Origin of the sequence: Streptomyces hygroscopicus, assembly GCF_026168105.1 — a bacterium.
Taxonomy (GTDB): domain Bacteria; phylum Actinomycetota; class Actinomycetes; order Streptomycetales; family Streptomycetaceae; genus Streptomyces; species Streptomyces hygroscopicus_D.
Genome location: NZ_LBMW01000009.1, coordinates 114,258 through 171,700 on the forward strand (window position 1 = coordinate 114,258; position 57,443 = coordinate 171,700).

At 70.6% G+C, this 57,443-nt stretch carries 48 protein-coding genes, 1 tRNA gene and 5 pseudogenes (1 of these 54 only partly in view); 34 read left to right on the forward strand and 20 right to left on the reverse strand.

Translation table 11 applies throughout. From position 1 onward, the window contains the following. The 8 genes from AAW14_RS12165 to AAW14_RS12200 form a co-directional block, all read left to right on the forward strand. Positions 1–245 carry the final stretch of an MFS transporter gene (locus AAW14_RS12165; RefSeq protein WP_265563016.1) on the forward strand. The gene continues 1,255 nt to the left of window position 1, outside the view, so the window shows 245 of its 1,500 coding nt (coding positions 1,256–1,500); its start codon lies beyond the left edge, outside the window; it ends in the stop codon at positions 243–245. A 115-nt stretch (positions 246–360) separates the two neighbouring features. After that, positions 361–774 carry a DUF3151 domain-containing protein gene (locus AAW14_RS12170; RefSeq protein WP_265563017.1) on the forward strand — a complete coding sequence of 138 codons (414 nt, stop codon included), beginning with the start codon at positions 361–363 and terminating at the stop codon, positions 772–774. A gap of 147 nt (positions 775–921) precedes the next feature. Next, positions 922–1,770: a tryptophan 2,3-dioxygenase family protein gene (locus AAW14_RS12175; RefSeq protein WP_265563019.1), complete on the forward strand. Its 849-nt coding sequence runs from the start codon at positions 922–924 to the stop codon at positions 1,768–1,770. Continuing rightward, positions 1,763–2,956 (forward strand): kynureninase, encoded by a 1,194-nt coding sequence (kynU, locus tag AAW14_RS12180; protein ID WP_265563021.1) that lies wholly within the window; start codon positions 1,763–1,765, stop codon positions 2,954–2,956. Before AAW14_RS12175 ends, kynU begins: the two co-directional genes overlap by 8 nt. A gap of 233 nt (positions 2,957–3,189) precedes the next feature. Further along, complete coding sequence (locus AAW14_RS12185) at positions 3,190–4,161, forward strand: alpha/beta hydrolase family protein (protein WP_265563023.1); 972 nt, start codon at positions 3,190–3,192, stop codon at positions 4,159–4,161. 148 nt (positions 4,162–4,309) lie between these two features. Further along, on the forward strand, positions 4,310–5,656 hold the full coding sequence (locus AAW14_RS12190; protein WP_265563025.1) for a sensor histidine kinase: 1,347 nt from the start codon (positions 4,310–4,312) through the stop codon (positions 5,654–5,656). After that, on the forward strand, positions 5,653–6,327 hold the full coding sequence (locus AAW14_RS12195) for a response regulator (RefSeq protein ID WP_265563027.1): 675 nt from the start codon (positions 5,653–5,655) through the stop codon (positions 6,325–6,327). The genes AAW14_RS12190 and AAW14_RS12195 overlap by 4 nt, the downstream gene beginning before the upstream one ends. Before the next feature lie 71 nt (positions 6,328–6,398). After that, positions 6,399–7,619 carry a cytochrome P450 gene (locus AAW14_RS12200; RefSeq protein WP_265563029.1) on the forward strand — a complete coding sequence of 407 codons (1,221 nt, stop codon included), beginning with the start codon at positions 6,399–6,401 and terminating at the stop codon, positions 7,617–7,619. Between the two features lie 185 nt (positions 7,620–7,804). Here AAW14_RS12200 and AAW14_RS12205 read toward each other — a convergent pair whose 3' ends face one another. Beyond that, complete coding sequence (locus tag AAW14_RS12205) at positions 7,805–9,415, reverse strand: ABC transporter permease (RefSeq protein ID WP_265563031.1); 1,611 nt, start codon at positions 9,413–9,415, stop codon at positions 7,805–7,807. Further along, positions 9,412–10,332 carry an ABC transporter ATP-binding protein gene (locus AAW14_RS12210; RefSeq protein ID WP_265563033.1) on the reverse strand — a complete coding sequence of 307 codons (921 nt, stop codon included), beginning with the start codon at positions 10,330–10,332 and terminating at the stop codon, positions 9,412–9,414. The genes AAW14_RS12205 and AAW14_RS12210 overlap by 4 nt, the downstream gene beginning before the upstream one ends. Before the next feature lie 102 nt (positions 10,333–10,434). On the opposite strand from AAW14_RS12210, the gene AAW14_RS12215 reads away from it, so the two are divergent. After that, complete coding sequence (locus AAW14_RS12215) at positions 10,435–10,929, forward strand: GbsR/MarR family transcriptional regulator (protein WP_265563035.1); 495 nt, start codon at positions 10,435–10,437, stop codon at positions 10,927–10,929. Between the two features lie 40 nt (positions 10,930–10,969). On the opposite strand, the gene AAW14_RS12220 is transcribed toward AAW14_RS12215, so the two are convergent. Then, the gene (locus AAW14_RS12220; RefSeq protein WP_265563037.1) at positions 10,970–11,818 is read right to left on the reverse strand and encodes a diacylglycerol kinase family protein; all 849 of its coding nucleotides are present in this window, start codon (positions 11,816–11,818) and stop codon (positions 10,970–10,972) included. A 194-nt stretch (positions 11,819–12,012) separates the two neighbouring features. On the opposite strand from AAW14_RS12220, the gene AAW14_RS12225 reads away from it, so the two are divergent. Both AAW14_RS12225 and AAW14_RS12230 read left to right on the forward strand, forming a co-directional pair. Then, a complete protein-coding gene (locus tag AAW14_RS12225; protein ID WP_265563041.1) occupies positions 12,013–13,296 on the forward strand; it encodes an adenylosuccinate synthase in 1,284 nt (427 codons plus the stop codon). A gap of 206 nt (positions 13,297–13,502) precedes the next feature. After that, positions 13,503–15,317, forward strand: a complete 1,815-nt coding sequence (locus tag AAW14_RS12230) for a bifunctional metallophosphatase/5'-nucleotidase (protein ID WP_265563043.1) — start codon at positions 13,503–13,505, stop codon at positions 15,315–15,317. 93 nt (positions 15,318–15,410) lie between these two features. Here AAW14_RS12230 and AAW14_RS12235 read toward each other — a convergent pair whose 3' ends face one another. From AAW14_RS12235 to AAW14_RS12245, 3 genes are all read right to left on the reverse strand, one after another. Next, positions 15,411–16,061, reverse strand: coding sequence for a hypothetical protein (locus AAW14_RS12235; RefSeq protein ID WP_265563045.1), 651 nt, complete (start codon positions 16,059–16,061; stop codon positions 15,411–15,413). 100 nt (positions 16,062–16,161) lie between these two features. Further along, entirely contained in the window at positions 16,162–16,851 is a 690-nt protein-coding gene (locus AAW14_RS12240) for a GntR family transcriptional regulator (RefSeq protein ID WP_265563047.1), read from the reverse strand. A 132-nt stretch (positions 16,852–16,983) separates the two neighbouring features. Further along, positions 16,984–18,339, reverse strand: a complete 1,356-nt coding sequence (locus AAW14_RS12245; protein WP_265563049.1) for an aspartate aminotransferase family protein — start codon at positions 18,337–18,339, stop codon at positions 16,984–16,986. A gap of 91 nt (positions 18,340–18,430) precedes the next feature. Between AAW14_RS12245 and AAW14_RS12250 the strand changes: the two are divergent. From AAW14_RS12250 to AAW14_RS12260, 3 genes and pseudogenes are all read left to right on the forward strand, one after another. Further along, positions 18,431–18,718, forward strand: a pseudogene (locus tag AAW14_RS12250) (MarR family winged helix-turn-helix transcriptional regulator); the annotation flags it as partial. 80 nt (positions 18,719–18,798) lie between these two features. Then, positions 18,799–20,952, forward strand: coding sequence for a serine/threonine-protein kinase (locus AAW14_RS12255; protein ID WP_265563051.1), 2,154 nt, complete (start codon positions 18,799–18,801; stop codon positions 20,950–20,952). A 109-nt stretch (positions 20,953–21,061) separates the two neighbouring features. Next, a complete protein-coding gene (locus AAW14_RS12260; protein WP_265563053.1) occupies positions 21,062–22,594 on the forward strand; it encodes a substrate-binding domain-containing protein in 1,533 nt (510 codons plus the stop codon). 24 nt (positions 22,595–22,618) lie between these two features. Here the strand turns inward: AAW14_RS12260 and AAW14_RS12265 are convergent, their stop codons facing one another. After that, complete coding sequence (locus AAW14_RS12265) at positions 22,619–23,359, reverse strand: SLATT domain-containing protein (protein WP_265563055.1); 741 nt, start codon at positions 23,357–23,359, stop codon at positions 22,619–22,621. A gap of 366 nt (positions 23,360–23,725) precedes the next feature. On the opposite strand from AAW14_RS12265, the gene AAW14_RS12270 reads away from it, so the two are divergent. From AAW14_RS12270 to AAW14_RS12300, 7 genes are all read left to right on the forward strand, one after another. Next, the gene (locus AAW14_RS12270) at positions 23,726–24,064 is read left to right on the forward strand and encodes a YbaB/EbfC family nucleoid-associated protein (RefSeq protein WP_265563057.1); all 339 of its coding nucleotides are present in this window, start codon (positions 23,726–23,728) and stop codon (positions 24,062–24,064) included. Between the two features lie 108 nt (positions 24,065–24,172). After that, positions 24,173–24,772 carry a recombination mediator RecR gene (gene recR / locus AAW14_RS12275; RefSeq protein ID WP_265563059.1) on the forward strand — a complete coding sequence of 200 codons (600 nt, stop codon included), beginning with the start codon at positions 24,173–24,175 and terminating at the stop codon, positions 24,770–24,772. Further along, positions 24,765–25,424, forward strand: coding sequence for a DUF5063 domain-containing protein (locus AAW14_RS12280; protein ID WP_265563061.1), 660 nt, complete (start codon positions 24,765–24,767; stop codon positions 25,422–25,424). The genes recR and AAW14_RS12280 overlap by 8 nt, the downstream gene beginning before the upstream one ends. Before the next feature lie 313 nt (positions 25,425–25,737). Then, positions 25,738–27,015 (forward strand): aspartate kinase, encoded by a 1,278-nt coding sequence (locus AAW14_RS12285; protein WP_265563063.1) that lies wholly within the window; start codon positions 25,738–25,740, stop codon positions 27,013–27,015. A gap of 40 nt (positions 27,016–27,055) precedes the next feature. After that, on the forward strand, positions 27,056–28,123 hold the full coding sequence (locus AAW14_RS12290; protein WP_265563065.1) for an aspartate-semialdehyde dehydrogenase: 1,068 nt from the start codon (positions 27,056–27,058) through the stop codon (positions 28,121–28,123). 514 nt (positions 28,124–28,637) lie between these two features. Next, complete coding sequence (locus AAW14_RS12295; RefSeq protein WP_265563067.1) at positions 28,638–29,234, forward strand: SigE family RNA polymerase sigma factor; 597 nt, start codon at positions 28,638–28,640, stop codon at positions 29,232–29,234. A gap of 464 nt (positions 29,235–29,698) precedes the next feature. Next, positions 29,699–30,727, forward strand: coding sequence for a hypothetical protein (locus AAW14_RS12300; protein ID WP_322741065.1), 1,029 nt, complete (start codon positions 29,699–29,701; stop codon positions 30,725–30,727). Positions 30,728–30,912: 185 nt separating this feature from the next. Here AAW14_RS12300 and AAW14_RS12305 read toward each other — a convergent pair whose 3' ends face one another. From AAW14_RS12305 to AAW14_RS12315, 3 genes are all read right to left on the reverse strand, one after another. After that, on the reverse strand, positions 30,913–31,776 hold the full coding sequence (locus AAW14_RS12305) for an SURF1 family protein (RefSeq protein WP_265563071.1): 864 nt from the start codon (positions 31,774–31,776) through the stop codon (positions 30,913–30,915). Positions 31,777–31,895: 119 nt separating this feature from the next. Next, the gene (locus AAW14_RS12310) at positions 31,896–33,758 is read right to left on the reverse strand and encodes a prolyl oligopeptidase family serine peptidase (RefSeq protein WP_265563073.1); all 1,863 of its coding nucleotides are present in this window, start codon (positions 33,756–33,758) and stop codon (positions 31,896–31,898) included. Positions 33,759–34,021: 263 nt separating this feature from the next. Beyond that, on the reverse strand, positions 34,022–35,959 hold the full coding sequence (locus AAW14_RS12315; RefSeq protein ID WP_265563194.1) for an NAD-binding protein: 1,938 nt from the start codon (positions 35,957–35,959) through the stop codon (positions 34,022–34,024). A 337-nt stretch (positions 35,960–36,296) separates the two neighbouring features. On the opposite strand from AAW14_RS12315, the gene AAW14_RS12320 reads away from it, so the two are divergent. Then, on the forward strand, positions 36,297–37,022 hold the full coding sequence (locus tag AAW14_RS12320; protein WP_265563075.1) for a hypothetical protein: 726 nt from the start codon (positions 36,297–36,299) through the stop codon (positions 37,020–37,022). Between the two features lie 245 nt (positions 37,023–37,267). Beyond that, positions 37,268–37,876, forward strand: a complete 609-nt coding sequence (locus AAW14_RS12325; RefSeq protein ID WP_416223292.1) for a sigma-70 family RNA polymerase sigma factor — start codon at positions 37,268–37,270, stop codon at positions 37,874–37,876. A 6-nt stretch (positions 37,877–37,882) separates the two neighbouring features. Here the strand turns inward: AAW14_RS12325 and AAW14_RS12330 are convergent, their stop codons facing one another. Further along, the gene (locus AAW14_RS12330) at positions 37,883–38,311 is read right to left on the reverse strand and encodes a peptidoglycan-binding domain-containing protein (protein WP_265563077.1); all 429 of its coding nucleotides are present in this window, start codon (positions 38,309–38,311) and stop codon (positions 37,883–37,885) included. 9 nt (positions 38,312–38,320) lie between these two features. Between AAW14_RS12330 and AAW14_RS12335 the strand changes: the two genes are divergently transcribed. After that, on the forward strand, positions 38,321–38,596 hold the full coding sequence (locus tag AAW14_RS12335) for a hypothetical protein (protein WP_265563079.1): 276 nt from the start codon (positions 38,321–38,323) through the stop codon (positions 38,594–38,596). Between the two features lie 1,032 nt (positions 38,597–39,628). Beyond that, complete coding sequence (locus AAW14_RS12340) at positions 39,629–40,579, forward strand: MIP/aquaporin family protein (protein WP_265563080.1); 951 nt, start codon at positions 39,629–39,631, stop codon at positions 40,577–40,579. Between the two features lie 289 nt (positions 40,580–40,868). Here the strand turns inward: AAW14_RS12340 and AAW14_RS12345 are convergent, their stop codons facing one another. Both AAW14_RS12345 and AAW14_RS12350 read right to left on the reverse strand, forming a co-directional pair. Further along, the gene (locus AAW14_RS12345; protein ID WP_265563082.1) at positions 40,869–41,696 is read right to left on the reverse strand and encodes a ZIP family metal transporter; all 828 of its coding nucleotides are present in this window, start codon (positions 41,694–41,696) and stop codon (positions 40,869–40,871) included. 191 nt (positions 41,697–41,887) lie between these two features. Beyond that, positions 41,888–42,442, reverse strand: a complete 555-nt coding sequence (locus AAW14_RS12350) for a DoxX family protein (protein ID WP_265563084.1) — start codon at positions 42,440–42,442, stop codon at positions 41,888–41,890. 300 nt (positions 42,443–42,742) lie between these two features. On the opposite strand from AAW14_RS12350, the gene AAW14_RS12355 reads away from it, so the two are divergent. Both AAW14_RS12355 and AAW14_RS12360 read left to right on the forward strand, forming a co-directional pair. Next, entirely contained in the window at positions 42,743–43,021 is a 279-nt protein-coding gene (locus AAW14_RS12355) for an SHOCT domain-containing protein (protein WP_265563085.1), read from the forward strand. A 493-nt stretch (positions 43,022–43,514) separates the two neighbouring features. After that, positions 43,515–44,276, forward strand: coding sequence for a MerR family transcriptional regulator (locus AAW14_RS12360; RefSeq protein ID WP_265563198.1), 762 nt, complete (start codon positions 43,515–43,517; stop codon positions 44,274–44,276). A 220-nt stretch (positions 44,277–44,496) separates the two neighbouring features. Here AAW14_RS12360 and AAW14_RS12365 read toward each other — a convergent pair whose 3' ends face one another. Both AAW14_RS12365 and AAW14_RS12370 read right to left on the reverse strand, forming a co-directional pair. Beyond that, on the reverse strand, positions 44,497–45,159 hold the full coding sequence (locus AAW14_RS12365; RefSeq protein ID WP_265563087.1) for a hypothetical protein: 663 nt from the start codon (positions 45,157–45,159) through the stop codon (positions 44,497–44,499). Then, complete coding sequence (locus AAW14_RS12370) at positions 45,156–45,626, reverse strand: hypothetical protein (protein ID WP_265563089.1); 471 nt, start codon at positions 45,624–45,626, stop codon at positions 45,156–45,158. Before AAW14_RS12370 ends, AAW14_RS12365 begins: the two co-directional genes overlap by 4 nt. A gap of 990 nt (positions 45,627–46,616) precedes the next feature. On the opposite strand from AAW14_RS12370, the gene AAW14_RS12375 reads away from it, so the two are divergent. The 4 genes and pseudogenes from AAW14_RS12375 (at position 46,617) to AAW14_RS12390 (ending at position 50,370) form a co-directional block, all read left to right on the forward strand. Then, the gene (locus AAW14_RS12375; RefSeq protein ID WP_265563091.1) at positions 46,617–48,650 is read left to right on the forward strand and encodes an NACHT domain-containing protein; all 2,034 of its coding nucleotides are present in this window, start codon (positions 46,617–46,619) and stop codon (positions 48,648–48,650) included. 20 nt (positions 48,651–48,670) lie between these two features. Then, positions 48,671–48,805, forward strand: a pseudogene (locus AAW14_RS12380) (ADP-ribose pyrophosphatase); the annotation flags it as partial. A 279-nt stretch (positions 48,806–49,084) separates the two neighbouring features. Beyond that, complete coding sequence (locus tag AAW14_RS39465) at positions 49,085–49,801, forward strand: GntR family transcriptional regulator (protein WP_322741066.1); 717 nt, start codon at positions 49,085–49,087, stop codon at positions 49,799–49,801. Beyond that, positions 49,798–50,370, forward strand: a pseudogene (locus AAW14_RS12390) (HD domain-containing protein). The gene AAW14_RS39465 and the pseudogene AAW14_RS12390 overlap by 4 nt, the downstream one beginning before the upstream one ends. Here the strand turns inward: AAW14_RS12390 and AAW14_RS39470 are convergent. Next, a pseudogene (locus AAW14_RS39470) lies at positions 50,358–50,504 on the reverse strand (NUDIX hydrolase); the annotation flags it as partial. The pseudogenes AAW14_RS12390 and AAW14_RS39470 overlap by 13 nt on opposite strands. Before the next feature lie 2 nt (positions 50,505–50,506). Between AAW14_RS39470 and AAW14_RS12395 the strand changes: the two are divergent. Beyond that, positions 50,507–51,263: pseudogene (locus tag AAW14_RS12395) on the forward strand (LacI family DNA-binding transcriptional regulator); the annotation flags it as partial. A gap of 118 nt (positions 51,264–51,381) precedes the next feature. On the opposite strand, the gene AAW14_RS12400 reads toward AAW14_RS12395, so the two are convergent. The 3 genes from AAW14_RS12400 to AAW14_RS12410 form a co-directional block, all read right to left on the reverse strand. Continuing rightward, positions 51,382–51,455, reverse strand: a tRNA-Pro gene (locus AAW14_RS12400). A gap of 33 nt (positions 51,456–51,488) precedes the next feature. Next, positions 51,489–52,277 (reverse strand): Pr6Pr family membrane protein, encoded by a 789-nt coding sequence (locus AAW14_RS12405; RefSeq protein WP_265563093.1) that lies wholly within the window; start codon positions 52,275–52,277, stop codon positions 51,489–51,491. A gap of 220 nt (positions 52,278–52,497) precedes the next feature. After that, positions 52,498–53,424 (reverse strand): metallophosphoesterase, encoded by a 927-nt coding sequence (locus AAW14_RS12410; protein ID WP_265563096.1) that lies wholly within the window; start codon positions 53,422–53,424, stop codon positions 52,498–52,500. A gap of 132 nt (positions 53,425–53,556) precedes the next feature. Between AAW14_RS12410 and AAW14_RS12415 the strand changes: the two genes are divergently transcribed. Continuing rightward, on the forward strand, positions 53,557–54,024 hold the full coding sequence (locus AAW14_RS12415) for a GatB/YqeY domain-containing protein (protein WP_265563097.1): 468 nt from the start codon (positions 53,557–53,559) through the stop codon (positions 54,022–54,024). A 102-nt stretch (positions 54,025–54,126) separates the two neighbouring features. Here AAW14_RS12415 and AAW14_RS12420 read toward each other — a convergent pair whose 3' ends face one another. Beyond that, on the reverse strand, positions 54,127–56,418 hold the full coding sequence (locus AAW14_RS12420) for a transglycosylase domain-containing protein (protein ID WP_265563099.1): 2,292 nt from the start codon (positions 56,416–56,418) through the stop codon (positions 54,127–54,129). A gap of 408 nt (positions 56,419–56,826) precedes the next feature. On the opposite strand from AAW14_RS12420, the gene wblA reads away from it, so the two are divergent. Next, a complete protein-coding gene (gene wblA / locus AAW14_RS12425) occupies positions 56,827–57,165 on the forward strand; it encodes a transcriptional regulator WblA (protein ID WP_194238732.1) in 339 nt (112 codons plus the stop codon). Positions 57,166–57,443 lie beyond the last annotated feature (278 nt).

A 57,443-nucleotide genomic window follows, 5' to 3' on the forward strand; every position in this document is an offset into this window, starting at 1 on the left:
TGCCGCTGCTCACCGGGATGGGCCCGGAGGCGTACCGCTCTGCGGACGCGTTCGACGCGGCCTTCGACCGCGCGATGCCGCTGTGCGCGGGCGTCCTGCTGGCCGGGGCCGTGCTGGCGTTCGCGACCGTGCGCCGCCCGCCCCCGGCGTGCCTCCACCCCGAATGCCGGAGGCACGGCTGTGTGACCACCCCGCCCCTGGAGCCCGACCAGGGGCGCCCGTCCGGCGCCGGCCGGGCCCGGTGAGCGTTGCGCTGTCGCCGTCGCCCCGGTGAAAGGGCCCGCTCTGCCGGATGCGGGGGTCCCGGCGGCGTCGTACGCAACCGCTACCGATCATGGGCCATGCCTCACACTGGGACCCATGAACGTTCACGAGAACCTTCTCGGGGGCCCGCCCCCGACCCATCTTCCCGACGACCCGGAGCCGCGTGAGCTCCTCGCGGGCGGCACGGCGCCCGCCGATGTCGCCGCCAAGCACCCCGTGTCCTCACTCGCCTGGGCCCAACTGGCCGACGACGCGTTCGAGCGGGGCTCGGTCGTCGAGTCGTACGCCTACGCCCGTACGGGCTACCACCGCGGTCTGGACGCCCTGCGCCGCAACGGCTGGAAGGGCCACGGTCCCATTCCGTGGGAGCACGAGCCGAACCGCGGCTTCCTGCGCGCCCTGCACGCCCTCGCGCGCGCCGCGCAGGGGATCGGCGAGCAGGAGGAGTACGAGCGCTGCTCGCAGTTCCTGAAGGACTCCTCGCCGACCGCGGCCCAGACGCTGCGCTAGTCCCGGAGAGTGTTCAAGGCCCGCCTGTGACCAGGCGGGCCTTGCGGTGCTCGGGGTCTTTGCGCAGGATGCGGGTGGGGACCGGGGCCCCCGTGCCGGAATCGGCAGGGGCGGACCGCTACCCGGAGCACACAACAGGAGACAGCGATGTCCCACCCGGCTCATCAGTCCGAGGAGACTCAGGAGCCCGAGACCCCGCATCTCGACTTCCAGGGCACGACGCCGTACGAGGACTACGTCAAGGCGGACGTGCTCACCCACCTCCAGCACACCCTCTCCGACGATCCCGGAGAGATGGTCTTCCTGGTCACGACCCAGGTGATGGAGCTGTGGTTCACGGTGATCGTCCACGAATGGGAGACCGCGGCGCGCGCCCTGCGCGAGGACCGGGTGCCGGTCGCGATCGACGCGCTGAAGCGGTCCGTGCGGGAGCTGGACGCACTGAACGCGTCCTGGCGCCCCCTCGCACAGCTGACGCCCACCCAGTTCAACTCCTACCGCGCCGCCCTCGGTGAGGGTTCCGGCTTCCAGTCGGCGATGTACCGCCGCATGGAGTTCCTGCTCGGTGAGAAGTCCGCGTCCATGCTGGTCCCGCACCGGGGCGCGCCGCGCGTCCACGCCGAGCTGGAGAAGGCGCTGCACGAGCCGAGCCTGTACGACGAGGTGCTGCGGCTGCTCGCACGCCGCGGGCACGCGGTCCCGGAGGCCGTACTGCGGCGTGACGTCTCCCGCCGGTACGAGCCGTCGCAGGAGGTCGAGGCCGTGTGGACCGACCTCTACTCCGGGGACCCGGCGGACGAACTCGCCCGCCTGGGCGAGGCGTTGACCGATGTGGCGGAACTGGTGTGGCGCTGGCGCAACGACCACCTGCTGGCCACCCGGCGCGCGATGGGTGCCAAGCCCGGCACGGGCGGTTCCGCCGGAGTGGCCTGGCTGGAGAAGCGGGCCCAGAAGAACGTGTTCCCCGAGCTGTGGACGGCGCGGTCCCATGTCTGAAACGAGCAGCAGGGCAAGGGAACTGGACGCGGCCGACGAACTGGCCGCGGTGCGCGCGAAGTTCGTGCTCGACAGCGTCGTCTACCTGGACGGGAACTCGCTGGGTGCGCTTCCGGCGGCCGTGCCGGGCCGGATGGAGGACGTCGTCCGCAGACAGTGGGGATCGCTGCGGATCCGCTCCTGGGAGGAGAGCGGCTGGTGGACGGCGCCGGAGCGGATCGGCGACCGGATCGCCCCGCTGGTCGGGGCGGCGCCCGGGCAGATCGTGGTCGGCGACTCGACCAGCGTCAACGTCTTCAAGGCGCTGGTGGCCGCCGTGCGGCTGGCCGCCGAGGGCGGGCCGGGCCGGGACGAGATCCTGGTCGACGCGACGACGTTCCCGACGGACGGGTACATCGCCGGGTCGGCGGCCCGGATGACGGGGTGCACGCTGCGCCCGGTGACCCCGGCGGAGGTGCCCGGGGTCCTGACCGGCCGTACGGCGGCGGTGCTGCTGAACCATGTCGACTACCGCACGGGCCGGCTGCACGACCTGCCCGGTCTGACGGCCGCGGTGCACGCGGCGGGCGCGGTGGCGGTCTGGGACCTGTGCCACAGCGCGGGCGCGCTGCCCGTCGGCCTGGACGAACACGGGGTCGACCTGGCCGTCGGCTGCACCTACAAGTATCTGAACGGTGGCCCGGGCGCACCGGCGTACCTGTATGTGCGGCGTGACCTGCAGGACCGCTTCGACTCCCCGCTGCCGGGCTGGAACTCGCACGCGGAACCCTTCGGGATGCGGACGGAGTACACACCGGCCACGGGCGCGCCGCGCGGCCGTGTCGGCACCCCGGACATCCTGTCCATGCTCGCCCTGGAGGCGGCGCTGGAGGTGTGGGACGGCATCTCGATCGACGCGGTGCGCGCCAAGTCCCTGGCGCTCACGGACTTCTTCCTGGAGTGCGTGGCCGCCCATGTCCCCGAGGGCGCGGTCGAGTCGCTGTCGCCCAAGGCGCACGCGGAGCGGGGCAGCCAGGTGGCGCTGCGGTGCCCTGACGCCGGTGACGTGATGAAGCGGCTGATCGAGAACGGCGTGGTCGGCGACTTCCGGCCGCCGGACGTGCTGCGCTTCGGGTTCACCCCGCTCTACGTGGGCTTCGCGGACGTGGAACGGGCGGCGCGGGTGCTGGCGGAGACGCTGGCCTGACCGCCGCCGCGGCCAGGCGGTTCCCGGACGGCGACGGGCACGGCGGTGTTCACCGCCGTGCCCGTCGCCGGGGACTGCCGCGGTGGCTCCGGCGACGGGCACTGTTCGTGCCTCACCGAGCGTGACAATCCCGCGCGGCGGTCTGTCACCCGCCTGATACCGTCCCCGCCAACGGCCGATCTCCCTTCCGGCCATCGCGCACGCATCCCGTTTCGCCGCTGAGAGGTTGGAGCATGCCGGACGACGCCGCCCCCCGCGATGCCGCAGAGCCGGACGGCGCGCCCGCCCGCGAGGCCGCGGCGCGAGACGCCGAGGAAGAGGCGTCCGCCTTCTCGCATCCGCCGGTGGAGCCCGACGCAACCGCCGTGTACGGCGACCACCCGGACCAGGTGATCGACTTCTACGCCCCCCGGGAGACGGAACCGGACGGCGCGGTGGCGGGAGCGGCGGGTTCGGCTCCCCTTGTCGTCGTCCTGCACGGCGGCGCCTGGCGGGCCCCGTACGACCGCCGGCACGTCACCCCGTTCGCGGACTTCCTGGCCCGCCGGGGCTTCGCCGTGGCCAATGTCGAGTACCGCAGGGGGGCGCTCATCCCGTCCCAGGCCGAAGGGCCCGCGGGCGCGGCGGGCGGTACGGGACCGGTGGCGGGTCGCTGGCCGGACACGTTCGACGACGTCGCCGCCGCGATGGACGCGCTTGCGGCGCTCGTACGGGAGGTGCTGCCGGTGGCCGATCCGCGCCGCACGGTGATCACCGGGCACTCGGCGGGCGGCCACCTCGCGCTGTGGGCGGCGGCCCGCCATGTCCTGCCGCCGGACTCCCCGTGGCGCACGGACCGTCCGGCTCCGCTGCGCGGGGTCGTGGCGCTCGCCCCGATCGCGGACTTCCACGTCGCCGAGAAGCTGGAGGTGTGCGGCAACGCGGTGGTCCAGTTCCTGGGCGGGAAGGCGCCGTTCGCGGAGCGCCGGCCGCACGCGGACCCTGCGCTGCTGCTGCCCACCGGTATCGCCACGACCCTCGTCCAGGGCCGCAGGGACATCGTGGTCCCGCAGGCGGTCGCCGAGTCGTACGCGGAGGCGGCGGGCAGGGCGGGCGAGGTCGTCGGCCTCACGCTGCTCGAGGACGTCGGCCACTTCCCCCTGATCGACCCGGCGGCCGACGCGTGCGCCGTGGTGGCGGAGGAGATCGCGCAGCTGGCCTGGTAGCGCCATAAGGCCGGAGGAACCGGGAGTTGAGACGATCGCTCCCGGCCGTCGGAACCGTTCGCTCCTCCCGTAGTACTTGAGGCGGACGCCCGAGGACCCCTCTCGCTGAGGACGACGACGCCCCCTTCCCGGCCCTACCTTTCTCCACGTGACCGAGACGACGCAGACGCACACGACACCGGACGGCTCGTACAGCCCGTACACGCCGCGCAGCCCCGAGTACCGGCTGGCCGTGGGTGCCCTGCGCGGGCTGCGGCAGGACCTGTTCCGCGATGCCTTCGACTACCGTCCGATGCCCCGCATGAGCGTCGACGGACCCCTGACCGGGCGGCTGTCCGGCCGGATGCGGGGGTATGCGGCCTGGACGCCGCACGCCGTGGTCGCGGGGGCCGGTCTGCTGGCGATGCTGGTCGCCTGGGCGAGCGGCGACGGCAGCCTGCGGGCCGCGCCCTGCGCCCTGCTGGCCCTGGTTCCGGTGCTGATGACGATGGCTCGCCCGGCCGGGGCCTTCTGGCTGTCCCTCGCGGCGACCGCGCTCTCGACGGTCGTGGGCTCCTCGTGGGGCAACTGGCCGTGGCTGCCCGGCAGTTTCATCTCCCACCTGGCCGTGCTGACCGTCGTGGCGATACGTACCCGCCCGCGCACGGCGGCCTGGATGTGGGTGCTCACCGCGGCCTACGCCTTCTCCGCCGAGAGCGTCTTCGGCTGGAGCCACTTCGAAACCGACACCCAGCCGATGCTGGTCGTCTCCGCCCTAGCCCTCCTGGTCGTCACCGTCCGGCACGTTCACCGCACGGCCGAGAAGGAGGTGAGCGCCCAGCAGACGGAGACCGCGCAGGAGCGCTCCCGGCGCACCCTCCTCGAGGAGCGCACGACGATCGCGCGCGAGCTGCACGACGTGGTCGCCCACCACATGTCGGTGGTCGCCATCCAGGCGGAGGCCGCACCCTACCGCGTGGAGAACCCGCCGCCCGAGCTGGAGAAGGCCTTCGCCACCATCCGGGAGAACGCGGTGGCGGCCCTGACCGAACTGCGCCGTGTCCTCGGCGTCGTACGGGCGGAGGACTACGAGGCCCCGGACGCGCCGCAGCCCACCCTGGCCGACCTGGACGCCCTGCTGGCGAACGTGCGGAACGCGGGCGTGAGCGTGGAGAAGGTGGTCACGGGCGCGGTGCGGGAACTGCCGGGCGGCGTCGAGCTGTCCGCGTACCGCATGGTCCAGGAAGCCCTCAGCAACACCCTGAGGCACGCACCCGGCGCCACCGCCCGCGTGGAGATCGGGCATGTGCTCGGCGGACTGGGCCTGCGCGTGGTCAACGGCCCGGCGCCGCGGCCCACCTCGGCGCGGTCGACGCACGGCGCCGGGCACGGCATCACGGGCATGCGAGAGCGGGTCTCGATGCTGGGCGGGGAGATGACGGCGGGCGAGACGGACGACGGAGGGTATGAGGTGACGGTGTTCCTGCCGGTGACCAGTGCGGAGGCTCCCGCGTGACGAGTGGCACCATCCGCGTGGTGATCGCGGACGACCAGATGATGGTCCGCGAGGGCTTCTCGGTGCTCCTCGGGGCGATGCCGGACATCGAGGTCGTCGGAGAGGCGGTCAACGGGAGGGAGGCGGTCGAGCGGGTCCGTGAGCTCTCGCCGGACGTCGTGCTGATGGACATCCGTATGCCGGAGCTGAACGGCATCGACGCGACCCGCGAGATCGTCGCCGCGAACGGAGCGGCGAAGGTGCTGGTGCTCACCACCTTCGACCTCGACGAGTATGTGTACCAGGCGCTGCGGGCCGGGGCCTCCGGGTTCCTGCTCAAGGACGCGTCCGCCCGTCAACTCGCCGAAGGCGTCCGGGTGGTGGCGGCCGGAGAGGCACTGCTGGCTCCCTCGGTGACCAAGCGGCTGATCTCGGAGTTCGCGAAACTGTCCGGGGAGGCGCGCTTCGCCTCCGCAGTGCACGCGGTCCCCGGCGAGCTGACCGAGCGGGAGACGGAGGTCCTGGTCCTCATCGCGCAGGGTCTGTCGAACGCGGAGATGGCCGAGCGGCTGGTGGTCGCCGAGTCCACGATCAAGACCCATGTGAGCCGGATCCTGGTGAAGCTGGGGCTGCGGGACCGGACACAGGCGGCGGTGTTCGCTTACGAGACGAGGCTCGTGACACCTGGCTGACCGGCCGGGGGATGCGTCGGCCGGTGGGACGGATCTGGTCAGGCGGGGGGCGTCCGGGCTAGCGTCCGGGCATGGCAGCCCGATCCGACCTCGCGTTCGACCCCTGGGACGCGGCGTTCCTCGCCGACCCGTACCCGGCCTACGCCGAGCTGCGCGCGCTGGGGCGCGTGCACTACTACGAGCCCACCGATCAGTGGCTGGTCCCCCACCACGCGGACGTGTCGGCACTGCTGCGGGACAGGCGCCTGGGCCGGGCGTACCAGCACCGTTTCACGCACGAGGACTTCGGCCGGACGGCGCCGCCGCCCGAGCACGAGCCGTTCCACACGCTCAACGACCACGGCATGCTGGACCTGGAGCCGCCGGACCACACCCGTATCCGGCGGCTGGTGTCGAAGGCCTTCACGCCGCGGACGGTCGAGCGGCTGAAGCCCTATGTGCGGACGCTGGCCGGCGACCTGGTGTCCGGCCTGGTGGAGGCGGGTGGCGGCGACCTGCTGACGGACGTCGCGGAGCCGCTGCCGGTCGCGGTGATCGCCGAGATGCTGGGCATCCCGGAGGCCGACCGTGCGCAGCTGCGCCCCTGGTCGGCGGACATCTGCGGGATGTACGAGCTGAACCCCTCCCAGGAGACGGCGCGGAAGGCGGTGCGGGCGTCGGTCGAGTTCTCCGCGTATCTGCGGGAGCTGATCGAACAGCGCCGCAGGGAGCCGGGGGAGGATCTGGTCTCGGGACTGATCGCGGCGTACGACGAGGGCGACCGGCTCACCGAGCAGGAGATGATCTCGACCTGCGTGCTGCTCCTGAATGCGGGCCACGAGGCGACCGTGAACGCGACGGTGAACGGCTGGTGGGCACTGTTCCGCCACCCCGACCAGCTGGCGGCGCTGCGCGCGGACCACTCGCTCGTCCCGTCCGCCGTGGAGGAGCTGATGCGGTACGACACCCCGCTGCAGCTCTTCGAGCGATGGGTGCTGGACGACATCGAGATCGACGGGACGGTGGTCCCGCGGGGCGCGGAGATCGCGATGCTGTTCGGCTCGGCGAACCACGACCCGGCGGTCTTCGCGGCTCCGGAGGAACTGGACCTGACCCGGGGCGACAACCCGCACATCTCCTTCAGCGCGGGCATCCACTACTGCATCGGCGCGCCCTTGGCCCGTATCGAGCTCGCCTCTTCGATGACGGCCCTGCTGGAGAAGGCCCCGACGCTGCGGCTTGCGGCGGAGCCGGAACGGAAGCCGAACTTCGTGATCCGGGGCCTGGAGGGGCTTGCCGTGGAGATGGGCTGATCACCCGTGCGGATGATCACGGTGTGATCCGGGACGATGCTCGTCGCCGGCTCGGCAAGCCGGTGCGTGCCTGCGAGGCAGGCACCATGACGGTTACGGCAGAGCGCGCGTTGTCCCAGATGCCGGTCCGGTCGGCATCGACCTCGACACCGAGGAACTGAAGCGCTGGGCCGACTGAGGCGTCCTCAGCCGGTCATGTCCCGCCTCCGCAACCCCGCCAGCCCCCCGGCCACCAGCACCACCGCGATCCCGGTGAGCGTCAGCACCGGCGCCCACGCCATCTGCCCGCCCGGCAGCTTCGGCAGGTGACCGAACGGAGACGCGTCCAGCACCGCCCGAGGAAGGTTCAAGGCGGGCCCCACCCACCCGATCAGCAGCGCCGCTCCCGCCACGCCCCACGCCAGCACCGCGCCTCGCGGCAGCACCCCGTACAGCAGGACCGCCAGGCCGCCGATCATCCACACCGCGGGCAGTTGCACCAGACAGGCGCCCAGGATCGGCCCGGTCTCCCTGCCGTATCCCGCCGCGAAGCCGAGTCCCGCCAGGAGCATGATCAGCGCGGCGCCGCCGAAGGCGATCAGCAGGTGGCCGGCGGCCCAGCGCAGCCGCCCCACCGCGTTCGCCAGCACAGTCTCAGCCCGCGCGGAGGTCTCCTCGCCGTGCAGCCGCAGGACGGACGCGACGATCTGGAGGGCGGCGACCATGCCCATGACGCCGACCATCGCGGCGAGGAACGCGTCCGTCAGCCCGGAGTGGCCACCCATGCGCTGGAAGATCTCGCGGGCCTTCGCGTTGCTGCCGACCAGGTCCGCCGCTCCGTTCGTCATCCCGCCGTAGACGACCCCGGCGACGAAGAAGCCGAGGCTCCAGCCGAGCACACTGCCGCGCTGCAGCCGCCAGGCCAGGGCGCCCGCCGAGCCCAGACGGCCGGTGGCGGGGCCCGGACGGGTGGGCAGGAAGCTCATGCCGACGTCGCGGCGTCCGGCGAGTGCGTACGCCACCGCGCCCTGCAGAAGCGCCGCAGCCGCGAACAGCAGCAGCACCCACCAGCGTTCGCCCGCGTAGGGGCGCTCGTTCTCCAGCCAGCCCAGCGGGGAGAGCCGGGTCAGCAAGGACGAGCCGCCGTTCGTCCCCGCGTCGCCCGCCGCGCGCAGGACGAAGGCGGCGCCCAGCACCGCGGACGTCAGCCCCCGGGCCAGCCGCGCACTCTCTGTCAGCTGGGCGGCGATCGCCGCCATCGTGGCGAACACCATCCCGACCCCGGCGATCCCCAGCCCCAGTGCCAGCGCCCCCGTGGCGCCCTGCCCGGCCAGCCCGGCCGTGATCACCAGCGCCAGCGCCGCGTTCGCGACCCCCGCCGTGAGCAGCGCCGCCGTCAGCGGGGCGCGCCGCCCCACCATGGCGGAGGAGATCAGTTCCTGCCGTCCGCTCTCCTCCTCGTCACGGGTGTGCCGCACGACGACGAGCAGGCTCATGACCGCGGCGAGCAGTCCGGCATAGACGCCCACGCGCCAGGCGGTGAGCGCGCCGAGGGACTGGCCGAAGACCGGTCCGACCATGGCGCGCAGTGAGGTGTTGGTGGCCAACTGATCGGCCAGATCCGCACGTTGGGCCGGGGTGCCGTACAGGCTCCTGAGCGTCCGCGGCATGGAGAGCACCACCAGGGCGTTGACCGCGACCCAGACCGGGACCAGGATCCGGTCGCGGCGCAGCGCGAACCTCAACAGCGTTCCCGTACCGGCCAGTTGGCGCGCGCGTGGGGCCCGTACCGCGAAGGCCGACGCGACGGCGGTCACCGGGCCGCCTCCGTACCCCGGGCATCGCCCTGGAGATCGTCCTGGTAGTGCCGCAGGAACAGCTCCTCCAGCGTCGGCGGAGTCGAGGTCAGCGACCGCACCCCCGACTCGCTCAGCGACCGCAGCACCGCGTCCAGCTTGTCGGTGTCGACCTGGAACCTGACCCGCCTGCCCCGTATGTCGAGCCCGTGGACGCCGGGCAGGTGCGCCAGTCCGTTGGGCGGGCCCGCGAGTTCGGCGGTGACGCTCGTACGGGTCAGATGGCGCAGGTCGGCGAGCGAGCCGCTCTCGACCGTGCGGCCCTTGCGGATGATGCTCACCCGGTCGCAGAGCTCCTCGACCTCGCTGAGGATGTGACTGGACAGCAGGACGGTCCGGCCGCGGTCGCGCTCCTCCTCGACGCATCGCTGGAAGATCTCCTCCATCAGCGGATCGAGGCCCGATGTCGGCTCGTCCAGGATCAGCAGGTCGACGTCCGAGGCGAACGCGGCGACGAGGGCGACCTTCTGACGGTTGCCCTTGGAGTACGTCCGCCCCTTCTTGGTCGGGTCCAGCTCGAACCGCTCGATCAGCTCCGTCCGGCGCCGCCGGTCGAGGCCTCCGCGCAGCCGGCCGTACAGGTCGATGACCTCGCCGCCGGAGAGGTTGCGCCACAGGGTGACATCGCCGGGGACGTACGCGACCCGGCGGTGGAGTTCCACCGCGTCCGTCCACGGGTCGCGGCCGAGCACCTGGGCGCCGCCCGAGTCGGCACGCAGCAGACCGAGGAGGACCCGGATGGTGGTGGACTTCCCCGCGCCGTTCGGACCCAGGAAGCCGTGGACCTCGCCGGTCTCGACGTCCAGGTCGAGGCCGTCCAGGGCGTGCGTTGCGCCGAAGGACTTGTGCAGTCCGGAGACGGTGATGGCCTTCGTCATACTTCGGAAGGTACGCTGTATTCAGAAATTTGTGAAGATAAGGAACCGTATAAATCCCGGATACACTCAAGGCGTCGCGCGACCAGGGGAGATGATCGGGAGATGGCAGAACCGGGTACGGGGCGGGACCCCGAAGCCGTCTCGAAGTTCGTGGAGAGCTTCGCGGCCCAACTCGTCGAGGCCGGGATGCAGCGCATGCCCGCCCGGGTGTTCGCGGCGCTGCTGTCCTCCGACTCCGGTTCGCTGACCTCCGCCGAGCTGGGTGACCAGCTGCAGGTCAGCCCGGCCGCCGTCTCCGGCGCGGTGCGCTATCTGGCGCAGCAGCACATGGTGTCGCGCGAGCGCGAACCCGGTTCGCGGCGCGAGCGGTACCGGGTGCACAGCAACCAGTGGTACGAGGCGCTGACCAACCGGGACGCGGTGATCAAGCGCTGGGAGATCGCGCTGCGCGAAGGCGTCGACAGTCTCGGCGCGGCGACCCCGGCGGGCCGCCGCCTGGCGGAGACGCTCGCCTTCTTCGAGTTCATCGACGGCGAGATCACCAGGATGATGCAGCGCTGGTGGGCCCACCGGGAGAAGCTGTACGGGGAGGGCTGAGCCAGGGAACGGCCGCGGCGCAGCTGCGGGCAGGAGCGTCTCAGCCAGGCAACGTCAGCCCCCAGGCCCCCTCCCGCACCACCCACGTCCGCGTCCGCACCGGCCCGCTCACCACGGAGTCCGCCCGGTACCGGAAATCGGCCCCGGACACCGTCACCCGCCGCCCCACCGCGTTCAGCGGCGCCGCCTCCGCCCCCACCGACACCGGCCGCACCTCGACCTCGGCCACCCCCGGATCCCCCGGCAGCACGGACACCCCCTCCACCGGCTGGTCCAGGTCCACCAGCGTCACCCCGTCGACCTCGACCCGCAGCCGGGACGGGCAGGGCGCCGGAGCGGGGACGGGCCGGGGCGGCCGCACCGCCAGCGTCCGTACCAGGGACTGGCGCATCCGCAGCCACGGCCGCACCGCCGAGGCGTCCTCGGGGACCGGTGCGGCGCCGCGCCCGGACGGAACGGGCGGCACGGACGGAATCCGCAGATCCCCGAGGACCACGCCGTCACTGTCGTCCACCAGCAGATCCAGCCGCCGCTCCACCCCGTCCAGCACCGCACGGGCCGCCGCGACCGCCCCCGTGGGCACCCCCAGGGAGCGGGCCAGCGCCAGCGCGGCCCCGACCGGCACCAGCGACAGGCGCGTCGTGCCCAGCTCCCGCCGCCGGTGCAGCAGCGTCACCGCGCGGAGCAGCGCCCGGTCGTCGCCCACGACCACCGGCCGCCGCGACCCTCTCCGGTCCAGTGCCCGGGCGAATTCCTCGGGGCCCTCCGGGAGGCACACCTTGATGGCAGTACCCGCGCTGAGCACGTCTTTCGCGATCCGTACCGACTCACCGTCGCTGTGACGGGCGACCGGGTCGATGACCACGAGGAGCTGGTCGGAAGTCGCCACCTCGGTCCTGCCTCGCTTCCTCGGGTAGCATCTTTGTGCAAGAGCCCCTTGCGCTATTGCGCCAGGGGCTTCGTCTATTCCGGGGCATCCGGTCCGACGGTTGCGGCCAATGACGGTCGCGGTGCACACGGCGGTGGACCCTCCGCGTACGCCCCTGACCTTGGACATGCCCCGCCCGGAAGGGGTGTACGCGCGTGCCCGCACTTGTGCTGCTCGGTGCTCAGTGGGGTGACGAAGGCAAGGGAAAGGCCACCGACCTGCTCGGTGGCTCCGTGGACTATGTGGTGCGCTACCAGGGCGGCAACAACGCCGGCCACACGGTGGTCGTAGGTGACCAGAAGTATGCGCTCCACCTCCTCCCTTCCGGAATTCTGTCGCCCGGATGTACGCCCGTCATCGGCAACGGCGTCGTGGTCGACCCGTCGGTCCTGCTCTCCGAGCTGAGCGGTTTGAACCAGCGTGGTGTCGACACGTCCAAGCTGCTGATCAGCGGAAACGCGCACATCATCACGCCGTACAACGTCACGGTCGACAAGGTGACGGAACGCTTCCTCGGGAAGCGCAAGATCGGCACGACCGGACGAGGCATCGGTCCGACCTACGCCGACAAGATCAACCGCATCGGCATCCGGGTCCAGGACCTGTACGACGAGTCGATCCTCACCCAGAAGGTCGAGGCGGCCCTCGAGGTCAAGAACCAGATCCTCACCAAGCTGTACAACCGGCGCGCGATCGCCGTCGGCCAGGTGGTCGAGGAGCTGCTGGGCTACGCCGAGAAGATCGAGCCGTACGTCGCCGACACGGTCCTGATCCTCAACCAGGCGCTCGACGACGACAAGGTCGTCCTCTTCGAGGGCGGCCAGGGCACCCTGCTGGACATCGACCACGGCACGTATCCGTTCGTGACCTCGTCGAACCCGACCGCGGGCGGTGCCTGCACCGGCTCCGGCGTCGGGCCGACGAAGATCAGCCGCGTCATCGGCATCCTGAAGGCGTACACCACCCGCGTCGGCTCGGGCCCCTTCCCGACCGAGCTGTTCGACGAGGACGGCGAGGCGCTGCGCCGCATCGGTGGCGAGCGCGGTGTCACCACCGGCCGTGACCGCCGCTGCGGCTGGTTCGACGCGGTGATCGCCCGCTACGCGACCCGGGTCAACGGCCTGACCGACTTCTTCCTCACCAAGCTCGACGTCCTCACCGGCTGGGACGAGATCCCGGTCTGTGTCGCGTACGAGATCGACGGCAAGCGCGTCGAGGAACTCCCCTACTCCCAGACGGACTTCCACCACGCGAAGCCCATCTACGAGTACCTCCCGGGCTGGCACGAGGACATCACGAAGGCCAAGACCTTCGCGGACCTCCCCAAGAACGCCCAGAACTACGTCAAGGCCCTGGAGGAGATGTCGGGCGCCCCGATCTCGGCGATCGGCGTGGGCCCGGGCCGCGACGAGACGATCGAGATCAACTCCTTCCTGTAGTCCGCGGTTCAGCGTCCGGCGCGCCCCCGGTGAGGCTTCGGCCGAACCGGGGGCGTGGTCGTTCCATGGCCTATCCTTGACCTGTACATGGCCTCCAGGGGGTTTCGCGCGCAACTGGGGTGACGCAACCATCTACGCGTGTAGTGCCGCAATTACCCGCATGGCCCTACCAGTTGACCTCGCCACCCCAGTCCCAGGAGACCCGTATGCCCGTCAGCCCCATGAACCGCCGGGAGTTCATGCAGAAGTCGGCCGTCACCGGTGCGGCCGTCGCCGTCGCGGGGAGCGCGGCAGCCGCTCCCGCCGCGGCGGCCGAGCGGCCCGGGAATCGTCACCACCACCCCCGTACCTGGTCGTTCTCCATCCTGGGTACCACCGACCTGCACAGCCACGTCTTCGACTGGGACTACTACAAGGACGCCGCCTACAGCGACAAGGCGGGCAACTCCGTCGGTGTCGCGCGCGTCGCCACCCTCATCAAGCAGCAGCGGGAGGCCAAGGGCGAGGACCGGGTGCTGCTCGTCGACGCCGGCGACATCATCCAGGGGACCTCGCTCGCGTACTACTACGCCCGCGTCGACCCGATCACCGGCAAGGACGCCCCCAAGCACCCCATGGCCGTCGCCATGAACCACATGCGCTACGACGCCGCCGCCCTCGGCAACCACGAGTTCAACTACGGCATCGACGTGCTGCGGAAGTTCGAGAAGCAGTGTCACTTCCCGCTGCTCGGCGCCAATGCCCTCGACGCCAAGACCCTCCGGCCCGCCTTCCACCCGTACACGGTGAAGCGCATCTGTGTCCCCGGCGCCCCGGACATCAAGGTCGGCATCCTCGGGCTCACCAACCCGGGCATCGCCCTGTGGGACAAGGACAACGTCAGCGGGAAGATGGTCTTCCCGGGGCTCGTCGAGCAGGCGAAGAAGTACGTCCCGCGCCTGCGTGCCCTCGGCTGCGACGTGGTCTTCCTGACCGACCACTCGGGACTCGACGGCTCGTCCTCGTACGGCAATGAACTCCCGTACGTCGAGAACGCCTCCAACCTCGTCGCCGAGCAGGTTCCCGGCATCGACGCCATCCTCGTCGGCCACACCCACGTCGAGGTCTCCTCCTACACCGTCACCAACAAGGAGACCGGCAAGGACGTCGTCCTCTCCGAGCCGTACTGCTGGGGCATGCGCCTGACCGTCTTCGACTTCGAGCTCGAACTGCACCACGGCCAGTGGAAGGTGACCAGTACCAAGGCACAGACCCTCAACCCCAAGGACGTCGAGGAGGACCCGGAGATCACCCGGCTCCTCAAGGCCGACCACGACCTCGTCGTGAAGTACGTCAACACGCCCGTCGGTACCTGCACCGAGGACCTGTCGGCGGCCGACTCCTGCTGGAAGGACGTCCCGATCATGGACTTCATCCACCAGGTGCAGATGGCGAGCGTGGCCACCGGGCTCTCGTCCGCCGACGCCGCCCTCCCGCTCATCTCGGTCGCCGCGCCCTTCAGCCGCACCGCCGACATCCCCAAGGGCGCGGTGACGATCAGGGACATCGCCGGGCTCTACATCTACGACAACACCCTGTACGGCAAGAAGCTCACGGGCGCTCAGCTCAAGGACTACCTGGAGTACGCGGCGAAGTACTACCACCAGGTGCCGAGCGGCACGAAGGTCGACACCGCGACCCTGACGAACGCCAACAATTTCTGGGACTACATGTACGACACCGCCGCCGGTGTCGACTACGAGATCGACATCGCGCAGCCCGAGGGGTCGCGGATCAAGAACCTGACCTACAAGGGCGCGGCGGTCGCCCCCGACCAGGTCTTCGTCGTCGCCGTGAACAACTACCGGGCCAACGGCGGCAGCGGCTACCCGCACATCGCCGCCGCCGGCATCGCGTACAGCTCCACCAACGAGATCCGCCAGCTGATGATCGACTACGTGACGTCGAAGGGCACCCTGAACCCGGCGGACTTCGCGGTCACCAACTGGAAGCTGACGCAGGACGGGACGCCCGTGTTCTAGGGACCACCGGTCGCGGTCTCCCACTCGGGCGCGCAGCCACGGCAGCCGAGTGGGAGGCCGAGGCGGGACAGGGGTGAGGTGGCGGCGTCGGCCTCAGCTGAAGACGATCATCGATCCCTGGGCGAGGCTCCGCGTCGCCGCCGCGTGCAGGCCCAGCCACACATGCCGTTCACGGGCGAAGGGGCTCGGGTCGTACGGGGCGGGGAGCGCCGGTTCCTCCAGCGCCGTGGGGGCGAGCGGGGGATCGGGGGCGATGGGCGGGTTCGCCGGGTCGATGCCGATCGACGCGGCCACGAACTCCAGCTCCCGCAGCAGGGCCTGGGACGAGCCCAACGGACCGCCTCCCGCGAGGAGTTCGTCGTTCGACAGCGGTTGCGGGAAGTCCACCGGGACATACGCGCCCGCGTGGTCGTAGTGCCACACCAGATGCGACTGCTGGGCCGTCGACTCGAACATCTCGAGCAACTGCTCGTAGTCGCCGCCCAACTCGTCCACCGGGGTCACCGCGAGACCGCACACCTGGAGCAGATAAGCGCGGCGCAGGAAGTGCAGCGCGTCGTAGTCGAAGCCCGCGACGGGCGCCACCTCACCGGTCAGCCCCGGCATGTACTTGTACACCGGCACCGGCTGCAGCCCGGCCTCGCCCAGCACCTTGTCGTAGAGGGCGAGTTCCTCGGCGAACGGGTTGTCGGGGGTGTGGCACAACACGTCGACGAGCGGGACCAGCCACAGGTCACAGGCCAACAGTAAGCTCCTCGGGTCATCGGTCCGGTGCAGGCAGCGTAGTGGGCGCCGGGGCGGAGCGCCGCAGCCGTGCAGGTCCCATACCCATAAGGGCGCGGCTTCAGGTGGCGGCCGGCCGTTCGAGCAGGGCGAGGGAATGCGCGTTGTACGCGGCGACGACGGCGCGTGCCGCGACCGGGTCGCGGCGGGCGAGGGCGTCGACCAGTTCGGTGTGCCCCGACCAGAGACGGCCCTTCAGGTCGGAGGCCCTGCGCAGGTGCTGCACCGCGCACACCCAGGACTGCACCCGCAGCCGGTGCAGGAAGCCGGCGAGATAGGGGTTGCCGTACAGGGCGCTCAGCTCGCGCCAGAAACGCAGGTCGTAGCCGATGAGTATGTTCAGGTCGCCCGCACCCGCGGCGCGCTGGGCCTCCTCGCCGCGGCGCCGCACGGCGGCGAGGGCGGCGGTCTGGCGGGCCACGTCCGCAGCGCTCGTCCCCGGGCCGTCGATGAGGCGGTGGAAGATCCCGTCGGTGACCAGGCTGCGGGCCTCGATCATGCCGCGGTAGTCGTCGAGGGAGTAGGCGTGGACCTCGAAGCCGCGGTGCTGGACGGCGTCCAGCAGGCCCTGGGCCGACAGGTCGACCAGGGCTTCGCGGACGGGGGTCGCGGAGACGCCGTACTGCTCGGCTATCTCCTTCACCGTGAACTCCTGCCCCGGCTGCAGCCTGCCGGCCAGCACCTCGTCGCGGAGCGCGTCCGCGATCTGCTGCCGCAGGGTGCTGCGGGTAACGGTGCCATTGCCGGGCATGGTGGTCGGGGTCCCCCTTCCGCGTACGGGTGTGTGTTCCTCTCGAGCACGTCACCATACGCGGTGGGGGTTCCGGAAGTGCTGCACACGTCAGAGGCCCGTGCGGGACGGTCCCTGTGCGCGTCGTACCGCTTACTCCGTGTACTCGTCCGCCGCCGAAAGTGCCGCGTCCAGGGCCGCGAGGCCCTCCTTCGCCTCGGCCTCGGTGATGGTGCAGGGCGGGACGACGTGCGTGCGGTTCATGTTGATGAAGGGCCACAGGCCGTTCGCCTTGGCCGCGGCGCCGAACGCGGCCATCGGCGCGTTCGCCTCACCGGCCGCGTTGTACGGCACCAGCGGCTCGCGGGTCTCGCGGTTCTTCACCAGCTCCAGGGCCCAGAACATGCCGACGCCGCGCACCTCGCCCACCGACGGGTGCCGCCGGGCCAGCTCGCGCAGGCCCGGCTCGATGACCTGCGCGCCGACGACCGCCGCGTTCGCGACGACGCCCTCCTCGGCCATCACGTTGATCGTGGCGACAGCCGCGGCGCAGGCGAGCGGGTGCCCGGAGTAGGTCAGACCGCCCGGGTAGGGCCGCTTCCCGAAGGTCTCGGCTATCTTCCCCGAGATGGCGACGCCGCCGAGCGGGACATAGCCGGAGTTCACGCCCTTGGCGAAGGTCATCAGGTCGGGGGTCACCTCGAAGAGGTCGGCCGCGAACCATTCGCCGGTGCGCCCGAACCCGGCCATCACCTCGTCGAGGACGAAGACGATCCCGTACTTGTCGCACAGCTCGCGGACGCCCGCGAGGTAGCCGCGCGGCGGGACCATGATCCCTGCGGTGCCGGGGATGGTCTCCAGGATGATCGCGGCGATCGTGCCCGGTCCCTCGAAGGCGATGGTCGTCTCCAGGTGCTCCAGCGCCCGCTCGCACTCCTGCTGCTCGGTCTCGGCGTAGAAGCGCGAGCGGTACAGGAACGGCGCCCAGAAGTGCACCACGCCCGCGGCGCCGCTGTCGGAGGCCCAGCGGCGCGGGTCGCCGGTGATGTTCACGGCCTGCTGGGTGCCGCCGTGGTAGGAGCGGTACGCGGACAGCACCTTGGGCCGCCCGGTGTGGATCCGCGCCATGCGCACGGCGTGCTCGACCGCGTCGGCGCCGCCGTTGGTGAAGAAGATCTTGTCGAGGTCCCCGGGGGTGCGCTCGGCGATCAGCCGCGCGGCCTCCGAACGCGACTCCACGGCGAAGGCGGGCGCGAACGTGGTCAGGGTGGCGGCCTGCTCCTGGATCGCGGCGACGACCTTCGGGTGCTGGTAGCCGATATTGGTGAAGACGAGCCCGCTGGTGAAGTCGAGGTAGCGGTGGCCGTCGTAGTCCCAGAAGTACGACCCCTCCGCACCGGCGACGGCAAGCGGGTCGATGAGCTCCTGCGCTGACCAGGAGTGGAAGACGTGCGCGCGGTCCGCGGCCTTGACGGCAGCGCCGGCCTGGGGGTCGGTCTGAGGGGTCATGCGCCCGAGCGTAGGTGTCCGGGATGCGGACGCGACATCGGCGTCCTGTCTGCGGTCGGGACGGGAACGCGACAGATTGTCGTGTGCGAACGCCCGCGTCATGGGCATCACAGGGCAGCGCCTGCGGCGCGTCGCGGATCTCCTGGTGGAGCGCGGGCTCGCCGAGTACCGGCCCGACCCCGCCCACCGGCGCGCCAGGCTTCTGGCCCCGGCCGAGGCAGGAGGCGCCGCCGTCGACCGCATCGCCCCTGGTCACGCGACCCTCGTCGACCGTCTCGCCGAGGCTCTCGGCGATGAGGGCCTCACCGAGACCGTGCGGGTGCTGGAGCGGCTGTCGGCGGCGCTGGACGAGGTTGCCCGGCCCGTTACGGAACCGTAGGTACGGCTGTGGCCGACTCTCCCCGTGCGGCGGCACTATCCTCGGGCTGTCGCACACGCAGGGGGGTAGGTGACGCGGCGATGCAGAAGCTGGGGGACGGGGATCCGCAGCGTATCGGGGGCTACCGGCTGCTCGCACGGCTCGGGGCCGGTGGCATGGGGCACGTGTATCTCGCCCGGTCCGACAGGGGACGTACCGTCGCCGTGAAACTCGTGCGGCGGGAGCTGGCCGAGCAGGAGGAGTTCCGGGCCCGCTTCCGTCAGGAGGTGCAGGCCGCGCGGCGGGTCGGAGGGTACTGGACCGCGCCCGTCCTCGACGCCGACACCGAGGCCGCGATCCCGTGGGTCGCCACCGGCTATGTCGCGGGCCCCAGCCTGCAGACCGTCGTCTCGCACGACCACGGCGCCCTGCCGGAGCGCTCCGTGCGCGTCCTGGCCGCCGGACTCGCGCACGCTCTCCAGGACATCCACGCCGCCGGGCTCATCCACCGCGACCTCAAGCCCTCCAATGTCCTCGTGACCATCGACGGGCCCCGGGTCATCGACTTCGGCATCGCCCGCGCCCTGGAGACCCTCACCGGCGCCGGGCTCACCCGGACCGGCGCGTTCGTCGGCTCGCCCGGGTTCATGGCACCCGAGCAGGTGCGCGGCGACCGCATCACGCCCGCGTGTGACGTCTTCTGTCTGGGGTCCGTCCTCGCGTACGCGGCCACGCGCGCCCTTCCCTTCGGCGGCGCCAACAGCGGGGTGCACGCCCTGATGTTCCGCATCGTGCAGGAGGACCCGGACCTGGAGGGCCTGCCGGAGAGCCTCGCCGACCTCGTACGCGACTGCCTCCGCAAGGATCCGGCGGCCCGGCCCACGCCGGCGCAGATCCTGGAGCGGGCCGGCGCCGAGGACACGGTCTCCGACGGCCGCACCCTGGACCCCTGGCTGCCCGGTTCCCTGGTCGCCCAGCTCGGCCGCCACGCGGTGCGGTTGCTGGACGCGGAGGACCCGGAGGAGGCGGGCGCGACCGGCCCGGGAGGCTCCGTGCATGCCGCGGGGGCCACGGGCTCGGCCGGTCCGGCGAGCGCGGTGGCGTCGGCCGGAAACGGCGCCCCTGGTGTCCCTGGTGCGCCCGGCGCCCCTGGTGCCGTCGGGGCAGCGGCGGGCGTGGAGGTGGGTGCCGAGGGCCCCCACGAAGGCAACGCGGGCCCTGCCGACGGCGCCCCGGCGGTTCCGGGCGCCCGGACGGCACCGGCTGCCCCGAATGCTCCCGTGGAGCTCATCAAGCAGCACCCGGGGGCCAGGGCTCCCGAGGTCCCTCCCGAGCACGCCCCCGCGCCCGACGGTGCCGTCCCGCCACCGCCCGGTCCGCCGCCCGGTCCGCCGCCCGGTCCGCCGGCCGGGCTGGACCGGATGCCCACCCAGGTCGCGGGCCCCGGTCCCGGCCCGGGTCCCATGTCCTTGCCGGGCGCAGCGCCCGCCGCCCACCCCGCCCACGGCCACCCGCAGCAGCACCCCCAGCCGCCCGCGTACGGCTATCCGCAGAACACCGACGGGTGGGCCGGTGCCCCGGCCACCGGCTACGGCGGCGCCCTCGGCTCGACACCGCCGTACGGGCCGCCCCCGTACGGACCGTCCTCCTACGGCGACCCGGGACAGCAGGAACCCGCGCGGCGCAGCGGCCGTTCCACGGCCGCGCTGATCGTCGTTGCCCTGGTGGTCGCGCTCGGCGCGGGCGGTTCGGTGTATGCGCTCATGCGTGGCGACGGGACGGGCAAGCACAGCGGCGGGGGCCCGTCGCACACCGCCGCGGCCACGACCACCGGGCCGAGCTCGGACGCGCCCTCGACCCCGGACAGCGCGAGTCCCACGTCCCCGTCGCCCGCCGCCGGGTCCGTGCCCGAGGCCTACCTCGGCACCTGGACCGCCGCCATCGACAACTCCGGTGGGCACAGCACCCGCCGACTGGTCGTCCAGCAGGGCAAGGTGGGCGACACGGTGCTCTCCCTGACCGCGGACGGCCCGGCAGACGGTGGCACGTACCACTGCGTCTTCCAGGCGCAGCTGGCCGCGGAGCCCACCGTGGGCGGCCCGCTCGAGATCGGATCGTCCACCGTCACGGTGGGCCGGCCGGCGTCTTCGTGCACCCCGGGGGCCGCGACGGAACTGATGATCCTCCCGGACGGCCGCCTCAAGCGCGTGAACACGGCCAACGGCGACTCCCTGACGTACACGAAGGAGGGCTGACCGCCCGGAAATCCTTGCCGAACGCCCGCTGAACTTCCCGACCCAGGTCCGGAATGTCCCCCCGGTGGGCCGTACCGTGTCCGCACCGTCGGCTCGGGGGAGTGGCCAAGTGACGTGGCTGAGTGCGGAGAACGTCGTCGCCGTGGGGACCGCGGTCCTCGGTATCGCGGCATCGGCGGGCATGGTCTGGTACGAGCGCCGGGTGCCGCGGCGCAAGAGGATTGGGTACCGGGTCCAGATGGACAACCCGATCGGCGAGAACGTGCGCTCGGGCCTGGCCAACGTACGGCTCGGCTGGTTCGACGAGGCGTCCGGCATGGACGACGCCACGTTCGTCCTGCTGCGCATCGAGAACGACGGCTCGCAGGGCATCGCCGACAACGACTACACGGGACGCGAACTCCACGGCCTGACCGCGGTGTTCACCGACCGGACGGTCCGTGGGGTGTCGGTCACGCAGCCGTCCGGAACCGACCACCTCATGGACCACTTCACCCCGGCCGCCGGCTTCGGCTACGAGGGCAACACGCTGCGCATCCCGCGCGTCCCGCTCAACCGCGGCGACCACTTCAAGCTGCTCGTGCTGCTGTCGGGAGGCGACGTCGGCAGCGGAATCCGGCTGATCGGCGGTATCCGCGACGGCGAGGTGCGCCCCAACCGCAGTACGACACCGGACGACAAGCCGCCCCTGTTCAGCCGCGCCTCCCGGCTGATCACCGTGCTGCTGACGGTGTGCGTGGTCACGCTGGCCACCATCGTGGTCGCCCGGGACGACACGCGTCCGCCCATCGGCTGTGCGAAGGGGACGCTCACGGTCACCGGGTCGACCGCGTTCGAGCCCGTGATGCAGGAGCTGGCGAAGAAGTACGAGAAGGACTGCGCGGGTTCCACGATCACGGTGGACGCGCACGGCAGTACCGCGGGCGTGCGCGAACTCGCGGCCGCGGGGCAGGCGTCGGCGAAGGGCTCGCCGCCGGTCGTCGCCCTCTCCGACGGCCCCAAGCCGGAGGGGCTGCCACAGCTGAGCGAGACCCGGGTGGCGGTGTCGGTCTTCGCACTGGTGGTGAACAAGGACGTGCCGCTCACCGGTGTGTCGCTCGCCGACGTACGCCGCCTCTACGCGGGCCGGATCACGAACTGGAAGCAGCTCGGCGGCCCCGACCGCCCCATCCTCCTGGTCAGCCGTGACGCCAACTCGGGCACCCGGCAGGTCTTCCAGCACCGGGTGCTGGGGCGCGGCGAGATCGCCAACTCCTCGCTGGACTGCGTCCACAAGGACGACGCGGCCGCGCCGGTCGTCCGCTGCGAACTCGACTCCACCGGGCAGGTGCTGAACACGGTCGCCACACTGCCCGGCGCGATCGGCTACAGCGAACTCAACCTCGCCGTCGGCCATCCGGGTGTGCGCCTGCTGGACCTCGACGCCCACCACCCGTCCGTCGAGGAGCTCGAACACGGCGGGACCGACTACCCGTACCGCGAGATCGAGTACGCCTACACCTACGGCCGTCCGCCCGCCGACTCCCTGGCCTCCAGTTTCCTCACCTACATCGGCCAGGGCAGCGGACAGAACGTCATCCGTACCCACGGCCACCTCCCGTGCGGCACACCGGTGGGCCTGAAGATCTGCGCCGAGAACTGACGCGTGGCCCGGACCCGCCCCGGCCTATCGCGCCTCCGGAGGCCGCTGTCGTGGCATGTTCGGCCGGGCCCCCGCGGGCGGGGCGAACCGTCCGGGCGCCGCACCCTCCGGCCGCGGCACGGCCGACCCTGCCGACTGGATCACCAGCGGCGCGGACCCAGCCCGGAACTCCGCCATCCAGTCCGCGGTCTCCGCCCGCACCAGCTCGGTGACGTCCTCCGAGAACCGCCGCAGCACCGAAAGGCACCGCTCCGCCGCCTCCCCCGCGGTCCCTTCCGCCGGGCCCAGCACCTCCCGCACGCTCTCCGAGGCCCAGTCGAACTGCAGTGCCTGCAGCCGCCGTTGCACGGCCTGCGCGGTCGCCACGTCCCTTATCCATCCGGACGTCACCCCGAAGTACCGGTCCCCGGCCACGCACGCCGCCCCCAGCAGCAGCGACAGATACGCCCATGGTGTGCCCCCGTCCGCCACCCCCGTCAGCTCGAGCAGCGGCAGCGCGGCCGCGCACACCGCCCCCGCCACCGCGCCCACCCGCAGCGCCCGCGCCCCGCGCCGCTTCCACACCCGGTTCTCGAGATACCAGGCCGCCGCCTCCAGCGCGCGGCGCTCCACCCACCGGTACAACTCGTCGAGTCGCTGCGCGGGATCCGCCCAGTCGCCGTGCGGGAACGGCCGCCCCATGAGGTCATCCGGCCGAAGCCTCGCGGCACCGTCGCCCCGCCCGTCCTGGAGCGGACCCTCGGGCTGCATCTCCGGCTGACTCACCCGGCACTCCCTACGTACGGCTGTGACGTTCCGCGAGTATGCCGCGGTGGGTGCGCCGTCCCCGTCGTGCACGTTTCGCGATGGACTCGTGACGCATGGTGCCGAAGCGCGGGACCCTTCCTACCGCCCAATGGGTGGCGGGGGCCGGGCTTTCCACGCTTTACCGCCTGGAAGTGGGCCTTGGTCGGGTATACAGCGACTCGCAAACTCACTCGAAAGAGTGCCGTCGAGGGCCCGGCCTGGGTCCGGACGGACTACTGGAGCGAGCGTCCCGGTGACCACGTAGGCTCGTGCCAGGCGGCAAAACCGCCCTGACAGCCGTACGAAACCCTGACAGCCGTACCGTACGAAAACCAGGAGCTGATCGTGATTCCCGGTGGTGGGCAGCCCAACATGCAGCAGTTGCTCCAGCAGGCCCAGAAGATGCAGCAGGACCTGGCGAACGCCCAGGAGGAGCTGGCGCGGACCGAGGTCGAGGGGCAGGCGGGCGGCGGCCTGGTGAAGGCCACGGTCACCGGCGCCGGTGAGCTGCGGGCCCTGGTCATCGATCCCAAGGCGGTGGATCCGGAGGACACGGAGACGCTGGCCGACCTGATTGTCGCGGCCGTCCAGGCGGCCCACGAGAACGCGCAGGGCCTTCAACAGCAGAAGCTCGGCCCGCTGGCCCAGGGGCTGGGCGGAGGCTTCCCGGGCCTGCCGTTCTGAGTCCACCGGCCCGTCCCTTCTATGAAGGGCGGGGGCCAACTACCGTACGTACCAAGAAACCGAGCCCGGCTACGGTACGTACCGCAGCCCTCCAGGAAAGGCAGTCCGTTGTACGAAGGCGTGGTCCAGGACCTCATCGACGAGCTGGGTCGGCTGCCCGGCGTGGGTCCCAAGAGCGCGCAGCGGATCGCCTTCCACATCCTGCAGGCCGAGCAGACGGACGTACGCCGGCTGGCCCAGGCCCTGCTCGAAGTGAAGGCCAAGGTCCGTTTCTGCGCGACCTGCGGCAACGTCGCGCAGGAGGAGTTGTGCGGCATCTGCCGTGACACGCGTCGCGACCGGTCGGTGATCTGTGTGGTGGAGGAGCCCAAGGACGTCGTGGCGATCGAGCGCACGCGTGAGTTCCGGGGCCGCTACCACGTCCTGGGCGGCGCGATCAGCCCGATCGAGGGTGTGGGCCCGGACGATCTGCGTATCAGGGAGCTGCTCGCGCGGCTGGCCGACGGCACGGTGACCGAGCTGATCCTGGCCACGGATCCGAATCTGGAGGGCGAGGCCACGGCGACGTACCTCGCCAGGATGATCAAACCCATGGGCCTCAAGGTCACCCGCCTGGCCAGCGGCCTCCCGGTGGGTGGCGACCTGGAATACGCGGACGAGGTCACCCTCGGCCGCGCCTTCGAGGGGAGACGACTCCTAGATGTCTGACGCCACGCTGCACTCCACGACGCAGGACCCGGACGACTTCGCGGTCCAGATCGCCGACCAGGTCGAGAGTTTCCTGGTTGCCGTCACGGAGGTCGCGAAGGGCGACGAGCCGGACTCGGCCGTCCCCTTCCTCCTGCTGGAGGTCTCCCAGCTCCTCCTGGCGGGCGGCCGCCTGGGCGCACACGACGACATCGTGCCGGACGAGCGCTACGAGCCGGACCCTGGCCCGGAGCCGGATGTGGACGAACTGCGCGAACGCCTCGCGGCCATGCTGGACCCGATCGATGTCTACTCGGAGGTCTTCGACCCCTACGAGCCGCGCAGGGCGCCGGTGCCGGCCCGTATCTCCGACGACCTGGCGGACGTCATCACGGACCTGCGCCACGGCATGGCCCACTACCGGGCCGGTCGCACCACGGAGGCCCTGTGGTGGTGGCAGTTCTCGTACTTCTCCAACTGGGGCTCCACCGCGTCCGCGGCGCTCCGCGCGCTCCAGTCCGTGGTCGCGCATGTGCGGCTGAACCAGCCCCTGGAGGAGCTCGACGGCCTCGACACCGACCAGGACCCCGGCGACGAGACCCTCGCGGAGGAGGCGGGCCGGGTCATGGCGAAGGAGATCGCGGGCCCGCTGGGGCTGCGGCCGGTCAAGTAGGGCTGTCGACCGCGGCCTGCCCCAGGACCTGAAACTCAGTCGCAGCTTCTCTGTGACACGCGGCACGTTCCGAGTAGGGAGCATCGGGCGGGGCAGGTGCGGTCCGGGAGCGGCCGGAGTTCCCCGTGGAATGCGGCGATGAAAACCGTCGTACGTCCGTGGTACGTCCGAAGAAATCCGGGGTGATCCTTGGGTGAGCGGGACATCTCACCATGCGGTTTACCGGAAGGACATTTCGGCCGCTCGATAGACTGAGCCGACCGCACTGCACATGCGCAGGTGCGGAAAGAGACGGACTGAGCGAGGAGCGCACGTGGGCCTTGTCGTGCAGAAGTACGGAGGCTCCTCCGTAGCCGATGCCGAAGGCATCAAGCGCGTCGCCAAGCGGATCGTGGAAGCGAAGAAGAACGGCAACGATGTGGTTGTCGTGGTTTCCGCGATGGGCGACACGACGGACGAGCTGATCGATCTCGCCGAGCAGGTTTCCCCGATGCCTGCCGGGCGCGAGCTCGACATGCTGCTGACTTCCGGAGAGCGGATCTCCATGGCACTACTGGCCATGGCGATCAAAAACCTGGGTCACAAGGCCCAGTCGTTCACCGGCAGCCAGGCAGGTGTCATCACCGACTCGGTCCACAACAAAGCCCGGATCATCGACGTCACGCCGGGGCGCATCCGGACCGCGCTGGACGAGGGCAACATCGCCATCGTCGCCGGTTTCCAGGGCGTCAGCCAGGACAAGAAGGACATCACGACCCTGGGCCGTGGCGGCTCCGACACGACCGCGGTGGCGCTGGCCGCCGCCCTCGACGCCGAGGTGTGCGAGATCTACACCGACGTCGACGGCGTGTTCACCGCCGACCCACGCGTGGTGAAGAAGGCCCGGAAGATCGACTGGATCTCCTTCGAGGACATGCTGGAGCTGGCCTCGTCCGGGTCCAAGGTCCTGCTCCACCGCTGTGTGGAGTACGCGCGCCGATACAACATCCCGATCCACGTCCGCTCGTCCTTCAGCGGGCTGCAGGGCACGTGGGTCAGCAGCAAGCCGATTCAGCAAGGGGACAAGAAGGTGGAGCAGGCCATCATCTCCGGTGTCGCGCACGACACCTCCGAGGCCAAGATCACGGTCGTCGGTGTGCCCGACAAGCCGGGCGAGGCCGCCTCGATCTTCCGCGCCATCGCCGACGCCGAGATCAACATCGACATGGTCGTGCAGAACGTGTCGGCCGCGTCGACCGGTCTCACGGACATCTCCTTCACGCTCCCGAAGACCGAGGGGCGCAAGGCGATCGACGCCCTGGAGAAGGGCAGGACCGCGATCGGCTTCGACTCCCTGCGTTACGACGACCAGATCGGCAAGATCTCGCTCGTCGGCGCGGGCATGAAGACGAACCCGGGTGTCACGGCCTCCTTCTTCGAGGCCCTGAGCGACGCGGGCGTGAACATCGAGCTGATCTCGACCTCGGAGATCCGCATCTCGGTGGTGACGCGTGCGGACGACGTCCCGGAGGCGGTCCGCGCGGTGCACTCCGCGTTCGGCCTGGACTCCGAGAGCGACGAGGCCGTCGTCTACGGAGGCACCGGCCGATGACCGCCCTCCCCGGTGGGGGCACGGGGCGTACGGAGAGCCGATGACGGCGCGGACCGGCAGGCCGACGCTCGCGGTCGTGGGAGCGACCGGAGCCGTCGGCACGGTCATGCTCCAGATCCTGTCCCAGCACGCGGACATCTGGGGCGAGATCCGCCTGATCGCCTCGCCGCGCTCGGCCGGCCGCAAGCTGGCCGTACGCGGCGAGGAGGTCGAGGTCGTCGCGCTCTGCGAGGAGGCGCTGTCCGGCGTCGACGTGGCGATGTTCGACGTGCCGGACGAGATCGCGGAGCGATGGGCACCCGTCGCCGCCGCCGCGGGCGCGGTCGTGGTGGACAACTCGGGCGCGTTCCGCATGGACCCCGAAGTCCCCCTGGTGGTACCGGAGGTCAATCCACATGCCGCCCGGGTGCGTCCGCGCGGCATCGTCGCCAACCCCAACTGCACGACCCTCTCCATGATCGTGGCCCTCGGTGCTCTGCACGCCGAGTTCGGGCTGCGCGACCTGGTCGTCTCCTCGTACCAGGCCGTCAGCGGCGCGGGACGCGCGGGCATCGACACGCTGCGGCAGCAGTTGTCCCTGGTCGCGGGTACGGAGCTGGGGACGAACCCCGGTGACGTACGGCGCGCGGTGGGCGACAACACGGGACCTTTCCCGGAGCCGGTCGCGCTGAACGTGGTGCCGTGGGCCGGGTCGCTGCGCGAGGACGGCTGGTCCTCGGAGGAGATGAAGGTCCGCAACGAGACCCGCAAGATCCTCGGGCTGCCGGAGCTGCGCGTGGCCGTCACGTGTGTACGGGTTCCGGTGGTCACCGCACACTCCCTCACGGTCCACGCCCGCTTCGAGGGCGAGGTCACGGTCGACCGCGCCCGCGAGATCCTCGACACCGCGCCCGGTGTGGTCCTCTGCGACAACCCGGCGGCGGGTGAATTTCCCACGCCCGCGGACGTGGTGGGCACGGATCCGACCTGGGTGGGCCGGGTACGCCGCGCGCTGGACGATCCCACGGCGCTCGAGCTGTTCGTGTGCGGCGACAACCTGCGCAAGGGCGCGGCGCTGAACACCGCACAGATCGCGGAGCTGGTGGCGGCGGAGTTCGGGACGTCGTAGGGCGCGGCCTGGCCCGGTGCCCGCGTCGGCAGCCATGTCCGTACGATTTACGGCGACAGGTGTCCGGTGGCCGAGAATCTTCCTGGCCGTTGACTGAATCCTTTGTAGGATCGGTGTCGTTTCCGATGGGCCGGTTCGATGGTCCGGCCACCTGATTCGATGGTCCTACCACTTGAATCGGAGCCTCCAGGCGTTCGAAGATTTCTCTCCCCGCCCTCGCAACCGTGCGCAGGGCGGGGAGCGTCTTTGCGGTCGCCTTCCGGGGGGCCGGGCACCACCACACACGGGGCATAGGGGAAGAGCTGGTACGGATGAGGGCACTTGACGCTCGGTCCTGTGTGCTGGGGGGCGCACAAAGGGACGTGCAGACGGACCTGCCGCCTGACGCGAACGTGATGCCTGTCGCGTACAACCCTGGTGGCGGGAGACGTGTCCAACTGGCGTGGCAGAGGTACTCGAATTCACCGCGGTACGGACAAGGGCCAGGACCATTGGTCCGACCCGCCGCCCCCGCATGCCCGGTCCGCCCGGCGGCATGCCGGTGATCGCCCCCATGCCCGCAGCGCGGCCCGCCCGCATACCGGACCAGCGCGAGAGCGCTGACGAGACGATGGCCGCCGGCACCACGGTCGACCATCTGACCGAGACCTACCGCGCCCACTACCGCTCCCTCCTGGGCCTCGCGGCGCTGCTCCTCGACGACACCGCGTCCTGCGAGGACGTCGTGCAGGAGGCGTTCATCCGCGTCCACTCGGCGCGCAAGCGGGTCCGCGACCCGGAGAAGACGCTGGCGTACCTCCGTCAGACCGTCGTCAATCTCTCGCGTTCGGCATTGCGCCGCCGCATCCTCGGCCTGAAGCTGCTGTCGAAGCCGATGCCGGACATGGCGAGCGCGGAGGAGGGCGCCTACGACCAGCTGGAGCGCGACTCGCTGATCAGGGCGATGAAGGGCCTGCAGCGCCGCCAGCGCGAGGTGCTGGTGCTGCGCTACTTCGCGGACATGACCGAGGCACAGGTCGCGGAGACGCTGGGGATATCGCTGGGATCGGTCAAGGCGTACGGATCTCGCGGCATCGCTGCGCTCCGGGTCGCCATGGGAGCACCGGCATGAGCGAGTACGACGAGCGTTGCTCCGCCTCCCGGGGGCGCGACTCCCACGAACGACACGAGCCCTATGAGTGGCATGAGCCGACAGAACGGCCCGAGCCCCACGAGGACGACCACGAGCACCATGCTGGGAACGGAACTGTGAACCACCGCCCCGACGACCAGGGCCGCCACCAGGCCGGACCGGACCGTGCCGCTCCCGGCGCGGGTGCCCACGGCCCTGGCCCGGGCCCTGACGACGGCTTCGGCGCCGGGCGGGATCGGCTGATGGCAGCGCTCGGCGACCTGGGCCGGGCGGGCCTTCCGGGCCTGTCGGACGACGGGGCTGGGGCCGGTGGGGCCGGAGTCGACAGGCCGGGGGCAGGTGGATCTGTCGGGGCCGGGGGGTTCGGGTTTGACAGGTCCGGGGCCGGTGGGTCCGCGGCCGGTGGGACCGGACCGGGTTCGGGGCGGGATTCCGGGCAGCTCGTGGGTGCGCCCGACGGGCCGGATGCGGTGCCCGACGGGCTCGGTTCGGACGAGGTGGCGCTGCGGCGGATGCTGCACCAGGCGGTGCGCGACATCGAGCCGAGCGACGGCACCCTGGAACATCTGCGGCGCGCGGTGCCCGTCCGGCGGGCGCGCAAGCGCCAGGCCGTGGTCGGCATGGCGGCCGCCGCCCTGTTCATCGGCACGGCGATCCCGGCCCTCGTCCACGTCTCGGACGCCACCGGCTCCGACGCCGACCCGTCCATCGCGGGCCAGGCCTCGCAGGCCCAGGGCGGCACAAGCCAGGGCAAGGGACCGGATGGCGGTTCCAGCGGCTCGGCCGGTTCCTCCGGCACGTCCAGGGAGAAGGGCAAGGACGGCCAGAAGGGCAAGGAGGACAAGAGCAAGGGCGCGAGCAGCGGGGCCACCGGCGGCGCCAACCCGACGGCCTCCGCGCAGAGCGCACCCTCGTGCACGGCGGCCCAGCTCGGCGGGGCGACCGCCACAGCGGGCGCCCCGGACTCCAACGGCGCGGTCTACGGAACGTTCCGCGTCGCCAATGTCTCCACCACCAGCTGCACCGTCTCGGGCAGCGGCAGCGTGTCCACGCTCGCCCAGGGCGCGGCGGACCCGTCCAAGATCAGTGTGGTGAACCATGTCGCGGGCGACGCGGCGACCGGCCTGCCCGCCCCCGCTCAGGAAGTCACCTCCCTGGTGCTCAAGCCCGGGGCGGCTTACGAGGTCAAGTTCGCCTGGGTGCCGTCGCAGACCTGCCCCACCAGCGGCGGCAGCACCGGCGGCGCCTCCCCGGGCCCGAGCCCCTCGGACTCCGCTACCGCGAGCGGTGGCACGAGCACGACCAGCGGAGCCGCCGGCACCTCACCGCAGATGGTGACGGAGGACGGTGTGGCCGAGGGCAGCGTGGCGGTTTCCCACACCCCGGAGACCGGCTCCGCTACCGCCACGGCGACCGTCCCCAACGCCTGCGCCGGCACGGTCTACCGCACGGGGATGCTGACCGCCTCCTGACAGCGCCGCGCCGGTAACCGCCTGGCGGCCGGGGGGAGGGGCATGGCAGCGGGACAGACGTGCGGTGGTGTGGCGGTGCATGCGGGCGCTGGTGCGCCCGGTGCTGTGGGGTGCGGGCGTAAGGCGGTGCGGTGGGCCTGTGGAGGGGCGGTCGGTTGGCGGCGGCCCCGGCGGCGGTCCGGGCCTCAGGCCTTGGCGGTCCGGGCCTGGTTCTCGCCGGCGGCCGCCTCGCTTCCGGCCGCCTCTTCACCCGAGGCCGGGGCGGCCCCGGCGCCCGCGCCCTCCGGCGCCTCCGTAACGAGCCCCAGTTCCGCGTCCCGGGCGTACTCCACCTCACGGCGCAGCAGCCGGAACCACATGAAGACAGTGAAGCCCGCGAAGACGAACCACTCGCCGGTGTAGCCCAGGTTCTGGAACGCCTTCAGGTCCAGCCCGGTCCCCGCGGGCGCCGACGCCGGTACCGCCTTCATCCCGCTGTCGGCCTTGTCGAGGGTGATCCACGCGGGATACACGTCGTACGGCACCAGGTTCACCAGTGACGCCGAGCTGATCGCCGCCGTCTGTCCGGCGGGCAGCCCGCCGCCCGCGCCCACACCGTTGGCCCCGGGGCTCTCCGGGGCCTGAAGCGCTCCCGTAACGGTGACCTCTCCGGTCGGCGCGGCCGACGCCTTCGCGGGGTCCGCGTCACCCGGCAGCCAGCCCCGCACCACCGGCAGCGCCTTGCCTCCGTCGGTCCGCAGCATCGTCAGCACGTAGAACCCGCGCCTGCCGTCCAGCTCCCGGTCCGGAACCAGCAACTGCTTCCCGTACCGCCCCCTGGCGGTGGCCCGCTTTGCGGATGTCTGCTCGTCCACCGGCAGTAGCTGCTGCAGCGGCCGGGCCGCCTCCTTCCGGGCCGCCGAGACCTGCTCATTCGCCGTCCGCTGGTCGTGCACCCGTGCCTCGAACCGACTCAACTGCCACGACCCCATGAAGATGCAGAAGGGGATGGCCAGCAGTACGAAGACGTTGATCCCCCACCAGCGGGGCGTCAGCAGAAACCGGTACACGCCCTCAACGGTACGGTGCCGCCGCGGCGGGCCTGCCCGTGGGGCCCGGGGGGACGGAACACACGCGCATGCCCCGTACGCCCTGGACGCCCGTCCCCTGTGGCGAGCCGCCGCTCCTCTCACCTCCCCAGATGCCGTCCGGCGAAGTCCAGCTCCAGCCGCACCTGCTTGATCCGCTCGTCGACCACCAGTGAGCCGTGACCCGCGTCGTACCGGTACACCTCGTGCACCGCGTCCCGCGCGGCGAGCCGGTCCACATAGTTCTCGACCTGGCGGATCGGGCAGCGCGGGTCGTTGACCCCCGCCGAGATGTACACCGGTGACTTCACCGCGTCGACGTACGTCAGCGGCGACGAGGCCTCGAACCGCTCCGGCACCTCCTCGGGCGTGCCCCCGAGCAGCGTCCGGTCCATCGCCTTCAGTGCCTCCATCTCGTCGTGGTACGCCGTGACGTAGTCCGCGACGGGGACCGCCGCGACACCGACCGTCCACGCGTCCGGCTGGGTGCCGAGGCCGAGCAGGGTGAGGTACCCGCCCCATGAACCGCCCGTCAGGACGAGCCGCTCCGGATCCGCGAGCCCGGACGACACCGCCCACTCCCGCACCGCCGCGATGTCCTCCAGCTCGATCAGCCCGACCCGGTGTCTGAGGGCGTCCGTCCACTCGCGCCCGTACCCGGTCGACCCGCGGTAGTTGACCCGCACCACCGCGTACCCGTGGTCCACCCAGGCCGCCGGGCCCGCCGCGAACGAGTCGCTGTCGTGCCAGGTGGGACCGCCGTGGATGTCGAACACCGTGGGCAGCGGCCCGCTCGCCCCCGCCGGCTTCTGCACCAGCGCGTGGATGCGGCCGCCCGGACCCTCCACCCACACGTCCTCGACGGGCACCGACCCAGGCGACTTCATCCCCGGCGGATCCAGCACGACCCCGCCCGACGTCGACCGCACCACCGGAGGTTCGGCCGCCGACGACCACAGGTACTCCACGGTCCCGTCGGGTCGGGCCGTCGCCCCCGACACCGAGCCCGGCGGCGTCGGCACCCGGTCCAGCTCGTGCGTCGCCAGGTCGTAGCGGTACAGCTCGCTGCGGGCCTCGAAGCTGTGCACGATCAGCAGCGCGGAGCCGTCGGGATACCACTCCGCGGCCACATCGCCCGGCAGCTCCAGCGCCAGGTCCGTCTCCTCGCCCGAGGCGACGTCCCACACCAGCGGCTCCCACCGTCCGCGCCGCTGGTGCCCGATGAGCAGCCGCGTGTCGCCGTCGACCGGCGCGAAGCCCAGCACCTCCAGACCCAGCTCGACCCTGCCGCCCTTGGTGTCGTCCAGCTCCGCCACCATCGAGCCGTCCGGCCGCATCACACGCAGCGCCGAGTGCATCGCGTCGCCGTGCTCGGTGTGCTCGATGACGAGCAGCGAGCCGTCGTGCGAAAGGTCGCCAACCCCGGCGGACTCGCGGTGCCGGTAGATCTCCGCCGGTTCCTGACCGGCCCGTACGAGATGGATCGTGGTGCCGACCTGGTCGGTGGAGCGGCCCACGACCGCCGTCCGCCCGTCCCGCCCGATCGCGAGCCCGGCCGGGTACGAAGGCTCGAGGCCCGGGGCCGCCGCTTCGTCGGTCCCGGAGTTCTTGCCGGGCTCCTGCCCGGGCCCCCGGCCGGAGACAGCGGGCGCGAAAGGCTGGCGTCTCCAGATGCCGAACTCGTCCCCGTCCTTGTCGTCGAACCACCAGATCCACTCGCCGTCCGGAGAGAGCACGCCGTCCGTCGTGCCGTTCGGCCGGTCCGTGACCTGGCGCTGCTCGCCCGTGGTGCGGTTCCACGCGTACAGCTCGTACGTCCCCGTCGCATTGGAGACGAACAGCGAGCGGTGCGGCGCGTCCTCCGCCCAGTCCGGCAGTGACACCCGCGGCGCCCGGAAGCGCTTCTCCCAGTCCGGCATGTCCCCGCCGTGCTCCGGCGAGGCAGGCCCGTTGCTCTCAGTCATGGCCCCATAGTGCCTGCCCCGACCGACTTTCCGCGGCGGAGGTCCCCAGCCTGTGGATAACTCGCCCGCCGTCCCGCACCGAGAGGCACCGTCCGCCGACGGGCGGCACGTCAACCGATAGACGGTCGCCGACGGGCGGCACGCCGCCGATAGACGGTCGCCACCGGTGGCTCGCCACCGTCACCCACCGGCGCCCCTACGTGCCTACGCCCCTACGCGCCGACGGCCCCCACGTTCCGGCGCCTCCTACGTTCCGGCGGCCACTACGTTCCGGCGCCCTCGCGGCGGCGGCCGAGGAGTTCGGCCAGGCCGCGGCGCGTCGCCGCCAGGACCACTCGGTCCTCGGGGCGCAGGACATAGGTGGGCGGCAGGTCCCAGATCAGGCCCGAGGGCCGGTCGGGAGCGTCCGTCTCCGGGTCCGGCGTCTGGACCCGTTCCCCTGGAGTCGTGGTGTCCAGCGCGAGCACCCGCCACGCTCCCGCCCGGAACGTCTCGGCGACAGTCCGCCCTTCCAGCTGCGGATGCCCCGCCACGCCCACGGCGGCGAACAGCAGCACCCGCCGCTCCACCGGAATCGCCCCCAGGATCTGCCGTCCCAGCATGGCCCCCGCGAACGCGGGCGCGGCCAGGTGCGACACGCTGCGGCTGCGCGTCTGGGCGTTCGGGTAGGCGGCGCGCAGGGTGCGGTAGACGGCGGTCGCGAAGTCGTCGTCGTACAGGCGCAGCACGACCCTGAGGTCGGGCCGTACGGAGCGCGCGTACAGGACGGCCTCCAGGTTCGTGGTGTCGGCGCTGGTCAGCGCGAGGAGCGCGTGTGCCCGGTGGATCTTGGCGGCCTCCAGCACGCCTTCCTGCGTCACGTCGCCGAGCACCACCGGCACCCGCAGCCGCCGGGCCGTCGCCAGTCCGCGTGCCTCCGGATCGCCCTCGACGCAGACCACCGGGATCCTCAGTTCCCGCAGCCGGGTCATCACCCGGGTACCGATCTTGCCGACGCCGAGCAGCACCACGTGCCCGGACAGCCCGCGCGGCGGCCTGCGCAGCGCGGACCCGCTGCGGAAGGTGCCGAGCGCCTCCAGCACGGCCGCGAGCAGCACGGGCAGCAGCAGCAACCCCACCAGCCCGGAGAGCAGTTGGAGGATCTGCCGTCCGATCGGCTCCCCGATGGCGGGGTTGTTGATGGCGAACAGGTCGAGCAGTGTCAAGTACGTCGCCGTCAGCGGGCGTTCGTCGGTGACCGCCATCGACGCGACCGCGAGCGCGACGACACAGCCCACGAGCCCGGCGAACGACCACCGCAGCCGTGGCGACAGCAGCGATCCGAGCGGTACGACACTGCGCCCGGCCGGCAGCGCCGGTCCCGCGTACGAGACGGTCTCCAGGACGACGGTGCCACGCCCGCTGGCCGCTGCGACCGCCCTTTCGTCCGGCAGGAGTTGGGGTCCCTGCTCGCCGCTGCCCTCCGAACCGTCCGCGCCCGCGGGGTCGCCGGCCGTCGCCGACAGCAGTGCCAGAGTGCACAGGCCGGGGTCGGCTACCTGGCCGGGCCGTGGCGGCGGCCGTTCGACGGCCCGCAGCATCAAACCGTCGGTCTGTACGACCTTGGTGGTGCCGGCGACGGCGGTCGCGGCCAGCGCGGGCGCGGCGGTGTCGGCGTCGGACAGGACGGTCGTGGACGCGTCGAACGCCTCGGTCTCCTCGTCGGAGCCGCCCGAGGCCAACGCCGCGGCCTGGTCGAGGAGCGCCTCGATGTGCTGTCCGAGCCGCCGGTTGTACAGGCGCAGGACCAGGCGCAGCCGAGGGTTGAGGCGACGGGCGGTGAGGGCGGCGCGGATATTGGTCTCGTCGTCGTCATACACGAGCGCGAGCGCCGTCGCCCGTTCGACCCCGGCATCGGCGAGCACGGCTTCGGACGCTTCGGGGGCCTCCAACAGGCGTGCGGCGCCCGGCGGTCCGGCCGCGCGCCCGCCGCCGGCTCCCGTGACGCGTCCGTCCGCACTGTTGCCGTTGCCGTTGCCCGCCGCGCGTGTGACGGCGGCGGAGACCCGGTCGAGCAGGGCGGAGGCACGGGCGCGGCCCACCACGGGTTGCCGGGCGACCCGTTCCGCGGGAGGGACGACGAGCGTCACCTGTTCGCCGTACACCCCTCGCAACTCGGCGGCCAGCCGGTGCGCGAGCCCGTCGTCCCCGCACACCACCATGTGCGCAACGGTGTCATCCGACCCGTTCTGCTGCGGAACGCTCGCCATGAGGAGAAAGAGTGCCCAGGGGCGGCGGTGGTTCCACGGGGACTGGGTACGTCGTCGTGCCCCGGTCCGCCGACGCCACGGCGCGCTGGATGGCGGGGCTCGCCGAAGAACGGGACCGGCGGCGGCGGTCCGAAAGCACCGGCCTCCCTGCAGGGGTCGGCCCGAACTCCCTACGAGTTCCGGCCGGTTCGCGTGTTCTGGATCACGTGCGGCCCATTGAGCTGAACACCCGGCTCACGTCCGTACCCACCCCCGACGAACGAGCCCGGATGCAAGGATGAGGGCCGTCATGGCTGCAGGGTGGTGTTCACGCACGGTACGGGCCGCGGTGTTCGCGGCTGTCTGCGTGCTGCTCGCCGCTCTGGGGCACGTCATGATGTCCGGCTCCTCGGTGCCCTGGTGGGCCCTGGCCGTCGGTGCTCTCGCGACCGGTGGCGCGGGCTGGTGTCTGGCGGGTCGTGAACGCGGACTCCCCCTCGTCGTCTCCGTCGTGGTCACCGCCCAGGCGGCGCTGCACTCGGCATTCTCGTACGCGCAGTCGGGCCACGCCTCCATGGCGTCCATGAACCCCATGAACCCCATGAAGAACCTCATGGAGCCCATGCACTCCATGCACGCCATGGACGCCATGGATATGGGCGGTGCGCACATGGGGTCCGGGGCCATGGCCTCCATGGACATGAGTCATATGGCGGGCATGGGCTCCATCCACACCACCGGGCCTTCCGTGTCCGCCGGATCGGCCGGATCCTCCATCGGCATGCTCGCCGCCCACCTGCTCGCCGCCCTGCTGTGCGGCCTGTGGTTGGCGTACGGCGAGCGCGCGGTCTTCCGCATTCTGCGGGCGGTGGCCGGATGGCTGGCCGCACCGCTGCGGCTGCTGCTCGCCCTGCCCGCCCCGCCGGACCGACCGCGCATCCGCGCCCGCCGCCGTGCGGACCGCTCGCCGCGGCGGCTCCTCCTCGTTCATCCGATCACCTCTCGGGGTCCACCCCTGGGGACCGCTGTCGTCTGACCGACAGTCGTACCCCGGGCCGCGCCTCTGTGCGCCCGGGGCCACGGCCGTACGCCCGCGCAGGCGTCGTACGCGCACGACACCGTCGTACGTCCGTGCCGCCGCCGTACGGCCGCACGCCACTCACCGGACCCCCGCGCCCGCCCGCGCAACTGCCGTCCGCGCAACCGCGCAACCGCGCAACCGCGCCACAGCGAGGCGTCGCGCTGCCGGTCCGGACCCCGGATGACCGAGAAGGACACCAGGTGATCACTTCTGCCCTGCCCGCCTCCCTTGAGGAAAGCGGCACCACGAAAATGAGCGACGAATCGATCACGGCCTGGGCGCTCGCTGCCCGCCGGGGCGACGCCGATGCCGTCGAGCACTTCGTCCGCGCCCTGCACCGTGACGTCCAGCGCTACGTCGCCCATCTGTGCGCCGATCCCCAGACGGTCGACGACCTGGCGCAGGACACGTTCCTACGGGCGCTCGGCAGCCTGCACCGCTTCGAGGGCCGCTGCTCGGCCCGTACCTGGCTGCTGTCCATCGCCCGCCGCGCCGTCATCGACAGCTTCCGGTACGCGGCCGCCCGGCCGCGGCTGTCCGACTTGACCGACTGGCAACTGGCCGTCGAGCGTACCCAGCCGCACGACCTGCCTGGCTTCGACGACGGTGTCGCACTCCTCGACCTGCTGGCCGCGCTGCCCGACGAGCGGCGGGAGGCGTTCGTCCTCACCCAGCTCCTCGGTCTGCCGTACGCCGAGGCGGCCCTGCTGAGCGACTGCCCGGTCGGCACGGTCCGTTCGCGCGTGGCGCGCGCCCGTGCGGCCCTGCTGGACCTGCTCAGGGAGGCGAACGGCGCGTCGGCCGCCTGACCGCGCCTACCGCACGGTGCGGACGGGCGGCGCCTGGGCGCTCAGCAGCACGCGCCATGTCCGGACGTCGACCTGACCGGTGGTCGGCAGGTGATGGGTGTCCTGGAAGGAGGAGAGGTTGTGCGCGGTCGCGGCGGTGAACCTGCCGGTGATGTCCGTGGGCAGTCCGGCGCTGGTGAGCAGCGACTGGAGCGCCCGTACGTCGGCTCCTTCGGAACGTGAGTCGACCGGCCGTACGAGGAGGGGCCAGGTCAGCGGGCCGACCTTGCCGTCCGGTTCCAGTCCGTGCTCCGACTGGAAGGCCTTGACGGCGGCCGTGGTCCGCTGCTCGAAGTCGGAGTCGACGTCCACGGGATGGCCCTGGGCGACGAGCAGGTACTGGACGGTCCGGACGGGCCAGAAGCGGTCCCCTTCCTGGACGAGCGGCCACGCCACTGCAGGGCGGTGGCGGCCGCCGTCCCCCGCCGCTTCCCGCCCACCCCCGGGCCCTCGGCGGTCCACCACACACCCGCACCGGCCAGGAGGAGCACGACGGTTGCGGCGGCCGCCCACGGCAACCACTCCATACGCGCGGGCGCCCACGGCAACCACTCCGTACACGCGGGCGCCCACGGCAACCACTCCGTACGCGCGGGCGCCCACGGCAACCACTCCGTACGCGCGGGCACGGACGGTACGACGGTCCGAGCGGCGTCTGCGGCGCGGGCGAGGCCCGTTTGACCGCCGCTCGGCACGGCGTCCGGCGTCTGCTCGGACTCCTCGTCATCCTCCGAAGAGTCCCGGTCGACCGGAGTTGCGTCGACCGGCGTTGCGTCGACCGGCTTTGCGCTGACGGGCATTTCGCCGCCCGTCGTTGGGCCGACCGGCGTTGCGTCGCACTCGTGGCCGGGCCGGGCGGTGCCTCGCTTGCCGGTGAGGACCGCGGCCTCGGCGTGAAGGGCGCGGGCCTGGTCCAGTTCATCGGCGGGCGCCCCCAAGCGGGCGTGCAGCAGTTCGATGACGTGCAACGGCGCATTGGTCGGGTGCCGGGGATTGAAGTACCTGGACAGCGTGGCCTGCGTGACGCCCACGCGCCGCGCCACCGACTGCTGGGACGTCGGCTTGTCCTGTCCACCGCGTGCCGACCGTTCCCACCACCGCCTGAGCATGTGGGCGAGAGCCTCTCCCGGTGGCTGCTCCTCGTCTCCGACGCGTAATCCGCTCACCTTCCCGTGCCTTGCTCGTGCGTGTAGAACCACCGCAGGGTCCCCCTCGACACACGCATGCTCGACGGACTGCTGCGGCCGCCCATTTCCTGGGCGCCGCCGAGGACAAAGGGCGCCATCGCGGCGACGGTGATGGGAATTTCCCTCCGAAAGGGGGCCGAGCTTCCGGGAACAACGATCCCGTCGCACACGCGCCGCCATACGGAACCGCTCTACCGAACCGGAGCTTTGGCTCGCTACACCTCCTGAGGGCGGGGATCATCCGAAGGTGTGACGGTGATGAGCGAGGTGACGGCCCCTGGGCCATACTCGTTGTGTGCCTCGACGGTGGCCCGGAAAAAATGCCCGTGCGTAATCCGGCACGTCGCGTGTGAGGAATGCACGTGAGGAATGCAGAGGCCGTCACATTCTCACATTCGAATACTCAGGCCCGGACGGGTGGCACCGACTCACCCCGGTCAGCTGGACAACTCGGTAGCCGGATATCGAAAACGCTCGGCGGCGGAGACAGCCACCACCGGCCGGACCAGTCCCTGAGGGGGCCATCATGGCAGTGGAAATTCCGCCCCTGGTAAGACCCTCCCGACTGAGGCGGCGAGGGGGCCTGCTCGGCGAGTGCCTCGCAGAATTCCTGGGAACCTTCGTCCTCATCTCCTTCGGCTGCGGAGTGGTGGCCACGGCGGTCGCCGCGCTTCCCGGATCGGGCCGTACCGCGGGACCCACCACCTTCTTCATCAGCGCCGGCGACTGGCTCCTCATCACCTGGGGCTGGGCCATGGCGGTGACGTTCGGCATCTATGTGGCCGGCGGTGTCAGCGGCGCGCACATCAATCCGGCGGTGACGCTCGCATTCGCGGTGCGTCGTAAATTCTCCTGGGTCAAGGTCGTGCCGTACATGCTGTCGCAGTTGGCCGGCGCGTTCGTCGGGGCCGCACTGGTGTACGGCGTATACCATGATGCGATCAACACCTTCGACCGGGCGATGAAGGGGCCGAAGACGAACGGGCACACCCTTGCCTCCTTCTCGATCTTCGGAACCTTTCCCGCGCCGTACTTCCACGGCGGTACCTGGGGCCCGCTCGTGGACCAGATCGTCGGCACCGCCTTCCTGGTCATGTTCGTCGTGGCGGTGATCGACCTGCGCAACACGGCCGTGAAGGCCAACCTGGGGCCGCTGGTGATCGGCTTTGTGGTCGCCGCCATCGGCATGTCGTACGGCGCGAACGCCGGCTATGCCATCAACCCGGCCCGAGACCTGGGCCCGCGCCTGTTCACCTGGGCCGCGGGCTGGCAGGACCTCGCGATGCCGGGAACCCTTGCCGGCTCCTTCAGCGACTACTTCTGGATCCCCATCGTCGGCCCTCTGATCGGCGGCGTGATCGGGGTGCTGGTCTACGACCTGTTCATCGGCGATGTCCTCTACGTCCGGGCGCGACTGCACGAGCCGCTGGAGGTCGGCCAGACCCGGCCCGTGACGACGACCTCGGACGAGGAGTGAGCGACGGCCGGTCGGACGGGAAGGTCTTGCTGGGCGGTAGGGGGCGTCCGGGGCGTCGGAGGTGTCGGGGGCGTCGGAGGCGTGCGAGGACAACGGGCGCGCGCCCCGAAGCCGAGCAGCAGGCCGGGGGGCCAGGCGCCCTCGGGGCGGCACGCGCCTCACCGCAATCACCGGTGGTGAGGTGGCCGTGGCGGCCGGGACGGCTGGGACGCTGGGTCGGCTGGGACGGCGGCTGGGGCAGGATGCGGTGGATGGCTCGTTGTTCGACGCGGTTCTGCCGGTGGCCGATTCAGGCGCCGGCGGCCGTCACGACGGCGTCCGTGGCGAAGCCGAGCACGAGGCCGAGGAGGATGCACCAGGTGGTGAGCGTCTTCAGCCCGGCCCTGCGGGCGACGGCCAGCAGTTCGATCACGACGTAGAGGATCGAGCCGGCGGCGAGACCGAGGAAGGCTGTCGAGAGGGTGTCGTCGACCAGGTGCTGGCCGACGAGCGTGCCGAGGAAGGTGGGGCCGCCGCCGATCAGGCCGAGCCACAGCAGCGTGAGCCAGGAGGGGCGTTCGCCCTCGGCGGCCAGGGGGGCGACGATGCCGAAGCCCTCGGTGGCGTTGTGCAGGCCGAATCCGACGATCAGCAGGACGGCGAGGGAGATCTCGCCCTGGGCGGCGGAGTTGCCGATGGCGAGGCCCTCGGCGAAGTTGTGCAGGCCGATGCCGGTGGCGATCATCAGCGCGAGTGAGCCCGCCTGGCTGCGGGTCTTCGGGGCCAGCTCGGCGGTGGCGGCCGCTCCGGGCCCCGCGGGGCGCGCGCTCGCGGTGCGGCGGCGGGCGATCCAGCCGTCGTAATGCACGAGCCCGGCCAGTCCGATCGTCAGGCCCGCGGCCAGGGTGCCGCCCCCGGAAGCGACGGTTCCCCAGTCGTGCTTGCCCAGCGCCTCGTCGACCGGTTCCCAGGCGTGGGTCAGCACATCCCACACGAGGAAGATCAGAATGCCGATGGCCACGGCGTTCAGGGCCGCCCTGAGCCGGGGTGAGGGTGTGCGCAGACGGCCGAAGGGGAGGCCGAGGTAGATGGTGAAGCCTGCGATGGCACCGAGCAGGGCGATGTTCGAGCTGGACATGGAGACTCCGGTCTGACGTGCATAGGAAGCGCGCACCAGAACCTAAGCCAGGGAAGGCTTACCTAACAACCCGGGAGCCTCGGCTTCGGAGAAGCTTGGTGAAGTCATTGCATGCCGGTGCGGCGCGCCCGCGTGCGCTCGACCGGCAGGCCCACCCGCAGACCCGGACGACGGCGCGAGGGAAGACGGGCTCAAAGGGTCAACGTGATCGCGGCGGCGATGCCGCCGAGACCGAGGGCGAAGGCGGCTTGGGCCCAGCCGCCCGCACCCCAGCGGAAGAACCGGTCGAAGGCCAGTCGGCCCGGACCGATGGCGGCAATGGCCAGGGCCACCACGGCAATGCAGACGTTGTACTCGACGCCACCGTCTGTCTCCCACAACCCGTGACCGCCGGTGACGGTCACCATCGCGTTGATCATCACTCCGATGAGGGCAGCGGACGCGAGCGGTATGAGCAGTCCGAGAGCCAGACCGAGGCCGCCGAGCAACTCGGAGAGACCGCAGAGCAGGGCGAATACGTTTCCCGGGCGGTAACCGAGGGCGGCGAATCCCTTGCCGGTGGCCGCCAGACCCTGGCCCCCGAAGAGCCCGAAGAGTTTCTGGGCACCGTGCCCGGCCATCAGCAACCCGAAGGTCAGCCTGATGAGCAGGAGACCCCAGTCATGAGCCGACGACCCGGGCCCAGCGGTGTACCGCGCTGCCGGTTCCGTGGGAGCCGACGGCCAGTCCGCACTGCGCTTCGCCATCTGACTGCTCCGGTCAGGGATGCCGGAACGGCGTCGTTCCCCAGCCCCACAAGGCAAGGCACCGGACCACCGCCGGCGACGAGCGACTCGATGCGCTGTCGTAGGGCAGAGACCACCACTTCGATTCTTTCGCAGGGATTGTGAACTTGCACTTCGACGCCCGGCGACACGGACGTTCAGCAGGCGATGAGGCGTGGGGTCCTTCGGCCCTGTCGCGGGGGAATGACGGCCCAACTCGGTTGAAGTCCCATTGATCCATCCTGGAATTGGCATAGTCGCCGGCCGAGGGAGGTGATCGGCATGCTCTGGTATGACGGCGGGTGGGGCTGCGGAGGCTGGTTCGTCATGACTGTGTTCATGGTGCTGTTCTGGGCCCTGGTGACAGCCGGTCTCGTCGTACTGGTGCGCTACCTCACCGGCACCCATCACCGCCAGCCGTCCGGCGCGCCTCCGCGCCCCGGCGAAGGCCGATGGGGAGACCGACGAGCCGAGAACCTGCTCGCCGAACGGTTCGCCCGCGGAGAGATCGAAGAGGAAGAGTACAAACGCCGTCTCGCAGCGCTTCGGGAGCACCAGTGACTGCGAACCACCGCTGAGACGTGAGACCAGCCCCCGACCGCGGCCGAGTCGACGACCGGCGGTGTCCCGTATGTGCGCGCTCCCGGCGGCGAGGATGCCGGTGGCCGTCCGCTGCCGGACAGGACCACCGTCCTTCGGCACCTCCGCCTGTCGTTCCGACACCGGGGGCCCGGTGAAGCACCCGTACGACACCCACGAGCACCGCCACTCCCGCGCCGAGGGTCGAGGACTTGTCGCGGCAACTGCAGTCATGCTGCACCGAAGACGTCCCCCACCTCGAGTTCACCGCCACCAACACGGCTTGCACCGTGGATCGTTCATTGTCGTAGGGGGGCAGGCAGGGCAGGCAGGGCAGGCAGGGCAGGCAGGGCAGGCCGGGCAGCCAGGGTGAGCTTGGTGAGCCGTCCACCTTCCGGCTTGCGGTTTCCGCTGCGTCAACTTCTACGGTCTCCGTGTGGCCGGAGAGACCGGCCCGGCTTTGGGAGGCACGGCAATGGCCTGGTCGATCGCGGATGTGGCCCGGATGTCCGGGGTGACGTCCCGCACGCTGCGGCATTACGACGAGATCGGCCTGCTGCCGCCGGCACGGATCGGGAGCAACGGGCACCGCTACTACGAGGAGGCCGATCTGCTGCGGCTGCAGCAGATCCTGCTGATGCGGGAGTTGGACGTGGGGCTGCGCGAGATCCGGGCGGTCCTGGACAGCCAGGTCGATGAGGTGGCCGTGCTCCGCGAGCACCACCAACGGCTGCTGGCGGAACGGGACCGGCTGGAGACGCTCGCCCGCACGGTCGGCCGCACCATCGCCGAACTGGAGAAAGGCAAGGACAAAGACGACATGGCAAAGATCAACAGGCCGGAGAACCTGTTCGAGGGTTTCGAGCCCTCCCACTACGAGGCCGAGGCGCGCGAGCGGTGGCCCGAGGCGTGGGAGCAGTCCCGGCAGGTCGTCGACACGATGACCGACGAGGACACGGAGCAGTGGCAGCGTGACGTGACGGCGCAAATGATCCGCATGGCGGAGTTCATGGTGGCCGACACACCGGTTGGCGACCCTGCGGTGCAGACCGAGGTGGACGCCCACTACCAGGGCGTGTGCCGGTTCTGGACCCCGAACGCGTGCGCTTACAAGGGGCTGGGCCAGACCTACGTCGATGACCCGCAGATGCGTGCGAACTACGACAAGATCGCCGACGGGCTGGCGGTCTACCAGCGCGATGCGATGGTCGCCTACGCCGATGCCCGGCTGAGCTGACCGACGGCTCGTACTGCCGGGGGGCTGCAGACCCCCGGCGACAAGCAACTGTTCTCCGCGCCGTCAGATCCAGCGCGCCACCGTCGCCCCCGACTGCATCCGCCATGCGCGGGGCGACCTCCTGTTGACTCGCGCTGCTCAGGGCGCAGGATTTGGAGTTGTCGGTGTCCTCCCTTCGGTCGATCAAGACGAAGTCCTGGCGAGGCGTGCGGTGACCCCGTCAGATGCGTGCTTTCCAGTTCCGGATCGCCTGGTCCAGGTGCGAGCGGAGTCGTGAGGCTGCCGGCCTTCCTGGAAGAAGCTCTTCGTATGCCTCGCTCTGCCGTTTGGCGATGAGTCCCGCCAGGTTGGCGGTGCTCTGTGACGGATAGACCAACGAGCAGTTCTTCTCGCCGAGTTCCTGGGCCAGACCGAGGAAGTTACGTCCGATACCGAGGGCAGGTGAGGTGCTGTAGTGCTTGGCTTCGATCGCAGAGACCAGCTTGCTGCTCCTGGGATGCACGGCGGCCTGCCGGCTGCGCTCGGCCTCCTGGTGGTCGATGACCGCCACATCACACTCGTGTGCCACCTTCGACCGGCCGGCGACGACGAAGACGCCCAAGTGGATCTCAAGCTGCTTCTGAGTGCCGGGGAAGTCGACCAATGCGTAAGTGAAGTTGCCTGACCACAGGTTGCCGGGAGCCCTGCGGAAGCGGAGCTCGGCGGCTGTGGTCGAACCGTCCTGCGTGAGGAGTACGGTTCCGCCCGCATCCCTGGCCGCGTCGAGGCAGAGCACGAGCAGCGACGCCTCGTACAGATCCGACTCGTCCGCGCTGTTGCGGTAGACGGACTGCAGGGCACCGATCGCCTCTTCGATGGCTAATACCAGGTTGGCCTTGCTCACCGGGTGGCCCCCGAATGTGTCTCGGGGTTCTCGATGAGCAGCTCTCGCACGGTCTGGAGCACCATCCGTGCCCGCTCCGTCTCCTCACGCAGGTCGATGCGCGACGGTACCTCCAACTCGGGGTCACCGAAATGGATCTCCAACTCCGTTCCGCATCCCATCGCTGTCTTCAGAGCAGTCTGCCGCGTGGCGTACATCGTCTCGGCAAGCGTGACGAGTGCCTCTCGGATCAGCTCGACGCGCTCTTCGTCGGTGTACGGAATCACAGCGACATCGTTCTTTCCGAGAGCGGGCAGCTCCGTGGCCGCCAGTCGACTGGCCCGCTCCTCGTACCGCCCCTCCTGGCGGAGTTCCTTCTCCGTGACCGCGCGCCCGTGGCGGACCTCCTGCTCCAACTGGTCTGCCAGGCTTGGCATTTCTTCCCTGAGCCGGGTCATGATCGACTCGTAGTCGTGAGCTGTTACCACGCCTCCACCTCCTCGTGCTGGGCGTCAGCGACTGTACAGAGGAGAACTGACAGAGCCCGTGGAGAGGCGGATCCGGGGGCCGTGCCTCCCGAGGGAACTGCCAGTCATCCGACGACGGCGTCCCTCCCGAGTGAAATCACCTATGTGGGCCGTCTTGTGACGACGGGTAAGGAGCCATGTTTCAGGAAGCGTGGTCGTCAGTCGCCATCAGCAGTGAGCCTTGCGCCGCACTTGGCCGGTCAACTGGCCATTCTCCCAAGCGTCTTGGGATTCGCCAGCCGGAGACTGCTCGATGAATCGCTTCAGTTCTGGCACCACGAGCCGCATCTTCGAGCGGTTGAAGACGGTGTCGGACCTCGTGGGCGGACGACCTCGTAGCCGCCCCTCCCCGCTGTGCCGACCGGGTGCATGAGTCGGCATGGCAGGCGAAGTCACCGGGCGGTCACAACCACTCGTCGCTCGCCGCGATGTGAACGGTGGCCTCGAGAAGCATGGAGAGCGTGTCGGGCGCCCCCGGTCAGCTTCGGAAGCTCGGACATACGTTCGATTCTATGCTCGGCCGCGCCACATGCAACTCCGCCGCCTGGGTGCGCGTGGCGCTCGGCCCGTACGCCGCAACGGTTTTCAAGAGCGTCGCGATTGGGCGGTTACACCTCCGCTGACCTGCATCAATGCGCCTGCGGATCCGGCCTTCCGTCACACTGGCCCACACATGGCCCACCGACCCCTGGGTTGAGTGTCTGGCTCCGTGATCGTCCGATGCGAACCTCCGATGGCCTAGGCTCTGCGGGCTGATCGTTAGGCCGACGAACGCGACCGATCACCTAGGCGGCGACGTCGGTGATATCCGGTGCACAGGCGGCCCACTTCCTGCTGCTCTTGAGAGGACAACGCGCTGTATCGCATTGGACTGTAACGATCCGTCACAGTACGGCAGCGAAGGCGGCGATCGGCCGTCTGCCGCCGTGCGGGCTGGGGAACATGTCTGCCATGAAGCGATCGCGGACCCGCCGGGCGGCCGTCATCTATGTACTCTTGCAGGTCGTGGCCGCGGCGCTGGCACTGTTGCTGTCCAAGCAGTTCCAGGTAGCGCGGATGGCCGCCACGCTGGTCGCCTTGGCCCCCACCGTGCCAGCCGCCTACCTGGCCTGGGCGGCCTACCGCGACGACCGCCGCGAGGCCGCGGCGGATACCGATGCGAAGGCCGCGATGCTGGCCAAAGCGGTGGCCGCAGCCGAGACCGGGCAGCGCGCCCAGCTGATCGGCCCCGGCGCCCATCGCATCGACCTGAACTTCACCCGCCGCACCGAACCCGCCAACAACGCCACCGGGGCCGACCCCCACGGCCGCCTCACCGACATCGTCGGCTACTACCAGAGCCTGCACCCGGCCCGCCTAGTGATCACCGGGGAACCGGGTGCCGGCAAGACCCTGCTCGCCCTGGAACTCCTGCTCGGCCTGCTGACCCGCCCAGACCGCAACCAGGCCGATCCCGTCCCGATCCGCCTCTCCCTGGCCGACTGGCACACCGACCGCCCCCTGACAGACTGGCTCACCGACCAGGTCCACCAGCAATTCCGCGACCGCGGCCTCACCGCTGCCGACGCGGCGGTCCTGGTCGAGCAGCACCGCGTCCTGCCGGTCCTGGACGGCCTGGACGAGATGGACACCGATGCCACCCCGGCCGGCCGCCGCCGGGCCGTCCGCGCCCTGCAACAGCTCAACGCCTACCAGGACCCCACCGGCAGCGCCCCTGTCATCCTCACCTGCCGCACCACGCAGTACGAGCAACTGGCCGCCCTCGATGTGCGGATGCGCGAGGCCGCCCGCGTCGAGATTACCCCCGTCACCCCCGCGCAGGCCGACGCGTATCTGACCGCCCGCAGTACCCGCCCGGACCGCTGGAGACCGGTCCTCGACACGCTCACCACCGCGCCCGGCGGCTCCCTGGCCCAAGCCCTCGGCACTCCCTGGCGGCTCAACCTGGCTGTCACCGCCTACGAAGAACGCCACGCCGACACCCTCGCCTACCTGCGCGACCCCTCCGACCTGCTCACCCTGGCCTCCTCCGACGCGGTCCGCGACCACCTCTTGGCCCTCTACCTGCCCGCAGCTACCAGCCAGCACCCCACGCGCCCCGACGGCTACCGGCCTGACCAGACCCACCGCTGGCTTGCGGCGCTCGCCGCCCACCTCGCCTCCACCCCCGCAGCCGCCGGAAGTGGCACCGACCTGGTGCTGCACCGGTTATGGCAGATGGCTGGCTCCCGCCGGGTCCGCACCACCGATGCCTTCCTCACCACCCTGCTTGCCTTCGGCTTCGGTGCGCTGTTCTTGGCCCAGTTCCCCATCGGCTTTTCTCCCCGCCAACTGCGCGGCGCGGCAGGAGTCGTGTTGCTTGCGCTTTGGGCTGTTTGGCAGGCCAGCCGCCCCGCCGTTTCGGACCCCGCGACATTCCAGATACACCGACTACGCACCTCGGCCGGGCGTCGCCAGGTCGCCCCATGGCTCATGGTCGGGCTCGTGTTCGGGCTCGTGATCGGGCTCGTGTTCGGGCCCGCGGTCGGGCTCGTGTACGGGATCACGGTCGGGCTCGCAGCCGGGCTCACGATCGGGCTCACCCTCGGGCTCACGGTGGGGCTCACGGCCGGGCTCACGGCGTCCCTGAGCGAAATTCCACCAACAGACCCCCGCTACGCGATACGAGACGATCTGGTGGCCGGGCTCGTGTGCGGGCTCGTGGCCGGGCTCGTGTACGGGTTCACCATCGGGCCCGCGGTCGGGCTCGTGTTCGGGATCACGACCGGGCTCATGTGCGGGCTCACTGCCGCGCTGTACATCTCGGCAAGGGCCGGCCGTCGCTACCTGGCCTTCCTCTGCTGCTCCCGGGGTCGGCTGCCGTGGCGTCTGGGCGCCTTCCTGCACTGGGCCTACGGTGCGGGCCTGCTGCGGATTTCCGGCGTGGCATACCAGTTCCGCCACCGAGAGCTGCAGGACTGGCTCGCCACGCACCCGGGCCCCTAACGGTGGCTGCCCGGTTTCGGCATATCGAGTGGGTTCCGTTGGCCGACGTTCCGGGGCTCATGGCGCGCGGTGAGCTGATGGGCTCCGGCACCCGGGTTGCCCGGCTCCACATCCTGGCGAGCCGTGGCCGGCAGGGCGTCACAGTCGTGCGCTGAGCAGGTCGAAAGGACGTCGCTGCCGCGCCTGCGGTGTGGCACGCCAGCAGCCGCGCATGCCTCCGATGGGCGGCCGTGTCGTTGCTCCAAGTCACCACAGCGGATCCGCAAGGGAGGTCGCCTCGCCCAATCACCGGCTGACCTGGTGAAACGTAGGGTACGCGGCGCACGAGATCCCGTGTTCCGCGGCCCGTTCCGTCAGAGACGATCGGCCCGTTCTGGACGACCACGACGTGCAACGCTTGTGCTTGACGACGAGCAGACGGAGAGGGAGAGCGAGTGTCGCAGCAGGCAAGCCCTCGGGGGACTTTCCTGGAGATCGCAGCGGCGGTGAAGGCTCAGATCGACGCCGATCCGGAGATGACCAAGCTGCCGACGGCCGCAGACCTCATGCACGCTCATGGGGTCTCGCGAGGGGCGCTCCGAGCATTCCGCGTGCTTCAGATGACCAAGCTGCCGACGGCCGCAGACCTCATGCACGCTCATGGGGTCTCGCGGGGGGCGCTCCGAGCATTCCGCGTGCTTCAGATGACCAAGCTGCCGACGGCCGCAGACCTCATGCACGCTCATGGGGTCTCGCGAGGGGCGCTCCGAGCATTCCGCGTGCTTCAGATGACCAAGCTGCCGACGGCCGCAGACCTCATGCACGCTCATGGGGTCTCGCGGGGGGCGCTCCGAGCATTCCGCGTGCTTCAGAAGGACGGCGTTGCCGAGCCGGAGCCGGGCGGCCGATGGCGAGTAGTCAGGGAAGGGCAGAGCGACGGTCGCCGACCGCTCGTCAACCGGCTTGCCGATGTGTTCGCCGAGGACGACCTGAAGGTCGGCGAGCCGTTCCCGAGCGCATCCGTCTTGTGCGAGCGGTTCGGCGTATCGCGCCCGACGGTGAGCAAGGCTCTGGAGAAGCTTGAGGCGGCCGGATGGCTGTCGGAGGGAGGGCAGGGCAAAGTGCGGACGGTGCTCGCCGTACCGACCCGAGAGGGGCGTTCCCAATCTTGAGTCGTACCGAATTGACGGAGTGGGCTTATCCGCTCGCCGAGTCGCTGTTGTCCGAGTCGCTGCCCCGCCGCTGGAAGCACTCGCTGGGGGTGGCGGAACGGGCGCGGGCGATCGCCGGCGCGCTCGGCTCGGACGCGGAACTCTTGGAGGCCGCTGCGGTACTCCACGACATCGGCTGTGCGCCGGACCTGGCCAAGACGGGCTTTCACCCGCTGGACGGCGCTCGGTACCTGCGCGACGTGGCGCAGGCTGACGAGAGGGTCATCCGGCTCGTCGCGCACCACTCGTGCGCGTGGATGGAGGCCGAAGCGCGCGGCTTCCGCGAGGAGTTGGAGGCTGAGTTCCAGCGCGAGGTGCCCGAGCTTACGGACGCTCTCTGCTTCTGCGACATGAACACCACACCGGATGGCACACCGACAAACCCCGTGGACCGTGTGAACGAGATCGCCGGTCGTTAGGGGCCGGAAAGCCTCATCGGCACGTTCACCCGCCGTGCCGAACCGGAGATCCTGGCGAGCACTGCTCGTGTCCTCGACCGGCTGGCCGTCGCCAAAGGTCAGCCGATGTAGGAGGCCGTCCGCGTCCGGTCCATCGCGTGCTCGATCCTGAGCCGCATGGTGGGGTGGATGTCGTACTGACGCAGGTCCGTTGGGTCCACCCAACGGACCTGCGTCGTCTCGTTACTCGTACGCAGGTCACCGCCACTACCGGGACATCGACACTCCGGATTTCCTCGCCACGCTGCTTGCGGGCCACATCGCCCGGACGAGACCGAAGCCTTGCGAGTGCCATGGGCTGACCTACACCTTCCGCGGTCAAGGCACCGCCAACGGTGCTGCGAGCCGCCCGGGAGCGAAGCTGGCCGACGTAGCTCGCCGCGTCGGCGTCTCGGCCGGCACCGTTTCCAACGTCCTGAACCGCCCGGACGCTGTGGCGGAGGCGACGCGGCTGAAGGTGCTAGAGGCAATCACCGATCTTGGGTACATCCGTAACCCAGCATCGGGGAAGCTGGCCGCACACTGGCGCCGCTCCGGCTTCGCCACCTGGCTCTTTCAACCCGCTGCCACGGGGCGGTATCCCAAGCGCGGCAGACAGGAAGAGCACCCGGTGCCAGTGGTCGCCGAGCCGTGGCCCGGGATTCCGGCGCGTGGGCGAGGAGCCTCCATGCGCGCTCAGGCGTGCTGGGTGCCGATCGCTCCAGGGCTGACACCGCACGGGCTGCGCCACACTCACAAGACCCTCATGAGAGGAGCAGGGACCCCGCCGAGGCTCATGGACGAACGCATGGGCCACGAGGACGGTTCCGTGCAGTCTCGCTATGACCACATCACGCCCGGGATGACGGCAGACGCTGATGATCGCGCTCACCGAGATGTGGGAGGAAGCGTTGGACGCACGCCGGGCGATGAGCCCCGGCTCGCCTGTGGCTGCCCTGGACGCCTTGCTGAAGGCTCGCCAGTAGAGCGCTGGCTGGAGACGAATTCCAAGATCTTCTCCAGGATTTCTCCAGAGAGCCCCTCAGAGACAGGTCAGGCCCGGTGCTGATCTCTCAGTACCGGGCCTGACCTGGTGTTTCACTGTCGGGGTGGCGGGATTTGAACCCACGACCTCTTCGTCCCGAACGAAGCGCGCTGCCAAGCTGCGCTACACCCCGATGTCGCTGCTTGTCGCGGCGACGACGTTTACTTTAGCCCACTGGTGGCTGGAGACGAAATCCGGTTTTCGTGCGGCGGCGACGGGTCGGATCGGGGCGGACGTGGTCGACTACGACCAGGAGGAGGGCGAGGCCGAAGAACGCCAGGCCGAGTAGGAGCGCGTTACCGAGAACGCTCCTGTAGCCGAGCTGGTCCACCTCCAGGAACGGGTAGAGGTAGCGCCCCTCCGTGCCCGGCGGGATCAGCTCGCCGCGCACCAGGGAGAAGGCCAGGTAGGCCATGGGGTACAGCAGCCATGTCCTCGCATGCCGCAGGCGCAGTAGGGCCGGGCGGGTCAGCAGCAGCCAGTCCAGCACCACCGCAGCCGGTGTCATTGTGTGCAGCACCTGGTTGGCGAGCGCAGCCCAGCCCGTGGGCGGGCCGCTCTGGCCGGTCATGGAGAGTGGGCCCGGCTCGTGCACCAGGAGGACGTGGTAGATCAGGCTCGCGACCACGACGTAGAACATCGTGCCGCCTGTCACCAGGGGTGGCAGGGGCCGGCGTGCCGTCCACGCCCGCCACGCCGACAGGGTGAAGACCAGCGCCACGAGCACGTTGCTCTGGATGGTGAAGTGGCTCAGCACCCGCGCCGGGGTGCCGAGGGTCAGGTCGATGGCCACCGCCGCCCCGGCCGCCCCGGCGACCAGCAGGCGGTAAAGGGCTGCCGGTGGGCGGCGGACCGGAGTCGTCACGGCCGCGGCCGGGACGAAGGATGGCCGCAGCCTGTGTGTGCCCCGCACCGCGGGGAGGTCCGGGATGTCCTTTGGTAGCGGCGCGCTCATGCCCTCACGCTAAGCAGATCGGGCATATCGGGCGATATGGGTGATCCGGGTGGGTTACCTTCCCGGCGCCACCGTTTCTCTCTCCGGTTGTCCTGGAGCCGCCCGACCGATTGTCCCTCCGCCTCCCCCGGACGCGACCGCGTGTTCCTGCGCCTCCCCGGACCCGGCCGTTTGTCGCTCCGCCCGGGGTGACGGCTCCCCTTCCGCCCAGCGGCGGCCGCTACTCCCGCCCCACCAGCGTCAGCAACGTCGCCTCAGGCGGGCATGCGAACCGTACCGGTGTGTAGCGGTTCGTCCCGCAGCCGGCCGACACGTGCAGATACGAGGTCCGTCCCTCTGCCGTGTGCCGTGACAGGCCCTTCACCCGGTCCGTGTCCAGGTCGCAGTTGGTGACCAGGGCGCCGTAGAAGGGGATGCACAACTGGCCGCCGTGGGTGTGGCCCGCCAGGATCAGCGGGTAGCCGTCGGCAGTGAATGCGTCCAGGGCACGCAGATACGGCGCGTGGACCACGCCCATCGAGAAGTCGGCCGACTCGGACGGGCCGCCCGCCACGCGCGCGTACCGGTCGCGCTTGATGTGCGGGTCGTCCAGGCCCGTCAGCTCGATCTCCAGGCCATCGATCTTCACCGCGCCCCTGGTGTTCGTGAGGTTCAGCCAGCCTGCGGCGTCGAAACCGTCCCGCAGGTTCTCCCAGGGGTTGTGGATGGCGCCGACCACGGGCGGATTGCCGTTCAGACCGTGGCGGCCCCTCGTCTTCTCCACCAGATAGCGGGCGGGGTTGCGAGGCCTGGGGCCGTAGTAGTCGTTCGAACCGAAGACGTATGCGCCGGGGAACTCCATCAGCGGGCCCAGCGCGTCCAGCACCTCGGGCACACCCTCCGGGTCGGAGAGGTTGTCACCGGTGTTGATCACGAAGTCCGGGCGCAGCCCCGCGAGCGAGCGGAGCCATCGCTGCTTCTTGCGCTGCCCGCTCACCATGTGGATGTCGGAGACCTGGAGGACCCGCAGCGGGCCCGTACCCGGCGGCAGGACCGGGACCGTCACCCGGCGCAGCCGGAAGGAGCGGGCCTCGAAGCCGGCCGAGTACAGCAGTCCGGCGGCCGCCACGGCCGTGATTCCCAGGGGTACTCCGTATCGCGCACGCATATGACCATCGTGTCAGAAACACGGGAGACCACATGCTCGCCTGTGGACAACCGGGCGCGGCACCGCGGAAATCACCCAACCCCCCGGAAATCAGCGGGCGGCAGCCCTGTCGCACCTGCGACAATCGGAGTCATGACCACGCTCAAGTCGAAGCTGCAGGAAGACCTCAACGCCGCGATCAAGGGGCGCGACGAGCTCCGCTCCTCGACGCTCCGGCTGACGCTCGCCGCGATCACCAAGGAAGAAGTCGCCGGCAAGGAGAAGCGGGAGCTCTCCGACGAGGAGGTCACCAAGGTGATCACCCGCGAGGCGAAGAAGCGCCGCGAGGCCGCCGACGCCTTCGCCCAGGGCGGGCGCGCCGAGCAGGCCGAACGCGAGAAGGCGGAGGGTGAGGTGCTCGCCGGGTATCTGCCCAAGCAGTTGTCCGATGATGATCTGCGGCAGATCGTCGCCCAGGCCGTGGAGGAGGCGAAGGCAGCCGGCGCCGAGGGCCCCCGCGCCATGGGCCAGGTCATGAAGATCGTGAACCCCAAGGTGGCCGGCCAGGCGGAGGGCGGCCGCGTCGCCGCCGTCGTCAAGGAGCTCCTCGCGGGCGGCTGACCGAGGCCCGGCCCGCCGCAAGCGCATACGACGACGGGGGTGCCCCCCAGCTGGGGGGCACCCCCGTCGTACAGAAAGCGGAGTTTTCCGGCCAGGGGGCGGCTAGCCCCGCTGCCCGCCGAAGCCGTTTCCGTTGCCCCCGTTCCCGTTGCCGCCGTTTCCGGTCCCCTGGATCCAGCCCTGCGGGAAGGAGAAGGAAGGCGTTGGGAAGGGGTTGCCGCCGGTGGCCCCTCCGGCGGTCGGGCCGCCGATCAGGCCGCCTGTGGGCTGGCCGCCGTTGTTGTTCCCGTTTCCGTTGCCGTTCTGCCCGTCGCCCGGACCGTGCTTGCTGTCGGGGATATTGACGAGGTTGAAGTCCTGGACCGGCTTGCCCGACAGCGCGCCCGTCATCATGTCGCGCCAGATCGGGCCCGGGACCTGGCCGCCGTAGACCTTGTCCCAAGTGGTGCCGCCGATGGAGATGTTGACCATGCGCCGCTTGTGCGCCGGGTCGCCGACCCAGACCGCGCCCGCCATGTTGGGCGTGTAGCCGACGAACCAGGCCGCGTAGCGGAAGTCCGTCGTACCGGTCTTGCCCGCGCTCGGACGGCTGCCGAGGCCCGCCTGCGTACCCGTACCGTCCTCGACCACGCCCTTGAGGATCGTGTTGATCGTGTCCGCGGTGGTTTCCGACATGGCGCGCGAGCACGTCGACTTCGGGACGGGCAGGGTCTTCCTCTGGTTGCCGACGGCCTGCGTGATCGACTCGATGGCGACCGGGGTGCAGTACGTGCCGCGGTCGGCGAAGGTCGCGTAGGCGTTCGCCATCGTCAGTGGCGACATCTCCTGGGTGCCCAGCGCGATCGACGGGGCTTCGGCGATCTTCGCGCCGTCCGCGCGGTTCACACCCATCTTCTTGGCCATGTCTATCACCGGGCAGATGCCGATGTCGCTGATCAACTGCACGTAGTAGGTGTTGACCGACTTGGCGGTCGCCTCCTTCATGCCGTACGGGCCGTGCTCCGACTCGTTCTCGTTGGAGAGCTTGGAGTTTTCCGTGTTCACCCAGTTCTTGCCGTTGCAGGCCGAGACGGGGCTCGGATAGTCCATCTCGTACGGCGACGGGTACTCCTGGGTCGCCGGCTTGCCGCCCTCGATGGCGGCCGCGGCCACGATCGGCTTGAACGTCGAACCGGGCTGGTAACCCGCGCCGCCGCCCATGGACTTGTCCACCGAGAGGTTGATCTGCGTCTCGTCCTTGCCGAAGCCGTACGGACGGGACTGGCCCATCGCGAGGATCCTGCCGGTGCCGGGCTCGACGATGGTCGCCGCCGTGGCCACCTCGTCGCTCTTGTTGACGTGGTCCCTGATGGACTGCTGCACCGACTCCTGGGCCTGCGGGTCGAGCGTCGTACGGATCGTCAGACCGCCGCGGTTCCAGATCTTCGCCCGGTCGGCCTGGGTCTTGCCGAACACCGGGTCATTGAGGAACACCTCGCGCACATAGTCACAGAAGAAGCCCGCGCCCTTGACCGCCGTGATACAGCCGTTCTTGGGCTGGCTCACATGCAGCCCGAGGCCGGTCCCCTTGGCCTTGTCGGCCTCGGCCTGCGAGATGTCGTGCAGGTCGGCCATGCGCTGCAGCACCACGTTGCGGCGCTTCCTGGCCTCCGCCTCGTCGTTCACCGGGTCGTAGCGCGTGGGCGACTGGACGACGCCCGCGAGGAGAGCGGCCTCCTGGATGTTCAGGTCCTTGGCCTGCTTGGAGAAGTAGCGCTGGGAGGCCGCCTCGACACCGTAGGCCTGCTGGCCGAAGAACGTGATGTTCAGGTAGTTCTCGAGGATCCTCTTCTTGCCGAGCTTGTTCTCGATCTGGATCGCGTACTTCAGCTCGCGGACCTTGCGGCCGAGGGTCTGCTGGGTGGCCTGGGCGACCTTCGTCGGGTCGTCGCCGGCCTCCTCCACGAAGTAGTTCTTCACCAGCTGCTGCGTGAGCGTGGAGGCGCCCTGGGCGACTCCGCCGCTCTGCGCGTTCTGGTTCACCGCGCGCAGGACGCCCTTCAGGTCGATGGCGCCGTGCTGGTAGAACCGCGAGTCCTCGATCGCGACGATCGCCTTCTGCATGTACGGCGAGATGTCCTTCAGGTCCACCACCGTGCGGTCGCGCGAGAAGACCGTCGCGATCTGGCCGCCCTGGCTGTCCAGGATGGTGGTCCGCTGGCTCAGCTGCGGGCTCTGCAGATTGGCGGGAATGTCGTCGAATCCCTGGACCGACCCCTTGGCCGCGAGTCCGAGCGCACCCGCGGCGGGCATCGCGATGCCGGCCATCACTGCCCCCGCGAGCACACTCACTCCGAGGAACTTGGCGGCCTGCTGCGCGGGAGACAGTCCCCCGCCGGAGCGCTTCTTTGGCATGAGGGCAGCCTACGTTCTCATTCGCCGGACACGCGTATATGCCTTGGCCTAAGCTGCTCCCAACTGTCACAGCAGCAGGGCCACGTATCAAGTACGTCCGGCGACCCCGAATCGTTCCGGAGTTCCCTCGACTTTTTGTTGGGTGCGTGTCCGAATCCGCCTTGTGTGTCACCAGGCGTCCGTTGTGACGCAGCTGAACTGACCGGGTTTGCCCGAAAAATCACGCATGTCGCCAGCTCACTCCCCCGGGTGATCTGCCGCTTACCCATAGTCCGTTCGGGCCATTCAAGATTGGGCCCGCAGGGGGTGTTGCGCTGTGCCCACCTTCCGTAACGTCCTCAACTGGCGGCGGTGAATATGCCGCTGCCGCCGTGGGGGAGCCTCGATTCGGGAGAGGACGGCGCCGGTATGGGCTGGGTAACCGACTGGAGTGCGCAGGCGGCCTGCCGCACTACCGATCCGGATGAACTGTTCGTTCAAGGAGCAGCGCAGAACAGGGCCAAGGCGGTGTGCACCGGATGCCCGGTACGCACGGAATGTCTGGCCGACGCGCTGGACAACCGCGTTGAATTCGGCGTGTGGGGTGGGATGACGGAGCGGGAGCGCCGCGCACTGCTGCGCAGGCGACCGACTGTCACCTCGTGGCGTCGCCTGCTGGAGACCGCTCGTACGGAGTACGAGCGTGGAGCCGGCCTGCTGCCTCTCGACGAGGAAGAGGTGTACGAGAACTACGCGGCGGTGAGCTGAGGGCGGCCGCCGCCGGGAGCGGCTGCCCGCGACCGCAGGGCGCGGACGTCCTCATGGTGTGTCGGCGTGGCCTCGGCGTCCCCTCGGCGGGCTCGAGCGGCTGTGAGACCTGGGGTCCTTGGAGCCCCGTGGATCGCTTGGATCCCGGGGGAGCGCAGTCGACCTTGCGGTCGGCGTCCCAAGAGGCTGGTCCCGGCGATGAGGTGTGCCGCGTACGGGGCGGGCAGGCCCTGGGCGACGCAGGGGTGCGGACACGGCGGGCGTTCGGCCGTACGTCG

What these genes read in the sequence shown, in the direction of transcription:
- AAW14_RS12170 (WP_265563017.1), top strand. Translation starts at nt 361, where the DNA reads ATGAACGTTCACGAGAACCTTCTCGGGGGCCCGCCCCCGACCCATCTT.
- AAW14_RS12175 (WP_265563019.1), top strand. Translation starts at nt 922, where the DNA reads ATGTCCCACCCGGCTCATCAGTCCGAGGAGACTCAGGAGCCCGAGACC.
- kynU (WP_265563021.1), top strand. Translation starts at nt 1,763, where the DNA reads ATGTCTGAAACGAGCAGCAGGGCAAGGGAACTGGACGCGGCCGACGAA.
- AAW14_RS12185 (WP_265563023.1), top strand. Translation starts at nt 3,190, where the DNA reads ATGCCGGACGACGCCGCCCCCCGCGATGCCGCAGAGCCGGACGGCGCG.
- AAW14_RS12200 (WP_265563029.1), top strand. Translation starts at nt 6,399, where the DNA reads ATGGCAGCCCGATCCGACCTCGCGTTCGACCCCTGGGACGCGGCGTTC.
- AAW14_RS12210 (WP_265563033.1), bottom strand. Translation starts at nt 10,332, where the DNA reads ATGACGAAGGCCATCACCGTCTCCGGACTGCACAAGTCCTTCGGCGCA.
- AAW14_RS12215 (WP_265563035.1), top strand. Translation starts at nt 10,435, where the DNA reads ATGGCAGAACCGGGTACGGGGCGGGACCCCGAAGCCGTCTCGAAGTTC.
- AAW14_RS12230 (WP_265563043.1), top strand. Translation starts at nt 13,503, where the DNA reads ATGCCCGTCAGCCCCATGAACCGCCGGGAGTTCATGCAGAAGTCGGCC.
- AAW14_RS12240 (WP_265563047.1), bottom strand. Translation starts at nt 16,851, where the DNA reads ATGCCCGGCAATGGCACCGTTACCCGCAGCACCCTGCGGCAGCAGATC.
- AAW14_RS12245 (WP_265563049.1), bottom strand. Translation starts at nt 18,339, where the DNA reads ATGACCCCTCAGACCGACCCCCAGGCCGGCGCTGCCGTCAAGGCCGCG.
- AAW14_RS12255 (WP_265563051.1), top strand. Translation starts at nt 18,799, where the DNA reads ATGCAGAAGCTGGGGGACGGGGATCCGCAGCGTATCGGGGGCTACCGG.
- AAW14_RS12280 (WP_265563061.1), top strand. Translation starts at nt 24,765, where the DNA reads ATGTCTGACGCCACGCTGCACTCCACGACGCAGGACCCGGACGACTTC.
- AAW14_RS12290 (WP_265563065.1), top strand. Translation starts at nt 27,056, where the DNA reads ATGACGGCGCGGACCGGCAGGCCGACGCTCGCGGTCGTGGGAGCGACC.
- AAW14_RS12295 (WP_265563067.1), top strand. Translation starts at nt 28,638, where the DNA reads ATGCCCGGTCCGCCCGGCGGCATGCCGGTGATCGCCCCCATGCCCGCA.
- AAW14_RS12310 (WP_265563073.1), bottom strand. Translation starts at nt 33,758, where the DNA reads ATGACTGAGAGCAACGGGCCTGCCTCGCCGGAGCACGGCGGGGACATG.
- AAW14_RS12315 (WP_265563194.1), bottom strand. Translation starts at nt 35,959, where the DNA reads ATGGTGGTGTGCGGGGACGACGGGCTCGCGCACCGGCTGGCCGCCGAG.
- AAW14_RS12320 (WP_265563075.1), top strand. Translation starts at nt 36,297, where the DNA reads ATGGCTGCAGGGTGGTGTTCACGCACGGTACGGGCCGCGGTGTTCGCG.
- AAW14_RS12340 (WP_265563080.1), top strand. Translation starts at nt 39,629, where the DNA reads ATGGCAGTGGAAATTCCGCCCCTGGTAAGACCCTCCCGACTGAGGCGG.
- AAW14_RS12345 (WP_265563082.1), bottom strand. Translation starts at nt 41,696, where the DNA reads ATGTCCAGCTCGAACATCGCCCTGCTCGGTGCCATCGCAGGCTTCACC.
- AAW14_RS12350 (WP_265563084.1), bottom strand. Translation starts at nt 42,442, where the DNA reads ATGGCGAAGCGCAGTGCGGACTGGCCGTCGGCTCCCACGGAACCGGCA.
- AAW14_RS12355 (WP_265563085.1), top strand. Translation starts at nt 42,743, where the DNA reads ATGCTCTGGTATGACGGCGGGTGGGGCTGCGGAGGCTGGTTCGTCATG.
- AAW14_RS12360 (WP_265563198.1), top strand. Translation starts at nt 43,515, where the DNA reads ATGGCCTGGTCGATCGCGGATGTGGCCCGGATGTCCGGGGTGACGTCC.
- AAW14_RS12375 (WP_265563091.1), top strand. Translation starts at nt 46,617, where the DNA reads ATGAAGCGATCGCGGACCCGCCGGGCGGCCGTCATCTATGTACTCTTG.
- AAW14_RS12405 (WP_265563093.1), bottom strand. Translation starts at nt 52,277, where the DNA reads ATGAGCGCGCCGCTACCAAAGGACATCCCGGACCTCCCCGCGGTGCGG.
- AAW14_RS12410 (WP_265563096.1), bottom strand. Translation starts at nt 53,424, where the DNA reads ATGCGTGCGCGATACGGAGTACCCCTGGGAATCACGGCCGTGGCGGCC.
- AAW14_RS12415 (WP_265563097.1), top strand. Translation starts at nt 53,557, where the DNA reads ATGACCACGCTCAAGTCGAAGCTGCAGGAAGACCTCAACGCCGCGATC.
- AAW14_RS12420 (WP_265563099.1), bottom strand. Translation starts at nt 56,418, where the DNA reads ATGCCAAAGAAGCGCTCCGGCGGGGGACTGTCTCCCGCGCAGCAGGCC.
- wblA (WP_194238732.1), top strand. Translation starts at nt 56,827, where the DNA reads ATGGGCTGGGTAACCGACTGGAGTGCGCAGGCGGCCTGCCGCACTACC.